This window comes from Ascidiaceihabitans sp. (genome assembly GCF_039986515.1).
GTDB lineage: Bacteria > Pseudomonadota > Alphaproteobacteria > Rhodobacterales > Rhodobacteraceae > Ascidiaceihabitans.
In genome coordinates, this window is the sequence record NZ_JBDWQO010000005.1 from 1 (window position 1) to 56,335 (window position 56,335).

General features: G+C 53.9%; 53 protein-coding genes and 5 pseudogenes. 31 read left to right on the forward strand and 27 right to left on the reverse strand.

The genetic code is table 11. The features are described 5' to 3' along the window. The 3 genes and pseudogenes from ABJL60_RS02070 to ABJL60_RS02080 all read right to left on the reverse strand — a co-directional run. Positions 1-664: pseudogene (locus tag ABJL60_RS02070) on the reverse strand (transposase); the annotation flags it as partial. Positions 665-1,640: 976 nt separating this feature from the next. Continuing rightward, entirely contained in the window at positions 1,641-2,333 is a 693-nt protein-coding gene (locus tag ABJL60_RS02075) for an MOSC domain-containing protein (RefSeq protein WP_348432289.1), read from the reverse strand. Next, positions 2,330-2,872, reverse strand: a complete 543-nt coding sequence (locus ABJL60_RS02080) for a MarR family transcriptional regulator (protein WP_348432290.1) — start codon at positions 2,870-2,872, stop codon at positions 2,330-2,332. The genes ABJL60_RS02075 and ABJL60_RS02080 overlap by 4 nt, the downstream gene beginning before the upstream one ends. A gap of 85 nt (positions 2,873-2,957) precedes the next feature. On the opposite strand from ABJL60_RS02080, the gene ABJL60_RS02085 reads away from it, so the two are divergent. Both ABJL60_RS02085 and ABJL60_RS02090 read left to right on the forward strand, forming a co-directional pair. Next, positions 2,958-3,719: a hypothetical protein gene (locus ABJL60_RS02085; protein WP_348432291.1), complete on the forward strand. Its 762-nt coding sequence runs from the start codon at positions 2,958-2,960 to the stop codon at positions 3,717-3,719. An 88-nt stretch (positions 3,720-3,807) separates the two neighbouring features. After that, on the forward strand, positions 3,808-4,338 hold the full coding sequence (locus ABJL60_RS02090) for a redoxin domain-containing protein (RefSeq protein ID WP_348432292.1): 531 nt from the start codon (positions 3,808-3,810) through the stop codon (positions 4,336-4,338). Here ABJL60_RS02090 and ABJL60_RS02095 read toward each other — a convergent pair. Further along, positions 4,335-5,279 carry a LysR substrate-binding domain-containing protein gene (locus tag ABJL60_RS02095; RefSeq protein ID WP_348432293.1) on the reverse strand — a complete coding sequence of 315 codons (945 nt, stop codon included), beginning with the start codon at positions 5,277-5,279 and terminating at the stop codon, positions 4,335-4,337. The two genes, ABJL60_RS02090 and ABJL60_RS02095, sit on opposite strands and share 4 nt — an antisense overlap. A 97-nt stretch (positions 5,280-5,376) precedes the next feature. On the opposite strand from ABJL60_RS02095, the gene ABJL60_RS02100 reads away from it, so the two are divergent. Then, entirely contained in the window at positions 5,377-6,834 is a 1,458-nt protein-coding gene (locus ABJL60_RS02100; RefSeq protein WP_348432294.1) for a catalase, read from the forward strand. Between the two features lie 52 nt (positions 6,835-6,886). Here ABJL60_RS02100 and ABJL60_RS02105 read toward each other — a convergent pair whose 3' ends face one another. Beyond that, entirely contained in the window at positions 6,887-7,540 is a 654-nt protein-coding gene (locus ABJL60_RS02105; protein ID WP_348286151.1) for a GntR family transcriptional regulator, read from the reverse strand. A 211-nt stretch (positions 7,541-7,751) separates the two neighbouring features. Here ABJL60_RS02105 and dctP point away from each other — a divergent pair, with 211 nt between their 5' ends. The 7 genes from dctP (at position 7,752) to ABJL60_RS02140 (ending at position 15,408) form a co-directional block, all read left to right on the forward strand. After that, complete coding sequence (gene dctP, locus ABJL60_RS02110) at positions 7,752-8,816, forward strand: TRAP transporter substrate-binding protein DctP (RefSeq protein WP_348286149.1); 1,065 nt, start codon at positions 7,752-7,754, stop codon at positions 8,814-8,816. A gap of 129 nt (positions 8,817-8,945) precedes the next feature. Then, a complete protein-coding gene (locus ABJL60_RS02115) occupies positions 8,946-9,422 on the forward strand; it encodes a TRAP transporter small permease subunit (RefSeq protein WP_348502084.1) in 477 nt (158 codons plus the stop codon). Beyond that, positions 9,419-10,729, forward strand: a complete 1,311-nt coding sequence (locus ABJL60_RS02120; protein ID WP_348286145.1) for a TRAP transporter large permease subunit — start codon at positions 9,419-9,421, stop codon at positions 10,727-10,729. The genes ABJL60_RS02115 and ABJL60_RS02120 overlap by 4 nt, the downstream gene beginning before the upstream one ends. Before the next feature lie 61 nt (positions 10,730-10,790). After that, entirely contained in the window at positions 10,791-11,750 is a 960-nt protein-coding gene (locus ABJL60_RS02125; RefSeq protein WP_348432297.1) for a dihydrodipicolinate synthase family protein, read from the forward strand. Continuing rightward, positions 11,741-12,661 carry a proline racemase family protein gene (locus ABJL60_RS02130; protein ID WP_348432298.1) on the forward strand — a complete coding sequence of 307 codons (921 nt, stop codon included), beginning with the start codon at positions 11,741-11,743 and terminating at the stop codon, positions 12,659-12,661. The genes ABJL60_RS02125 and ABJL60_RS02130 overlap by 10 nt, the downstream gene beginning before the upstream one ends. A gap of 3 nt (positions 12,662-12,664) precedes the next feature. Next, a complete protein-coding gene (locus ABJL60_RS02135) occupies positions 12,665-13,936 on the forward strand; it encodes an FAD-dependent oxidoreductase (protein ID WP_348432299.1) in 1,272 nt (423 codons plus the stop codon). Positions 13,937-13,974: 38 nt separating this feature from the next. Continuing rightward, positions 13,975-15,408 (forward strand): aldehyde dehydrogenase (NADP(+)), encoded by a 1,434-nt coding sequence (locus tag ABJL60_RS02140; RefSeq protein ID WP_348432300.1) that lies wholly within the window; start codon positions 13,975-13,977, stop codon positions 15,406-15,408. Positions 15,409-15,658: 250 nt separating this feature from the next. Here ABJL60_RS02140 and ABJL60_RS02145 read toward each other — a convergent pair whose 3' ends face one another. Next, positions 15,659-16,603 carry an alpha/beta hydrolase gene (locus ABJL60_RS02145; RefSeq protein WP_348432301.1) on the reverse strand — a complete coding sequence of 315 codons (945 nt, stop codon included), beginning with the start codon at positions 16,601-16,603 and terminating at the stop codon, positions 15,659-15,661. Positions 16,604-16,687: 84 nt separating this feature from the next. Here ABJL60_RS02145 and ABJL60_RS02150 point away from each other — a divergent pair, with 84 nt between their 5' ends. Continuing rightward, positions 16,688-17,401: a WYL domain-containing protein gene (locus tag ABJL60_RS02150; protein WP_348432302.1), complete on the forward strand. Its 714-nt coding sequence runs from the start codon at positions 16,688-16,690 to the stop codon at positions 17,399-17,401. Between the two features lie 295 nt (positions 17,402-17,696). On the opposite strand, the gene ABJL60_RS02155 is transcribed toward ABJL60_RS02150, so the two are convergent. Further along, complete coding sequence (locus ABJL60_RS02155; protein WP_348432303.1) at positions 17,697-18,053, reverse strand: hypothetical protein; 357 nt, start codon at positions 18,051-18,053, stop codon at positions 17,697-17,699. 203 nt (positions 18,054-18,256) lie between these two features. Then, positions 18,257-19,156: a LysR family transcriptional regulator gene (locus tag ABJL60_RS02160; RefSeq protein ID WP_348432355.1), complete on the reverse strand. Its 900-nt coding sequence runs from the start codon at positions 19,154-19,156 to the stop codon at positions 18,257-18,259. A gap of 89 nt (positions 19,157-19,245) precedes the next feature. Here ABJL60_RS02160 and ABJL60_RS02165 point away from each other — a divergent pair, with 89 nt between their 5' ends. The 4 genes and pseudogenes from ABJL60_RS02165 to ABJL60_RS02180 form a co-directional block, all read left to right on the forward strand. Further along, positions 19,246-19,962 (forward strand): DUF4386 domain-containing protein, encoded by a 717-nt coding sequence (locus ABJL60_RS02165; protein WP_348432304.1) that lies wholly within the window; start codon positions 19,246-19,248, stop codon positions 19,960-19,962. 12 nt (positions 19,963-19,974) lie between these two features. Beyond that, positions 19,975-21,012 carry an NAD(P)-dependent alcohol dehydrogenase gene (locus tag ABJL60_RS02170; RefSeq protein ID WP_348432305.1) on the forward strand — a complete coding sequence of 346 codons (1,038 nt, stop codon included), beginning with the start codon at positions 19,975-19,977 and terminating at the stop codon, positions 21,010-21,012. Next, a complete protein-coding gene (locus ABJL60_RS02175) occupies positions 21,005-21,442 on the forward strand; it encodes an ABA4-like family protein (protein ID WP_348432306.1) in 438 nt (145 codons plus the stop codon). Before ABJL60_RS02170 ends, ABJL60_RS02175 begins: the two co-directional genes overlap by 8 nt. 166 nt (positions 21,443-21,608) lie before the next feature. Continuing rightward, a pseudogene (locus tag ABJL60_RS02180) lies at positions 21,609-21,746 on the forward strand (IS6 family transposase); the annotation flags it as partial. Between the two features lie 167 nt (positions 21,747-21,913). Here the strand turns inward: ABJL60_RS02180 and ABJL60_RS02185 are convergent. Continuing rightward, a complete protein-coding gene (locus tag ABJL60_RS02185; RefSeq protein ID WP_348432307.1) occupies positions 21,914-23,395 on the reverse strand; it encodes a PLP-dependent aminotransferase family protein in 1,482 nt (493 codons plus the stop codon). Between the two features lie 158 nt (positions 23,396-23,553). Between ABJL60_RS02185 and ABJL60_RS02190 the strand changes: the two genes are divergently transcribed. The 11 genes and pseudogenes from ABJL60_RS02190 to ABJL60_RS02240 all read left to right on the forward strand — a co-directional run. Further along, positions 23,554-24,570, forward strand: coding sequence for a TRAP transporter substrate-binding protein (locus tag ABJL60_RS02190; protein ID WP_348286121.1), 1,017 nt, complete (start codon positions 23,554-23,556; stop codon positions 24,568-24,570). 63 nt (positions 24,571-24,633) lie between these two features. Next, positions 24,634-25,200 (forward strand): TRAP transporter small permease, encoded by a 567-nt coding sequence (locus ABJL60_RS02195; protein WP_348432308.1) that lies wholly within the window; start codon positions 24,634-24,636, stop codon positions 25,198-25,200. Beyond that, entirely contained in the window at positions 25,200-26,540 is a 1,341-nt protein-coding gene (locus tag ABJL60_RS02200) for a TRAP transporter large permease (RefSeq protein ID WP_348286117.1), read from the forward strand. Before ABJL60_RS02195 ends, ABJL60_RS02200 begins: the two co-directional genes overlap by 1 nt. A gap of 24 nt (positions 26,541-26,564) precedes the next feature. Then, a complete protein-coding gene (locus ABJL60_RS02205; RefSeq protein WP_348412861.1) occupies positions 26,565-27,068 on the forward strand; it encodes a universal stress protein in 504 nt (167 codons plus the stop codon). Positions 27,069-27,094: 26 nt separating this feature from the next. Then, on the forward strand, positions 27,095-27,481 hold the full coding sequence (locus ABJL60_RS02210) for a nuclear transport factor 2 family protein (RefSeq protein ID WP_348286114.1): 387 nt from the start codon (positions 27,095-27,097) through the stop codon (positions 27,479-27,481). Positions 27,482-27,508: 27 nt separating this feature from the next. Continuing rightward, entirely contained in the window at positions 27,509-28,903 is a 1,395-nt protein-coding gene (locus ABJL60_RS02215) for an FAD-binding oxidoreductase (RefSeq protein ID WP_348432309.1), read from the forward strand. 24 nt (positions 28,904-28,927) lie between these two features. Continuing rightward, on the forward strand, positions 28,928-30,709 hold the full coding sequence (gene xsc / locus ABJL60_RS02220; RefSeq protein WP_348432310.1) for a sulfoacetaldehyde acetyltransferase: 1,782 nt from the start codon (positions 28,928-28,930) through the stop codon (positions 30,707-30,709). A gap of 171 nt (positions 30,710-30,880) precedes the next feature. Further along, positions 30,881-31,888 (forward strand): YeiH family protein, encoded by a 1,008-nt coding sequence (locus ABJL60_RS02225; protein ID WP_348286232.1) that lies wholly within the window; start codon positions 30,881-30,883, stop codon positions 31,886-31,888. 18 nt (positions 31,889-31,906) lie between these two features. Then, positions 31,907-32,266, forward strand: a complete 360-nt coding sequence (locus tag ABJL60_RS02230; protein ID WP_348432312.1) for a cupin domain-containing protein — start codon at positions 31,907-31,909, stop codon at positions 32,264-32,266. 30 nt (positions 32,267-32,296) lie between these two features. Beyond that, the gene (gene pta, locus ABJL60_RS02235; protein ID WP_348432313.1) at positions 32,297-33,295 is read left to right on the forward strand and encodes a phosphate acetyltransferase; all 999 of its coding nucleotides are present in this window, start codon (positions 32,297-32,299) and stop codon (positions 33,293-33,295) included. 64 nt (positions 33,296-33,359) lie between these two features. After that, positions 33,360-33,551, forward strand: a pseudogene (locus tag ABJL60_RS02240) (integrase core domain-containing protein); the annotation flags it as partial. 89 nt (positions 33,552-33,640) lie between these two features. Here the strand turns inward: ABJL60_RS02240 and ABJL60_RS02245 are convergent. The 5 genes from ABJL60_RS02245 to ABJL60_RS02265 form a co-directional block, all read right to left on the reverse strand. Beyond that, a complete protein-coding gene (locus tag ABJL60_RS02245) occupies positions 33,641-34,450 on the reverse strand; it encodes an ABC transporter permease (RefSeq protein WP_348432314.1) in 810 nt (269 codons plus the stop codon). Next, entirely contained in the window at positions 34,447-35,268 is an 822-nt protein-coding gene (locus tag ABJL60_RS02250; RefSeq protein ID WP_348432315.1) for an ABC transporter permease, read from the reverse strand. The genes ABJL60_RS02245 and ABJL60_RS02250 overlap by 4 nt, the downstream gene beginning before the upstream one ends. 57 nt (positions 35,269-35,325) lie before the next feature. Beyond that, positions 35,326-36,441, reverse strand: a complete 1,116-nt coding sequence (locus ABJL60_RS02255; RefSeq protein WP_348432316.1) for an ABC transporter substrate-binding protein — start codon at positions 36,439-36,441, stop codon at positions 35,326-35,328. Between the two features lie 57 nt (positions 36,442-36,498). Continuing rightward, complete coding sequence (locus ABJL60_RS02260; RefSeq protein WP_348432317.1) at positions 36,499-37,572, reverse strand: ABC transporter ATP-binding protein; 1,074 nt, start codon at positions 37,570-37,572, stop codon at positions 36,499-36,501. 99 nt (positions 37,573-37,671) lie between these two features. After that, positions 37,672-38,562, reverse strand: coding sequence for a LysR substrate-binding domain-containing protein (locus ABJL60_RS02265; RefSeq protein WP_348432319.1), 891 nt, complete (start codon positions 38,560-38,562; stop codon positions 37,672-37,674). A 144-nt stretch (positions 38,563-38,706) separates the two neighbouring features. Here ABJL60_RS02265 and ABJL60_RS02270 point away from each other — a divergent pair, with 144 nt between their 5' ends. Together ABJL60_RS02270 and ABJL60_RS02275 are read left to right on the forward strand one after the other, a co-directional pair. Then, on the forward strand, positions 38,707-40,290 hold the full coding sequence (locus ABJL60_RS02270) for an amidohydrolase (protein WP_348412852.1): 1,584 nt from the start codon (positions 38,707-38,709) through the stop codon (positions 40,288-40,290). Positions 40,291-40,307: 17 nt separating this feature from the next. Next, entirely contained in the window at positions 40,308-41,231 is a 924-nt protein-coding gene (locus ABJL60_RS02275) for a dimethylarginine dimethylaminohydrolase family protein (protein WP_348286092.1), read from the forward strand. A 157-nt stretch (positions 41,232-41,388) separates the two neighbouring features. Here ABJL60_RS02275 and ABJL60_RS02280 read toward each other — a convergent pair whose 3' ends face one another. After that, positions 41,389-41,907 (reverse strand): DDE-type integrase/transposase/recombinase, encoded by a 519-nt coding sequence (locus ABJL60_RS02280; protein WP_348432322.1) that lies wholly within the window; start codon positions 41,905-41,907, stop codon positions 41,389-41,391. Here ABJL60_RS02280 and ABJL60_RS02285 point away from each other — a divergent pair. Beyond that, positions 41,855-42,144: pseudogene (locus tag ABJL60_RS02285) on the forward strand (IS3 family transposase); the annotation flags it as partial. The gene ABJL60_RS02280 and the pseudogene ABJL60_RS02285 overlap by 53 nt on opposite strands. A gap of 45 nt (positions 42,145-42,189) precedes the next feature. Here the strand turns inward: ABJL60_RS02285 and ABJL60_RS02290 are convergent. After that, the gene (locus tag ABJL60_RS02290) at positions 42,190-42,822 is read right to left on the reverse strand and encodes an SMC-Scp complex subunit ScpB (protein ID WP_348432323.1); all 633 of its coding nucleotides are present in this window, start codon (positions 42,820-42,822) and stop codon (positions 42,190-42,192) included. Next, positions 42,819-43,772: a DUF1403 family protein gene (locus ABJL60_RS02295; RefSeq protein WP_348432324.1), complete on the reverse strand. Its 954-nt coding sequence runs from the start codon at positions 43,770-43,772 to the stop codon at positions 42,819-42,821. Before ABJL60_RS02295 ends, ABJL60_RS02290 begins: the two co-directional genes overlap by 4 nt. Before the next feature lie 156 nt (positions 43,773-43,928). Between ABJL60_RS02295 and ABJL60_RS02300 the strand changes: the two genes are divergently transcribed. Continuing rightward, positions 43,929-45,026: a tyrosine-type recombinase/integrase gene (locus tag ABJL60_RS02300; protein WP_348432325.1), complete on the forward strand. Its 1,098-nt coding sequence runs from the start codon at positions 43,929-43,931 to the stop codon at positions 45,024-45,026. Between the two features lie 13 nt (positions 45,027-45,039). Here the strand turns inward: ABJL60_RS02300 and ABJL60_RS02305 are convergent, their stop codons facing one another. The 5 genes from ABJL60_RS02305 to ABJL60_RS02325 form a co-directional block, all read right to left on the reverse strand. Continuing rightward, positions 45,040-45,342: a HigA family addiction module antitoxin gene (locus tag ABJL60_RS02305; protein WP_348286084.1), complete on the reverse strand. Its 303-nt coding sequence runs from the start codon at positions 45,340-45,342 to the stop codon at positions 45,040-45,042. Beyond that, on the reverse strand, positions 45,332-45,622 hold the full coding sequence (locus ABJL60_RS02310; protein ID WP_348286082.1) for a type II toxin-antitoxin system RelE/ParE family toxin: 291 nt from the start codon (positions 45,620-45,622) through the stop codon (positions 45,332-45,334). Before ABJL60_RS02310 ends, ABJL60_RS02305 begins: the two co-directional genes overlap by 11 nt. Positions 45,623-45,673: 51 nt before the next feature. Beyond that, positions 45,674-46,984: a plasmid replication protein RepC gene (repC, locus tag ABJL60_RS02315; RefSeq protein WP_348432326.1), complete on the reverse strand. Its 1,311-nt coding sequence runs from the start codon at positions 46,982-46,984 to the stop codon at positions 45,674-45,676. A 240-nt stretch (positions 46,985-47,224) separates the two neighbouring features. Beyond that, a complete protein-coding gene (locus tag ABJL60_RS02320; RefSeq protein ID WP_348432327.1) occupies positions 47,225-48,268 on the reverse strand; it encodes a replication protein in 1,044 nt (347 codons plus the stop codon). Then, entirely contained in the window at positions 48,265-49,620 is a 1,356-nt protein-coding gene (locus ABJL60_RS02325; protein WP_348286076.1) for an AAA family ATPase, read from the reverse strand. Before ABJL60_RS02325 ends, ABJL60_RS02320 begins: the two co-directional genes overlap by 4 nt. A 528-nt stretch (positions 49,621-50,148) precedes the next feature. Between ABJL60_RS02325 and ABJL60_RS02330 the strand changes: the two are divergent. Beyond that, positions 50,149-50,296: pseudogene (locus tag ABJL60_RS02330) on the forward strand (IS481 family transposase); the annotation flags it as partial. Here ABJL60_RS02330 and ABJL60_RS02335 read toward each other — a convergent pair. From ABJL60_RS02335 to ABJL60_RS02355, 5 genes are read right to left on the reverse strand one after another with little or no spacing between them, the layout of a single operon-like run. After that, entirely contained in the window at positions 50,293-51,330 is a 1,038-nt protein-coding gene (locus ABJL60_RS02335) for an aromatic ring-hydroxylating dioxygenase subunit alpha (protein WP_348286074.1), read from the reverse strand. The pseudogene ABJL60_RS02330 and the gene ABJL60_RS02335 overlap by 4 nt on opposite strands. Before the next feature lie 3 nt (positions 51,331-51,333). After that, positions 51,334-51,885: a hypothetical protein gene (locus ABJL60_RS02340; protein ID WP_348412839.1), complete on the reverse strand. Its 552-nt coding sequence runs from the start codon at positions 51,883-51,885 to the stop codon at positions 51,334-51,336. Further along, the gene (locus ABJL60_RS02345) at positions 51,878-54,766 is read right to left on the reverse strand and encodes an FAD-dependent oxidoreductase (RefSeq protein WP_348432328.1); all 2,889 of its coding nucleotides are present in this window, start codon (positions 54,764-54,766) and stop codon (positions 51,878-51,880) included. Before ABJL60_RS02345 ends, ABJL60_RS02340 begins: the two co-directional genes overlap by 8 nt. Next, positions 54,763-55,053, reverse strand: a complete 291-nt coding sequence (locus ABJL60_RS02350; protein ID WP_348432329.1) for a sarcosine oxidase subunit delta — start codon at positions 55,051-55,053, stop codon at positions 54,763-54,765. Before ABJL60_RS02350 ends, ABJL60_RS02345 begins: the two co-directional genes overlap by 4 nt. After that, positions 55,019-56,191 carry an FAD-dependent oxidoreductase gene (locus ABJL60_RS02355; protein WP_348432330.1) on the reverse strand — a complete coding sequence of 391 codons (1,173 nt, stop codon included), beginning with the start codon at positions 56,189-56,191 and terminating at the stop codon, positions 55,019-55,021. The genes ABJL60_RS02350 and ABJL60_RS02355 overlap by 35 nt, the downstream gene beginning before the upstream one ends. Between the last annotated feature and the right edge of the window lie 144 nt (positions 56,192-56,335).

The window sequence follows — 56,335 nt, forward strand, 5'->3', positions numbered from 1 at the left end:
CGGCAACCAAGCGTGGCTTCTTTTTCAGCATATTCGCAAGCCAAGGATCATCGCAACGACCTTTTCGCTCCGATGCACTGATCACCGACATGGCGCCGGTGACGAGTAACCGGCGTACGTCGCGCTGCCCCATTTTGGTGATCCTGCCAAAACGGTCTTTGCCACCCGTCGAATTTTGCCGGGGTACCAACCCGAGCCAGGCTGCAAAACCGCGGCCACTATCAAAATTATCTGCTGCCGGACAGAACGCCTGGATCGCAACTGCCGTTTGACGCAGATAGAGATCACGGCTCCGGAACATAACAGCCTGCGCCTGCTGTTCTTTTGTTTTTACGGCGACAAAGCTCATCGATGGACGGAGTGCGGCCTCAACGATCGCTTCGGCGTCCACAGCATCGTTCTTATGTCGCTTCACGAAAGGCTTCACATAATTTGGCGGGATCAAACGAACGATGTGACCTGCTTCTTGCGCCTCGCGCCCCCAATTGTGGGACGTCGCGCAAGCCTCCATGGCAATGGTGCAGCTCGGGATCTCAAACAGAAATTTTTTGAACTACAGGCGGCTGAGTTTCTTGCGAAACAAGACGTGCCCCGCCCTGTCCGATCCATGTACTTGGAAAACCCGCTTGGCCAGGTCCACGCCGATGATATGAAGTTCTTCCATTTCGCCCTCCTTTGTTTCCTGACTAGTCTTGGCCAGATCGGTTCAATTGTGAATCGACAGGAGGGGCATCCAATCCATCACTTATCGTTCGTTGGCTTGTGAAATTCGCGCGCGCACGAAAACGCAACAGTATTGCTCTTCAGGGCTGTTAGTGACTTTTTCCAGTCCCTAGAGCCTAAGTAGCCTGGCTAACGTTGATATCTACACGCCTGCCGCTTTTCCACCTCGGAACACGCTCGCCAGTATTCCATTCGTACATCCACCCAACGACTTCCTGTGTTTGTGGGTCACGGATGCTACCTATCATCTGCGCCTCAAGCCGCACGTAGGCCTCACAAATTGCTGGGATCGTTAGGTTCTGTTTCGCGCCGTCCGCCACATCAATGACCTCCTCTTGCTCACTCAGTTCACAGTTTTGGGAAGAATACCGCTCGTTTTCCGGCAAACTACCCGCTTTAGTTGAAACTGGGCCTTCGGAAAATGCACGATAAGGAACGAAGCCTAACGAAATACAACGCAACGAAAGAACTTAGATCGTTGATAAAGGAGGGAAAATACTTCCTGCATCCAAAAAGAGACGATCATGATTTCAAAGAACTGTTCAAGAAGTTAACGTCTGCTGGAGCGGGGCGACCTGTTGACAAAGATGGGTTCCCCCAAGGTGCATGGACGGCTGATCTTTTGGCTGAAGCGATAACGCGGATATTGTGATTTTGAGCCTGCAATGGTGCGGATTGTGCAATTGATCCATACAGGGAAAACGCTTGGCTTTAAGTATTGAGAGCGGGACAATATCGCCCTCGCTGTATCGGATACAGGGCTTAGCGCGGATCAAACGGCGGATCTTTTACGCGAGAAGCTGCAAGAGGTTGATCACCGGATGTCAGAGCTTACCCAACTCAGGGTGTTGCTGTCGGATATGTTGGATCAAGCTTGCCCCTTGCAAGGGTAGAACCCGCGCCGTCCTGCTGATTTTCTAACCCTTCAGCCGCGCATCGGTGTTTTCCTTTGTGTTACCTTCCGCCATGCGGGCAAACGCGTCACGCCACCCCTGCGCCAAGAGAGGCAACTCCGCCAAGATCGCAGCGTCTTCCCGTGAAACCCGGCGGGTCAAACGCGCCCGCGTCACCGTCTCAACGGTCCATTCCGGGCAAGGTCGCTCAAACAAAACAATCGGATCATCCGCCGAGACATGGCCGCCTTGCAGTACACGATAATACCACCCCGTTCGCCCCGTTTTTTGGAACAGATAGGCCATCTTCTCGTTTTCGGTATGCTCGCTTACCTTCCAACAGGGCTGTCTGCCTTGACTAACTTCAACCACAGCAGTCCCAAGGCGCAGTTTGTCACCAATACAAATATTGGTTTCTGTCATCCCTAACGTGGCAAGGTTTTCGCCAAAGGCCGCTGGGATTGTCCCTGTCGGAATATGCCCTTCGGCGATCCAATTGGGATAATGATCTGAGGGATAATGATGAATGGCCTTATCGCGCCCACCATGGTGTTCAAGGTCCGCCTGTGCATCTCCAAGGAAACCCATCTCGCCAATTTCCTGACGACCCAAGACAAGAGTTTTGCCAATGGCGGAGGGCGCTTTGCCCGCCCAACGATCCACGATTTCCCCAAAAAAGATGCCGTTAAGTGTGGTCGAAATGTCTGGTGCGCTCATGCTGGGTCCTGTTCATGGCAAATAAGATCTGTTTCTTGCGGGGTCAGGTGCTCTGACAGAAGTTGGCAAAATGATTGGCCTTCATTCTTTTGGAAATGTCGACAATCACGACACAGCCCAAAGGGCTTGCCGTCGTTTTGGTCCAAAATTGAGCGAAGTGTCTGCCTCAATGTGGTTTCAAGGCTGGTCAATTGCTGTCCGTCCAGGCCTTCGATCCCCCCTATCAGCCGAAGCGGTTGCGCGACCAAAGCCTCGCCCTTTTCGGTGATCTGATACTGAACAACCCGCTTGTCGGTCGAAGACCTTCGTTCGGTTACATAGCCCTTTGCCGACAACGACTTAAGCGTTTGGGACACGGTGCCACGGGTGCTGCCCAGATAATCAGCCACATGGGACGGGCTGCGCGAGAAGCGATTTGCTTGTGTCAGGTAATCCAACACGGATCGTTGGGCCGGGTTCACATCATCAGACCAGCTTTCGGTCGCATCAAGCCGCGCCAAGCGGGTCAGAAGTTCTCGGATACGGAGTTCTTGTGTCATGTTGATAAAGTAGCGAGTCGAAATAAAACTTGCAATAGTTTCGACTCGCTATTATTTGAATCACATCAAAAAGAAAGGATGAACCATGAACTATTCAATACCCCTCGTGCCCCTCGCACTGGTATTCACCGCGTCGGTTGCGGGTGCTGATGGCAACCACGCCTCCCACGCGGTCAATCAAGCAGGGGCAATCCTGTCCGAGGAGAGCGTGGACACAATTGCCGCCTTTGACATTTTAGCGGCCCATGCACACGGCACTGGAAACATCGTGACCTTTCATATGACGACCAATGGTTTGGCCGGTGACACCGTCCCGGCCGCCACGGGCGAGGTCGGCGGATCCGATGTTCTGTCCTACGTTTGGCCCACATCGCTGGACCCTTCCACTGTGGGTTTCGAAGGTGGCACAGGTATTCTCGCGCTGGCCGCAACCAGCCACCCCGACTTTGACGACACTCCGCTTTATGATGAAAACAACGATGGTGATCCGGCAAACGACGGGATCGTCTGGCATAGCCACTGGGTTGTGTTGACCCCAACCGAAACCTGTGGGCCCGGCGCATTGGCCGTCCGTGACATTCCCGAAGGTAGCACCCCACAACTGCCCGCGACGTGGCCTGGATTTCCAATCTTCCTCGACAGCCCCGGCTTTTCTCCGCTGTTTGACGGCCCCGAGATTTCCGTCACCGTAGCCTTTGACCGGGCGGTGCAGCTAGATGGGTTGTCTTACGACGGCGTCACCTCGGCTTTGAAAGTAAACGCCAATATCCACGCACCATTGCTGTGTGTTGTGGATGTCTTTGACGTGGCATCGGGCGACCTAAGCCTGCCGGGTACGCTTAACTAAATCGGGATGCGGCGGTTAGCGCCGCATTGTCCTGCCATTTCTCAATGACTGATCACAAAATGTAACCGATCATAGAAAGGACCGCGTAATGAAAGCCCCCGAACTACAGATTCAACAATGGTTCAACACCAAAGACAGCCCAACACTTGCAGCATTACGCGGCAAGGTTGTCGTGATCGAAGCTTTTCAAATGTTGTGTCCGGGCTGCGTGTCGCATGGGCTGCCGCTGGCCCAAAAAATCCACAACATGTTCCCTAAAGATAAAGTCGCCGTACTGGGTCTGCATACGGTGTTTGAACATCATGATGCGATGCAACCTGTATCCCTCGCCGCGTTCTTGCATGAATACCAGATCACATTTCCAGTCGCCGTCGATTTGCCCGGTACCGGAGCGATGCCAGAAACCATGCAGTCCTATCAAATGCGGGGCACTCCAAGCCTTATCCTGATCGACAAAGCAGGGGATATACGCGCCAATCACTTTGGTAACGTATCAGAGCTGATGCTGGGCGCTGAAATCGCAACTTTGATAGGCGCAGTCGCCCCTGATGACATTGAGCCGTCCACAGAAGGGTCTGCCCAACCAGGCTGCAACGAAGAAGGTTGTTCTTTGCCTTAAGGCAGCAGGGTCAAATGATCTTTCATCGGGGAGTTGGCCATTTTCTCTCCGATGAAAGCCCCAAAATCGGCGATGTACTCAGTCCGTGGATCGCTTTTGCGCCATACGAGACGAACCTGTCTGCCGATATTTTTTTCGCTGATGGGATGTAGCGTTGCTAGACCACCAAAACGATCTGGTGTTCCAACAGACAACACTGGAAACAACGCAGCCCCCTCCCCCAGCGCAACAAAGTGGCGCAACATTTCTAGACTGCTTGCCACCCTTTGCCCTTGCAAACCGGGTAGATTGCAAAGCGCAACGGTTTGGTCAGTCAAACAATGTTCTTGCGACAGTAAAACGAGCTTGGATTGCATTACCTCCACCATCTCAATGGGGCTGTCAGGTACTCGGTTCAGCTCAATCGGGCTTGCAAAGACGAAAGGTTCAAAGAACAAATCTGTGCAAGCGAGGTGTTCCTGTTTCGGAGCCGTCGCAATGAACGCAACATCCAATTCCCGATCCGCCAACATCTGTTCAAGTGTTTGTGTGGGTTCTTCAAACAGGTTCCACTGAACATTCGGGTAGTCTGTTCTTAGCGATTTGAGGATAAGTGGCAGCAAGTACGGCCCCAGCGTCGGGATCACCCCAACTTTCAATTCCCCATCAAATCTATTGTTCAGGCTTACAGATAGATCCAGGAATTCGCGCGCCTCGTTCAAAAGAAGATCGGCCTTTCGCAAAACAATCCGGCCATTGGGCGTCAACGCAACATGCTTGCCTTGACGTTCAAAAATAGAGAATCCCAATCGGGCCTCAAGCTTCATGATCTGTTGGCTAATCGCGGGTTGCGACACACCGCAAACAGATGCTGCCATACCAAAATTGCCGTGCTGCGCTACGCTCTGCACATATTCAAGATCCCGCAGTGATAGACCCGAAACTGACGTTGTTTTCTTCATGTATTACCTTTGATTATCGGTGCAATAACGTACATGACTTGGACCGTTTCTAGCTCTTCTGATCTTTTGCAACCAGACAGAAAGAATGGAGACGACTATGACCAAGACACCTAAGTTGACCACAGCGTTTGGTGCGCCAGTACCTGACAATCAAAACATCATGACAGCAGGGCCCCGCGGCCCGGCTTTGCTGCAAGACGTTTGGTTCCTCGAAAAGATGGCGCATTTTGACCGGGAGGTCATCCCCGAACGCCGCATGCATGCCAAAGGATCTGCCGCATTCGGTAAATTCACCGTGACCCACGACATCACCAAATACACGCGGGCCAAGCTGTTCTCAGATGTTGGCAAACAAACCGATCTGTTTTTGCGGTTCTCAACGGTCGCAGGCGAACGTGGCGCCGCCGATGCTGAACGGGATATTCGCGGATTTGCCGTCAAGTTCTATACCGAAGAAGGTAATTGGGATTTGGTTGGCAACAACACGCCTGTCTTCTTTTTGCGTGACCCTATGAAGTTCCCTGACCTGAACCATGCGGTCAAACGTGATCCGCGCACTAACATGCGCAGCGCGGACAACAACTGGGATTTCTGGACAAACCTACCCGAGGCTTTGCATCAAGTGACCATTGTCATGTCGGATCGCGGCCTGCCTGCCACCTATCGACATATGGATGGTTTTGGCAGCCACACTTACAGCTTCATCAACGCTGATAACGAACGGTTCTGGGTGAAATTCCACTTCAAGACACAGCAAGGCATCAAAAACCTGACAGATGAGGAAGCCGCACAAATTGTGGCAGGTGATCGCGAAAGCCATCAACGCGATCTGTTTGACAGCATCGAGGGTAATGATTTCCCAAAATGGACCCTGTCAGTACAAATCATGCCTGAGGCCGACGCAGGATCGTATCATGTTAACCCATTTGATCTGACCAAGGTTTGGCCTCATGCGGATTATCCACTCATCGAAGTGGGTGAGCTTGAGCTGAACCGTAACCCAGACAATTATCATGCCGAGGTTGAACAATCCGCCTTTGCACCATCCACCATTGTACCCGGTATCGGATTTTCTCCTGACAAAATGTTGCAAGGCCGCTTGTTTTCTTACGGTGACACACAACGATATCGTTTGGGCGTGAACCACGCGCAAATTCCGGTGAATGCGCCACGTTGCCCCTACCATTCTTATCACCGTGATGGCGCAATGCGGGTGGACAGCAACGCTGGATCACGCATCGGATATGAACCGAACATGTTCGGTGAATGGCAGGAACAACCCGATTTCTCTGAGCCACCGTTGAGTGTTGAAGGTGCGGCGGATCACTGGAACCATCGAGAGGACGAAGATTACTACTCGCAACCAGGTGATCTATTTCGTTTGATGTCTGCAGCCCAACAACAAGTTTTGTTTGAAAATACGGCGCGGGCGATTGGGCCTGCTCGGCTTGAAATTCAGCATCGTCATATCCGCAACTGCACAAAGGCTGACCCAGCTTATGGTGCGGGGATCGCAGCTGCGCTTGGCTTGGAAATAGCAGATATCGCAGATTAAGACATGGGCCCGCGCGGACGACGTTTGCGCGGGCGACCTTACTGTTTTTGGTTTATTTCAACACCTCAAGCAAAGTGTCTCTCGCCCCTAAGATATGGGCTTTTGTGAGGTCGCTTGCGAGGCTGGCTTGGCCTTTTTCACAGGCTTCAAGGATGGCTGCATGTTCTTCGTTCGCCCGCGCTTTGCCGTCAGTCATTGTGATTTGTGCCCGTAGATAGCGATCTACACGATCCAGCGAATTGTTAATGATCTTGAGGTGATATTTTAGTTCGCTCGCATTATATAGTTCATAGTGGAATTCGCGGTTTAGGTCGCCCCATTCCATCGGATCTGTTGATGTCGAAAACGCTTCGAAAAATCCGCGTGCCCGCGCCAATGCTTCCGGTGAAATATCAGACACGGCACGTTCAATCACTGCGCCTTCAACCAATGCTCGGAATTCGAAAATCTCGCTGGCGTCACTTCGTGATAGCCCAGCGACAACCGCTCCCTTAAATCGCTGTGTCGAAACAAAACCCTGCACTTCCAACATTGTGATCGCTTCACGTACAGGAATACGACTGGTGTTGAACGTTTTGGCAATTTCGTCCTGCCGCAGCGGCATGCCGTCCTCCAACTCACCATCAATGATTGCCTGTCTCAGCGCCTCAAATACGATGGTCGCCGCCGAGGCAGATTTCGAAATATCAACGGCATAGGACTTCATTCAATTACTCCCAATATGCCTTTTCCTAGAGGCTCTTCAGACTATAGCGCAAGTTTTTATATTGTATATTGGATCCAATATGCATTATGCAGTATCCATAACGCAGACTCCCGCGCTCTTGGCGAGGCGAGCCCGCAACAAGATGAGAAAACTCATCAATGCGCATCACGCGCAAATCAAAGGGGCAATTGCCCTCAACGGGAGGACTTTTATGAGACATACGATAACAATCGCGGCACTAACGCTGGCAAGCACGCTGGGGGTGACGGCCTACGCAGACACCATTGAATGGAAAATGACTGCCGCGATTGGCGAGGGATCGTTTTTCTACCAGAACTTCATGGAACGCTTTGCTGCCAATGTTGGTTCAATGACCGCTGGCGGCATGGAAATTCAGCCCTTTGGTGCTGGCGTTCTGGCCCCAGCCTTCAAGGCGTTTGAGGTCGTGCAGGACGGTATTGTCGAAGCTGGCCACTCAACCCCATCTTATCTGGTGAACCAAGACCCAACCAATGCAATTTTTGCCAGCTTCCCTGGCGGCATGTCCGGCGAGGCAACATTGCACTGGATCTACGAAGGTGGCGGCGAAGAAATGCTGCAAGAATTCCGTCGCGAGGAGATGGGCCTGCACTCTATGGTTGTGGGTATCGGCACGTCCGAGATCATGGCGCATTCAAACGTCAAAATTGAAACAACGGCCGACCTCGAAGGCGTGAAATATCGCACATCCGGCGCTTGGGCCGCTGTTTTGAAGGACTCTTTTGGTGGCGTTCCCACCGTTGTTCCAGGCAACGAGATTTATACGTTACTCCAACGTGGAGGCGTAGACGCGGTTGAATGGTCCACGCCTGGCGGCAATATCTCTGAAGGTTTCCACGAGGTGGCCCCCTATATGATCATGCCTGGGGTGCACCAACCGTCATTCTTGTGGGAGGTTTTCGTCAAACAGGAAACATGGGATGCCCTGCCGGAAGACATTCAAGCGCAGGTGACGGCGGCAGCAAAGCTTACGACATATGAAAGCTTCACCCACTTTGGTCACGAAGACGTACTGGCGATGGCCGCGTTCCGCGACACCAATGTAGAGATCATCAATATGGATCCTGCTGAATCAGAAAAAATCCGCGCCGCAGGCCGTGATTGGGCCAGTGCTCAAGCTGCAGAACTGGCTGAAGGCGGCAACGCGCGGATGCAAGAGGTCTTGGACAGCTACATCGCATATCAAGCGAATTGGGCAGAAAACTCTGGCTACCTTGTTCGCGACAGCGCGAACTAAGTCGGCACCAAAAACGTGTTGATGGCTGGCCCCTAAGGGTCGGCCATCACAAGTCAGGGGGGTCCAATGACGCACTTTCTAAACATTATTGACGCAATTGCAGAGGGTCTAGCCGCGTGTGGACGGCTTGTGATTTTCGTCTTAATCATTGCCATGCTTTACGAAGTAGTCGCGCGCTATGGTTTTGGTGCGCCGACCCTTTGGGCCTTCGACATCTCTTACATGCTGAACGGATCAATCTTTCTGCTTGGTGCCGCGTATGCGTTGCGCAGCGATGTTCATGTGCGGATCGACTTTTTGTCGCAGCGCTTACCGATGCGGGTGCAGCAGTTGTTAAATGGCATCGTTTTCCTTTTCATCATGATGCCCATCACATCGGTTTTCGCATTCGTTGCTGGGAAGAAAGCTCTCAAAGCTTTCACCTCCGGCGAAGTCGAAGCGGTGAGCCCATGGGCCCCGGTTGTCTGGCCATTCTACTCAATCATCGCCATCGGTCTTGCTGCGTTTGCTCTGCAATTTCTTGGTGAGGCAATCAAACTTTTGAGCGGACGCAAGAATCCCGGTGAAGCCCCCGGAGAGCTTGACGAAATGGGACAAGCACAATGACCCCCCTTTTGATGTTTGCCGCTCTTTTCGTGCTGGTTTTCGCAGGCGTGCCTGTGGCGTTTTCCCTGATCATCATCGCGATTGCGTTCGGGTTTAGCGTTTTCGGGGAACTGATTTTCTTGCAGCTTTACGGTCCACTGTTGCACACGGCCTCGAACTTCGTTCTGGCCGCGATCCCATTGTTTATCTTCATGGGTGCAATCTTGGAGCGCTCTGGAATTGCCAAACGTTTGTTCTACGCTTTGCAATTGTGGCTTGGTGGGCTGCCCGGTGGATTGGCTTTATCTACCATCGCAATGTGCGCGATCTTTGCGGCCGCCTCTGGCGTCGTTGGCGCAGTTGAGATTGTCGTCGGGTTGATGGCTATCCCAGCCATGACAAAGGCGGGTTATCGAAATGACCTGATCGCGGGCACAATATGTGCGGGCGGCTCGCTTGGCACGATTATTCCCCCTTCGGTGATTGTTGTGGTCTATGCCTCGATTGCGCAGCTTTCCATCGGCAAACTCTTTGCTGCGTCCATCCTGCCTGGATTGCTAATGGTTGCGTTTTTCGTGGGTTACATAGTGATCCGCAGTCTTTTGCATCCGACCGACGCACCTGCTCTTCCCAAAGAAGAACGCGATGTGCCGCTCCCTGAAAAGTGGAAAATCACACTGACTGCGATGCTGCCGCCATTGGCTTTGATTGTGCTCGTTTTGGGGTCGCTGTTGGCTGGGGCGGCCTCTGCCACCGAAGCCGCCGCCGTCGGTGCTGCCGGCACAATTGTTCTGGCGTTTCTGTTCCGCGAACTAAACCTTAAGCTGCTTAAGGAAGCGCTGAATGTAACATTGCGAATTACGACTATGATCATGTTGATCGTTGCTGGCGGTACAATGTTCACGAGCATCTTTGCGGTCACGGGTGGCGGTCAACTGGTCCGAGAAACTGTCGCAAGCATCGGTTTTGGCAATGCGGGCATTATTGCGTTCTTTCTTGTGGTGGTCTTTTTCGCAGGCTTCGTGCTGGACTGGGTTTCGATCGTTTTGATCTTTATCCCGATCTTTGCGCCAATCGTGAAGTCCGCTGGGATCGACCCGATCTGGTTTGCGATGCTGGTGCTTGTCGTCATTCAAACCTCATACCTGACACCGCCCATGGCACCGTCGATCTTCTACCTGCGATCTATCGCCCCGCGCGATATGACCTATGGCCAGATGTATCGCGGAGTCTTGCCGTTTGTTGGGGCACAAATGCTAGTGCTGATTGTCATCATCGCCTTCCCCGCCGTTGCAACTTGGTTGCCCGATCTTTTGGTCGGCCTTTAACGGAACGCCCCTGTCCCCTTCACATCTCGTCTTATCGGCGTGATCAAATTCGGAGATTTTTATGTCTACTAATATCTTTACGGGCACCATGCCCGCCCTAATGACCCCTTGCGATGCGCAGGGCACTCCAAACTTTGACGCTCTTGTGAGCAAGGGCAAAGACATGATCGCAGCAGGCATGTCAGCTGTCGTCTATTGCGGCTCTATGGGTGATTGGCCCCTGTTGACCGACGCACAACGCATGGAAGGCGTCGAACGCCTCGTCAATGCTGATCTGCCTGTCATTGTGGGCACCGGTGCAATCAATCCACAATCTGCCGTGGCCCACGCGGCCCACGCCCAGAAAGTTGGAGCCGCCGGTTTGATGGTTATTCCACGAGTGCTGTCGCGTGGTGCATCATCCGCAGCACAAAAGCAGCACTTCAAAGCGATCCTTGATGTGTCACCTGACATTCCTTCGATCATCTACAACAGCCCAGTCTACGGTTTCGCCACCAAAGCCGAGTTGTTCTTTGAGCTGCGCGCCGAATACGCCAACTTGATCGGCTTCAAAGAATTCGGCGGCAAAGATGATCTGCGCTATGCAGCCGAGCATATCACCAGTCGAGATGATCAGGTTACTTTGATGGTAGGCGTCGATACCGAAGTCTACCACGGCTATGTCAACTGTGGTGCGACCGGTTCGATCACGGGGATTGGAACGGCGTTGCCAAAAGAAGCACTGCTTTTGGCGAACCTCTCCAAAAAAGCGGCCGCTGGATCAGCAGAGGCACGCCAACGGGCGTTGGAACTGGAAGAAGCATTCGGTGTTTTGGCTAGCTTTGACGAAGGCACAGATCTTGTTCTGTATTACAAATACCTTCTCGTCCTGAATGGCGAGGAAGAATACCGCCATCACTTCGTGCCCACCGATGCTTTGTCAGATGCGCAGCGCCACTACTGTGAAACGCAATATGAGTTGTTCAAAACGTGGTTCGCGGATTGGTCAGCTCAGGGCGGGATCATCGCTGAATGCGCGTAATCGACAGTCATACCGGTGGTGAACCAACCCGGGTCATCTTGAACGGTGGTCCTGACCTTGGGTCAGGTCCGCTGTCAGAACGGGCACGACGTCTATCACAAGATCATATGGAGTTTTGCCATACCCTTCTACGCGAGCCGCGTGGTCAGGTTGCGATGGTGGGCGCTTTGCTTGTGGAACCGGTTGATCCGCGGTGTCTAACTGGTGTGATCTTCTTTGATGTCGCAGCCGTCTTGGACATGTGCGGCCATGGCACAATTGGGTTGGCGGTCACACTGGCGCATCTGGGCATGGCGACGCCGGGTTCTCATCTGATCGAAACACCGGCAGGTGTCATCAAGGTGCATCTACAAGACAATAGTACCGTCTCTGTGACCAATATAGAAAGCCGAGTGATCCAGTCGGATGTCACCGTCGAAATCGCGGATCAGGGGCCTGTGACGGGAACAATCGCCTATGGCGGAAACTGGTTTTACATCGTCGAAACATATCCAGTACCCGTGCTTCCCGAAAATATTGCGGGCCTAACACAGGCTGGCGTGGCTATCCGAACCCAGCTTAACGCCACACTGCACGGCGCAAAGGTTGACCATGTCATCTTTCAAGGGCACCCAGTCAGCGCCGATAATTTCAGCCGAAATTACGTGCTGTGCCCGGACGATACCTACGACAGATCCCCATGCGGAACCGGCAGTTCGGCCTTTCTCGCTTGCTTGGCCGATCAAGGGCGATTGCCCCCAGACCAACAAATTACCCAAGAGAGCATCATAGGCAGCGAGTATCAATTGTCATACCAACACGGACCCACTGGCGGAATTATCCCCACCATCACCGGGAACGCCTATGTCTTGGCCGACACTACAATGATCTTTTCGGCCAATGATCCGTTTCCCAACGGTATCGCGGTCTGACCAATGGCAGGAGCAACCGACATCATTGTCATCGGTGCTGGTGTGATCGGCATCAGCATCGCGCTTGAAATTCAGGCACGAGGCCGGCAGGTTCATGTGATTGACGCCCTAGGCGTTTGCGCCGGTGCATCGCAAGGCAATGCTGGGGCTTTCGCCTTCTCCGACGTTTTGCCTTTGGCCACGCCCCGGATCATGCGTCAGGCACCGTATTGGTTGCTTAATCCGATGGGGCCCCTGTCCATTCCACTTTCTTATGTGCCTCAGATCTCACCTTGGCTTTGGAAGTTTTGGAGGGCCAGCCGACCGTCGAAATTCGCTCAGGCCGTATCGGCGCAATCAGAATTGATGAACCTATCGCGGGCTGCGCTTGAACGTCAGATCAAGCGCGTTGATGGGGAACATCTGATGCGTCGTGAAGGTCAACTACAGCTTTATGATACCAAGCGCAGTTTTGATAACAGCCTGACCGACTGGGAATTACGAAAATCCCATGGCATCGCCTTTGATCTCGTTCAAAGTGCAGGAGCTTTGGCAGATATCCAACCTGGTTTGGCCGCACAGTTCAAATACGGCGTCTACACGCCTGATTGGATGAATACCGTTAATCCAAAATCATGGGTCGCGCATCTGGCTGATCGTTTTATTCAAGGTGGCGGCACACTCTCTATCGGCAAAGTAAACTCGATCGCATTCGGTGAAACGGGTGTTTCGGTGGAAACAGACACATATACGATAGGCGTGCGCCAGATTGTTGTGGCCGCAGGCGCGCATTCCCATCAGTTGGCGCGAACCCTCGGGGACATCATCCCGCTTGAAACCGAACGCGGTTACAACACAACTTTGCCCAAAGGCGCATTTGAATTGAACACGCATTTAACTTTTGCGGACCACGGGTTTGTGGTGAGCAAAATCGATGATGGTGTACGGGTCGGAGGCTCGGTCGAATTGGGTGGCTTGAAGATGCAACCCAACTACCGGCGCGCCACACATCTGTTGAACAAGGCAGCCGGTTTCCTGCCGGCATTAAATACACATGGCGGAAAACAATGGATGGGCTTTCGCCCGTCTCTTCCTGACAGCCTACCTGTGATCAGCTGTTCCAAGAAATCCCGAAACGTAATCTATGCGTTTGGGCACGGCCACTTGGGCCTGACCCAAGCGGCTGCCACAGCCGAAATCGCTGCTGATTTAGCGACGGATACCCCAACTCCAATTGGCATCGCGCCGTTCGCTGCGAGCCGTTTCGAGCGGATCAAACACGCCTACCCAACCTAATCCATACTAGACTCATAACTGTAGAAAAGGGCCTGCACATGTCAGAAGGCAGTACATCCATCAGCCAAGATTATCGTGACCAAGTTAACTGCCGCGTAGAAGCTGCAGAAGACGCATTCTGGAGCTTCGGATACAGCGACCGTGCAGTACGTGGCAAATTCTTATCTGCAATTGCCAATCACATCGATGCCAACGCGGACGCGATTGTTGCAGTGTCCCAAAAGGAAAGCGCCCTGCCCGAGGCCCGGATGCGTGGGGAACTTGGACGCACCACGGGGCAATTGCGTATGTTTGCCGATCACATTCAGAGTAACGATTATCTGGATATTCGCCACGATGCTGCCCTGCCAGATCGTGCGCCATTACCTCGGCCTGAGATGTTCCTGATGCAACGCCCTATCGGTCCAGTTGCTGTCTTTGGCGCGTCCAATTTTCCATTGGCATTCTCAACTGCGGGTGGCGATACGGCATCCGCACTTGCTGCTGGTTGCCCTGTCGTTGTGAAAGGACACGAGGCACACCCCGAAACGACAGCGCTTGTGGCTTCTGCTGTTCAAAATGCAATCAAAGAATGTGATCTTCACCACGGTGTCTTTTCTGTTGTCCAAGGACAGGGAAATGAAATCGGGGCCGCTCTTGTGCAACATCCGCTGATCAAAGCTGTTGGTTTTACCGGATCGTTGCGCGGTGGCCGCGCCTTGTTTGATCTATGTGCATGGCGCCCGGAACCTATTCCCTTCTTTGGTGAACTTGGATCCATCAATCCGGTGTTCGTTTTGGATCATGCATTGGCGGATCGTGGCGCGGCGATTGCAAATGGTTGGGCTGCATCATTGACGATGGGTGCCGGGCAGTTTTGCACAAACCCCGGTGTTGTTTTCTTGCCAGCAGGCGAAGCCGCCAATGCTTTTATAGAAACAGCCAAGGCCGCACTTGATCAAAGCGAGCCTCAGACGATGCTGACTGACGGTATTGCGGCTGCTTATTGTAAAGGCCGAGATCGGGTTGCTGGAACATCCGGTGTGGTAACCCAACTGGCAACCCGCACGTCTGGTCGCAATGCGGACCCGTCTTTGTTTGTGACAGACGGGCAAACATGGCTGTCTAATCCGTCGCTCGAAGATGAGGTTTTCGGCCCACTCGGCATTGTTGTTACCGTATCGTCCGCCGGCGAAATGCTAAAAATCGCCCACGGACTGCAAGGCCAACTGACGTGTACATTAATGGTTGATGACGCGGATGTTTCGGCTGCCACCACTTTGATGCCTGTTCTTGAACGCAAAGCAGGTCGAATTCTGGCAAACGGTTTTCCGACCGGCGTCGAAGTTTGCGACGCAATGGTTCACGGTGGTCCCTACCCCGCGTCCACAAACTTTGGGGCAACCTCAGTTGGCAGTATGGCGATCCGCCGGTTCTTGCGGCCAGTAAGTTATCAAAACCTTCCACACAGCTTGCATCCGACCGATCTTTGATCGGCCTCTAAGGGCCGCATCAACATGCGATGATCAACGATCCACAGACCGTCCGCATTGCGTTAAAATTCGAACCGGTCGACGCCTGGGCGCAATTCCACATCGCCCAGAATACGTCCTGACCCAGTTCTTTAGCAACCGAAACGGATGCGATCGACGCCGTACTGCGAAGCTGGTGTGTACTCGCTCAGCCGTTCTGGTGGCGAATTTGGCGACCCGAGCGATCAGGCTTACAGAGTGGCGCAGGGCCCTAAGTGCCGCCGCTCTCTGCCAACCATTCCAAAATTGTCCGGGTCGTTTCTTTCGGTTTTTCCTGCTGAATCCAATGCCCGCAATCAAGGCTGACCACATCCACGTTTTGCACGAAATCCGCCAGATTTTCCGATTTCGGGATCATGTCCTGTTCGCCGTAGATCATAAGCGCAGGCTGATGGATGATCGGGTCCACGTCTGCGAGTATCTGCCAATTGCGGTCCATGTTCCGATACCAGTTGATACTGCTGGTGAAACCAGCGTTCTCGAAGGCTGCGACGTAAACCGCAAGTTCTTCGTCGCTGAGGATAGGCTCACCCAAGGGTGCTGCGGCCTGCGCGAGGTTGATCATCGTCATGCCGGGCTCGGGCGGAGATAGCGGGACGTTTTTGCGATATAAATTGCTTAGAAATCGAGAGGTGTTCTGGTCAAGCACTGCATCAGCAACGCCCGGTTGCCGGTTGAAGTGGACGAAGTAGTTATCGGCACCAAAGAACTCTTCCATGAACGCGATCCAAGGCTTTGGGGTGCGTGCCTGATAAGGCAATGCGAGGTTTATGATTTTGGACACCCGATCTGGATGCAGCTGTGCCAAGCTCCATACGACATTCGCGCCCCAATCATGGCCGACAAAAACGGAATCGTCATACCCAAAGTGATCAAGCAATGCGGCAAGATCACCTGTCAGATAAGATATATCATAATCCGTGACCTGATCGGGACGTGATGATTTGCCATAACCCCGCTGGTTCGGGGCGATGACATGGAAACCCGCGTCGGCAAGAGCAGGCATCTGGTGACGCCATGAATAGGCGTGCTCTGGCCAACCATGGCAAAGGACAATCGGGTTGCCCACATTTTCCTGACCGGCTTCAAATATTTCAAGTTCGACGCCGTTCACTGAAATGAGTGTGGGCGTTGGTAAATTCGTAATCTTAGACATTTTCAGGTTCCCTTTCAGATGCATCCTGATTGCCTAAGATGAAAACATTCCAGAATTTGATACCTTTTGTGCTATGTTCCCTGTATGAAAACACGCAGCCGACAAGACGCCATTGTGCGCAACCTCCGCCGCAACGGCACCTCAACAATCGAGGTGCTTGCATCAACGGTCGGCGCGTCCCGCAGCACGATCATTCGCGACATTGCAGCGCTGCGTGACGAAGGGTTCCTCATTCAGACCGAACCGGGGCGCGGCGGCGGGATCAGCCTGGATGCGTCTTCCATCCAGACCACTGCGCGGCTGTCTGTGGCAGAGGTGTTCGCGTTGATCATTGGTGTCTCAGCAATGCGTGCGGCCGGAAACCTGCCGTTTTCGCGCCTTGCCGACGCGGGGCTATCCAAAATTGAGAAGGCCCTTCCATCTGACAAGATCCGCGATCTACGCCGCTTGCTGGAATGCCTTTATGTCGGGCCTCTCGCGCCGCAAGTAAACACATCTAATCTCGCAGACATGGCGCCTGATTTGCTACCCGCATTTGAGACAGCATTTCTCAAGGGGTTTTTCTTGCAGTTCCGATATCGCGACGCCAAAGGTGTGGAGACCGAACGGCATGTCGAACCGCAAGCGATGCTGATCCTGCCGCCGCTTTGGTATCTGGTCGCTTGGGACCCTTCACGCGAAGATTTTCGCCACTTCCGCATGGACCGAATTCGGGAACCCGTTTGTGATGAGGGTCACTCATTTCGCCGGCGCATCGTTCCCTTTGATGATGGGGTCCGGCCCATTCGGATCGTGTAGCACCAATTTACGCAATGCGCTGAGCCCGTTGCGCCGCCGCACGACCTCTAATCAAGAAGGCCACCATCACCGCGGCTGTCGTCAGACCAGATTTTCCAACCGTCGCAATACTGCAGGTATAGACAAGCGGTGCAGAGAGGTCGAACCAACTCAAAATCATTGCACTAATGCCAAGCATCTTCATTAGAAAAGACACCTGTAATATTGCTTCGGGGTGCGCAAGTTATTGGGGCTGTTTTGTTTTCTAGTCTAGGCATGATGGCCCTGTGGATGTGTCGATTTACGGATGACGAATTCAGCGACCGCCAAGTTGGGCACCCAACAAAGCCAAGCAACAACTGGATAAGCGACGTCTATTGAAATGCCTCCCAAAAGCTGAACAGGCAATATTACCCTCAAAGTCACACCTGCAAACGTCAATGCGATTGAGCGGATCAGCCATTCTTGATGAAGCGCGATCTGACCGCGCATGACGATTTGCATCGCGCGGAACATTGCAAGCAAACAAAGCACTACCAGCAATGATATGCAAGTAGAACGCTTCTTCAGATGTCAGAAGCTGATGGGCCGTACCTGCATATGCCTGATCCATCCCCTGCACGACAAATCGATAGGAAACAAGAGCGACAACAATAGATAAGAACCAGAACATGACTTGTCTGAGGCCAATGGTGCCTTACGGGACGCATTAAACTAGAAAGCGGATCTTGAATGATGTCTTGCGGCCCTTGGTGGGGCAGATCAACTAAGTTGGTTTCGCGAAACCTATCCGGGTTTTGAGGACATCTTCAATCACGCGCTTATCGCGTCGCTTTTGGGTATCACGCCAGTGACACTCAGCCGGTTGCGCAATAGCTAGCGCTTCAACTCTTCGATCAGAAAATCATAGACCCGCCGGATGCGGCGGCTTGTCGTCAATTCGCGGTGGGCGACCAGCCAGATCGGGAAAGACAGCGGTTCCAGATCAGGCAGGACTCTCACCACATCAGGTTCGGCGTCCCCAATGTAGGCATCCAGAATACCGATGGCAGCCCCCTGCTTTACCAACTCCCACATCACCAGATAGCTTTCCGTCAGCAGCGGGAAATTCGCCTCCGTCAGGCCCAGCCCAAGGCTATTGAGGCCCTTCAGCATCATGCCATTGCGATCCATGTTCACGAAGTCAGCGTGGCGCAAATCATATGGCTTGGTCGGGTGGCCCAGTTTTTCGATATAGCTAGGCGCGGCATATAAGATCGCGTCCGCCATGCCGATCTTCTTTGCGATCAGGTCAGGTTCAGTTGGGCGAAAATGGCGGATTGCAATGTCCGCCTCGCGGCGTAGCAAATCACTCGCATGATTAGAAACGACGATCTCGACCTGAATACCCGGTTCTTCAACGCGCAGCTTGGCAACAATCGGCGACAACAGAACAGTGGCATAAATTTCACTCGCGGATATGCTGATCGACCCTTCCAGCGCTTGGCTTTGGCCAAGGGCAGTTAGCGATACACGGCCCGCAGCTTCGCCCATGCCGCGCACATGGTCCAATAACTCCATGCCACTTGGCGTTAAAGTCAGGCCGCGACCCACACGTTCAAATAGGACGACACCAAGCTCCTGTTCCAATCCTTCAACCTGACGCCCAAGCGTCGGTTGTGCCATGCCCAAAGCACGAGCTGCGGCAGACAAGGATCCTTCTTCCGCCGTCACCAAAAAGGCCCGGGCTTTGTTCCAGTCGAATTTTACAGCACGCCAATCCATGCAGATATGCATATCAAAAATGGAAATCTGGTCAATTCGCATAGCTGGTTTTGAGTCGTAGACCTTTCGCAACGCCAACTGGAAACAAGAAAGGAAAGACCATGACGACTATTCCACATACAAACTGGGATCCTGTCGCTGCGCGCACTGCTGGCGCTCTCTACCTCGCCATCGCCGTCTGCGGCGGTTTCAGCGTCGGCTTTGTTCCAATGCAAATCGTTGCCACTGATGCGGCTACGTCAGCCGCGAACCTTATGGCCAATCAAGGGCTGTTCAAAATTGGCATCATCGCAGACGGCTTGGTGATCCTGTTTGAACTGGCGATCACCGCGATTCTTTATCAGATGTTCCGGAACGTTGGGCCAAAGATGGCGATGGTCGCGCTGATCTCTCGTGCGGGCATGATTTCCGTCATGGGGATTAACATCCTGCTTTGGGTGATGCCTTACATGTTGCTGACCCGTGACACCGGCTGGGACACAGCGCAACAGCACGACCTTGTTCAAATATTTTTTGATGCGCATGCGACGGGCGTCTTTGTCTGGCAGCTGTTCTTTGGGGCGCACCTGCTAGCGCTTGGCTGGCTGGCGATGAAATCCGATGTCGTTCCACAAATTCTGGGTCGGGGTCTGTTCATCGGTGCTTTTGGCTATCTGTTGCAAGGTATCGTCGAGTTGACGTTCACGGATGTCGCCGCACTCGACTACACCTACATCGCGCTACTGGTCATCGTCACGATTTCCGAAATCAGCTTTGGCCTTTGGCTGCTGATCCGCGGTGGCCGGACTTCCCCCCAATTCTCAACTGCACCCGCATAAAGGAGACTTTCAATGCTGGCCTATTCATACAAACAATACGGATCACCCGACGTGATCAAACAAGTCACACTGCCCCAACCAACACCAAAACCAAATGAGGTTTTGATCCGCATCTTCACTACGACTGTCAGCGCGGGTGACTGGCGGGCGCGCAGCCTGACAATGCCGAAGGGTCTTGGCCTGATGGGGCGTGTGGTGTTTGGCCTACGCGGGCCGCGCAAGCCGATCCTCGGCACTGAATTTTCGGGTGTGATCGAGGCGGTTGGCGCAAATGTCACCCATTACCTAACCAGCGACGCCGTGATTGGATTTCCGGGTGCTGCATTTGGGGCACATGCAGAATTCATCACGATGCCTGCGAACGGAAAGCTGACCCTGAAGCCGGACAACATCGGCTTTATACACGCAGCAGCGATCCCGTTTGGTGCAACCACGGCTTACGACTTTTTGGTCAATAAGGCGAAACTACAACGGGGTGAGACTGTGCTGATCAACGGGGCCTCTGGGTCGGTTGGGTCGGCCTGTGTGCAAATCGCCAAACATCTCGGCGCGCATGTGACCGCTGTCTGTAGCGGTGGTAACGCGGAAATGGTGCGCACTTTGGGTGCAGATCACGTGATCAATTATCGTGCGCAAAACGTCGTTGAGAAGGGCACCCAATACGACATGGTTGTCGACACGGTCGGAACGCTGCCTTGGGCCAAGGCCAAGCACGCCATCAAACGCGGCGGAAAAATGGTCCTGATCGCGGGTATAACATCGGACATGTTCTTTGGCAGTCTCAAGGCGCGCCTTGCGGGCAAGAAAATGGTGGGCGGCGTCGCGTCTGAGGATCGGGATATCTTGGAGGCGGTCGTAATACTCGCCCATCAAGGTGTTTTTCAGCCCGTCATTGACAGAAGCTACGCGTTTGAGGATATGAAAGCTGCACATGCCCATGTCGATACGGGGCGTAAGAAGGGGAACGTGGTCGTCACTGTGACATCTCAAGACAGGACGCGTTCGCCCATTGAAATGGAACTTCAGTCAAAGGATGTGGTCTATGCCTGATCCAAACATGAATTTTGAACTTCTATTCTCATTGGCTGGCGTTCTGGCGATGGCAGGCTGGTTAGTCTTGCTTGTATCGCCTCTTATTCCACTGTGGTCTGATCGGATTTCGGGGCTCCTCATTCCGTCGGTGCTATCGGCTGGCTATGTGGTGCTAGCGGTTTTCTTTCCTTCAGGTGGGGACGGCGGGTTTGGCAGCCTCGACGCTGTTATGACTCTCTTTTCGCAGCCGAGTGCGATGTTGGCTGGTTGGATCCACTACCTTGCATTTGACCTTCTGATCGGAGCTTGGATATGCCGGACAGCGAGACACGATGGTTTGACCTTCTGGTTGGTTGCGCCGTGCCTTCCACTGACCTTTCTTCTTGGCCCAGCAGGTTTCCTCGCCTTCTTATTCGTCCGCACAATTGCGAAGCCCAAAGCGGCTTAGACCTCAGTGAAATGAAGAAAGGTGTCTCCTAATGACATACAATGAAACACAGCTTGCTCATCTGATCTGCGGTTCAACGGGCGCCGGCAAAACGATTTATGCGCAAGAGTTGGCAAAGGCGTATTGCCAAGTTGTTGACTGGGTTTGATAAAGCTATGTTGGCCCCATGAATATTCCAATTGAATTGCCACGCTTGAAGGGCTTTCGTTATCCTTGTGGGATTATTGCGTAGGCTGTTTGGGCGTACCATCGGTTAGCTCTGAGCACAGCTGATGTTGAAGACCTGTTGGCCGCGCGGGGCGTGATCGACGCCAGCAAAGGCGCGGCAATCCTCCCAAACCCCATGCCCGTCGATGTCTGAAACATTGCGGCGAGAACGACGATGCAGTTCGCGACCAAGAGGGAGGAAAACGGCTGTGGGGACTTTATGTTGTCCTTTCTTGACCTCAAAAATTCATTGCGGCAGCCGTATTACGGCGTTGAAGCGCCCGTGAACTTGTCCGCAATAATCCGAATACCTTTGGCTATGCGATTGACGGGAATGGAAGAATACCCAAGTCTGAAATACTCGTTCGGTTGGTTATCGCCACTAAAGAACGGTGCCCCCGGTTCGATCACAACACCATCGCTCAAAAGCTCTTGCGCTAAAATTTCAGTATCTGTCCCATCCGGCACTTTGATCCAAAGACTTGTTCCACCGAATTTGGCAGCACCTGCCGTTTCCAAAACAGTGTCCTTCAAAGCATCAACTGCCGCCGTACGCCGTTTTGCAAATTCCCGCCGCATATCCCGGATCAGCAGGTCATAATGCCCTTGTGCCAGGAAATACGCAGCCGTCCGTTGTAGATGCCCGGGAGGATGGCGGAGCATCATCGATCGTAGTTCTTTGGCCTCAGCGATAACTCTTTCTGGTCCAACGAGATAGCCTAACCTTAAGCCAGGGAACAGCGCTTTGGAAAAGCTGCCCGCGTAAAGGACACACTCGTCCTTGTCGATCGCCTTAAGTGCAGGGCTTGGTGGTTCGATAAAGCTCATTTCGAACTCGTAGTCATCTTCAACGATCACAAAATCATTGTCGCGTGCCTGCTCAAGAAGACGGATGCGCCTCTCTCGGGACAAGGTCGCTCCTGTCGGTGCGTGGTGGCTGGGTGTCACAAAGACAGCTTGCGTTCCAGCGGGTATCTTATTCGGGGGAAGGCCATATTGATCGACATCTACGGTTGTCACTTCTGCACCGCACCACCGCAAAGTCTGTGCTGTATCCGGGTAGCCGGGATTCTCACAGACGGCTTTCAAAGGGTTGCGGGTCAAAAGTTCCGTTGCAAGCCAAAGCGCGTTTTGCGCGCCAACGGTAATCAGGATTTGTTCGCGCCTAGCGGTAATGCCGCGACGCGGTAGCATACGTGCCAAGATATAGTCCACGAGCAGCGGATCATCGGTCGCCTCATTGCTTGCCATAAGCTCAAAGTCGCGTTTCCCCATTGCTTGGCGCGCACATTCACGCCAAGCGGTGTGTTTGAACAAGCTGCTGTCCATCTCGCCGAACACAAAAGGGTAGGGCATAGACCGCCAGTCGGCAGGTTTGATAATCCGGCGCCGCTTTGCGAGGTTTTCTGACAAAACGTTTTTCCAGACGGTGCTAGTATTGGCTACGTCTGCTACGTTGCCTTTCGGAAGCTGTGGAACCGCACCGTTATCGACAACAAGATACCCACTGCGATCTTTAGTTTCGAGGAATCCCTGATCGACTAAGTCCTGAAAAGCCAGCGTCACAGTCATGCGGGCCACTCCTAGGTGGTCTGCAAGCTTGCGTGAAGAGGGCATCAAAGAGCCAGGCATGGCTTGCTTTGATAGAATCGACGCGATGACGGTTTCGCGTATCTGTGTTTGCAGCGGTCTTTTGGATTTTCGATCCAAAAAGAAGACATCTGCTGCGATGCGTGGTTTGGCCATGATTCAGTGTGTTAGCTGATCTGGTCTAAGTCAATAAAATTTCTGGCCCTAACGCTAGGTTAATGATTCCCCCTAGGCGATGCGTAGCTTGGGGGTGGGCGATGCAAATTCTCCGCAATCTGAGCAATTCTTGCTTAAGCAACAATGGAGGACACTCAATGACACTTCTTTCACGGATGACGTCAACTGCGGCAGTCGCACTAACGGCAACTTTCCTAAGCATCGGCGCTGCTGATGCGAAAAACTTCAAAATCGCAGTTGGAGACAGCGGCGGCAGCAGCCAGGAAGCAACTGGTTTGGCATTTGTTGAAGCTCTCGAAGAGCTTTCAGATGGCAACCACACCGCGACCTTGTTCCTCAACGGCCAGCTTGGCTCCGAGCAGGACACAGTCAACGAAGCGGCCATCGGCACGCTCGACATGTCGATCCTCGCGATCAACAACGTTACACCATTCTCACCAACTGTTGGCGTGTTCTCACTGCCTTACGTTATTCTGAGCTTGGAAGATGCTGAAAAACTGACACAAGGCCCAATCGGTCAGGAACTGACGGAAAACACAATCAACGACGCCGGCGTGCGCGTTATTGCATGGACTTACACAGGCTTCCGTCGCCTGACCAACTCCAAAAAGCCGGTGAAATCCGTTGCTGATTTGCAGGGTCTGGTGATCCGCGTTCCCAAGAACGAAATCATGATCGACACGTACAAAGCCTGGGGCATCAGCCCGACACCAATGGCATGGTCAGAGACTTTCGCTGGTTTGCAGACCAAAGTTGTTGACGGTCAGGACAACCCATACACAACCATCAACGCGATGAAGTTCTATGAAGTGCAAAAGTACGTCACGAACATCCGCTACATCTTCTCGATTGAGCCGCTGATCGTGTCCGAGCAAGTCTTCCAAGGCCTGTCCGCTGCCGATCAGGAGATCATCCTTGAAGCAGGCAAAAAAGCCACTGCGGCATCTGCACAGTTCCTGCGCGACAAGGAAGCCGAGATCAAGCAGATCCTGTTGGACCAAGGCATGCAGATTGATGACCCAGAAAACAATGAGCAAGAGTTCATTGACCTGGCGACAGCTGCTGTTTGGCCAAAATTCTACGAGAGCATCGGCGGCATTGAAAAGCTGAACGCTGTTTTGGCTGAAATCGGCCGTGATCCCGTCTCTGAATAAGTCTGACTTAAAGCGAACGACAAGCGCTCATGAGCGCTTGTCTCATCTCAGTGGGAGGGGACAATGGCTAAACTTTGGTACATCGTAGACAATATCGAAAGCTACATCTGTCGTACGCTTTTGGCGATTTTCGTGTGCTTGCTGTTCTTGCAGGTTATCGTGCGCACGTTGTTCGATTTTTCATTCTCGTGGGTCGAAGAACTGTCGATCTACATGTTCGTCTGGTTCGTCTTCTTTGGGGCGAGCTATGCGGCCAAGATGGGTGCCCACAACCGCGTCACCTTCCAATTCAAGTTTTTGCCACCTTCGAAAATCAAATACATTGCGGCCTTTGCCGATCTGTTCTGGATCTTCTTCAACGTCTACTTTGTCTACCTCTCGATAGATTTCATCTTCAACAAGATGAACCGTTTTCAGTCGTCCCAAACCATGGGGTTCCACCTGAGCTGGGTCTACATCGTGCTGCCGATTGCGTTCACTTTGATGACCATCCGGGTCATTCAGGTGAATTACAAAAAAATCATTCTGGGCGAAGATTTGCGCGACCCTGATGCAATCGACCTCGAAGAAGTGCGCGCAGAAATTACCGAAGATTCTGGCAAGCCAGATCTTGATGGGGAGCAAAGATAATGGAAAGCCAAATCATCCTGGTCCTCTTTGGAGGGTTCTTGCTGTTGTTGTTCATGGGCGCGCCGATCACGGTTGCCTTGGGTGTCTCAACACTTATCTCATTTCTCTATCTGGACGAAAACCCGATCAAATTTGTGCAGATCGCCTTTACCTCGGTGGGCTCGTTCCCATTGATGGCCTTGCCTGCCTTCATCCTTGCAGGGGCGCTGATGGAAGCGTCCGGCCTATCGAGGCGTCTCATCAACGTAGCCGAGAGTTTCGCGGGCCCTTTCACTGGCGGCATGTCTGCAGCTACTGTTTTTGCCTGTTTGTTTTTTGGAGCGATCTCGGGCTCTGGCCCGGCAACGACGGCGGCCGTTGGCATGCTGATGATCCCAGCGATGATTGAACGCGGATATGGGCGCAGTTACGCATCCGCAATCACTGCGTCGTCTGGTGGCCTCGGTATCGTTATTCCGCCATCCATCCCGTTGATCATTTTCGGTATTGCAGCCCTTGGTATGCCTGCCCCACCTGAAGCGGTTGAAAAATTCGGTCAATTCCAGACTGTTTCGATCCCAAAGCTGTTTATCGCCGGATTCATGCCAGCGTTTCTGATCGCAGGCAGCCTTTTGATCATGAACTATATTCTTGCCAAAAAGCACGGCTACAAAGGCTCTGCTGAAGGTTGGTCTGCACGTCAGATCTGGTGTGAATTGTATCGTGGCTTCTGGGCGCTGATGGCTCCTGTTGTGATCCTTGGTGGCATCTATTCCGGCTTCTTTACGCCGACCGAGGCAGCCATCGTAGCAATCTTTTACACGCTTATCATTGGTACGTTTATTTATCGCGAACTCAGCTGGACAAAACTGTTTACCGCTCTTGAAACGACAACCTGGCTAACGGGCCGAGTTCTGTTGATCATGTTCACCGCAACTGTTTTTGGTCGCCTTCTCGTGGAAAACCAAATCCCGGCAGTCATTGCTGACAGCATGCTGTCTGTGACTGACAACATCTACATCATCTGGGCGCTGGTGATCTTTTTCCTGCTGTTCGTCGGCATGTTCATGGAGACGCTTGCCACCATTTTGATCTTGGTGCCGGTTATGTTGCCTGTAGCGTACAGCGTCGGGATTGATCCAATCCACTTTGGCGTGGTCATGGTCTGCTGCCTTGGCATCGGGTTCCAAACACCTCCGTTGGGAGAGAACCTCTTCATTGCTTCGGGCATCTCAAACATCTCGATCGAAAAGATCTCGGTCGCGGCGCTGCCGTTCGCGTTCATCAACACGATCGCGATTTTTATCATCGCATTTGTTCCCGAAATCTCGCTCTGGCTGCCACGGTTCTTTGGCTATTGATCCGCGATTGGAAAGGAGTTCCCTATGAAACAGACGATTACACATATCCTTTGTGCGACGGACTTGTCCAAGCATTCCGCATACACGATGTGTCATGCGGCCAGCCTTGCGGCATCAACCGGAGCCAAGCTGCATCTGGTGCATGCGGTCCAGCCTATGAGTGACGAAACAAGGACCGCACTGCAAATGTACATGCAGACAACGGGGTCAAGTGAAACCGCGCAAAAAGCGCGGCATGAGCACGTGCGCACGATCATGGCAGAGCGGCAGAAAGAGTTCTGGCAGCATGTCAGCGAGGAAAACAAGGATGTCCAGAAGCAGGTTGCGTCCATCGAGCTTGTCGATGGCTACCCAGCAGAAGTGATCCTGCGTCGTGCCTCCGAGCTCGGATGCGATTTGATCGTGATTGGCGCGCATGAACACGGGTTCTCGCAAACCTTTCTAGGGACCGTCGCGAAACGAGTGCTGCGACGATCCCCCATACCAACACTGGTCGTCCCGTATCGGGACACCGACCCAAGCACCTAAATTCACTTAAAAATCAGGAGACTACCATGACCAAGACACTGACAGTTCAAGACTTGTCCGATACCTTTGATGCCTTCAACCGTCACGATGTTGATGGCGTCATGACCCACTTCGCCGACGATTGCGTATTCTACACTGTTGGCGGTGACGAAGTGTATGGCGGCAAAGTTGAAGGCGCAGACGCTATTGCGACAGCTTTCTCTGGCGTTTGGGCCGGTATGAAAGACGCGCATTGGGACCACCACAGCCACTTTGTTCACGGTGATCGCGCGGTATCTGAATGGACATTCTCAGGCACGGGCGCTGATGGCATGCGCGTCGAAGCACAGGGTGCTGATCTGTTCACCCTGCGCGATGGCATGATCATCGTAAAGCAAGCCCTGCGCAAATCCCGCCCGCCTTTCAAAGCGTAATTTTCATCTCGCTCAAGGAGTTGCAAAATGCCGAACAGACCCAAGCACTGGCCCAAGGCCAGCTACGATCCTAGATACGATCCGATTGTCGATTCTGGTCCCGGGCACAACCGGGATCATGCGCCGACGTATTGGATCGGCACGGCGGGCACTCCGCCTGAAGACGATGGCCCTGTGACTGGTGATATCGACGTGGATGTTGTTGTCATCGGCTCCGGCTACACAGGTCTGTCGACCGCAATTCATCTGGCCAAAGAACACGGTATCAAAGCGCATGTTCTTGAAGCCAACACAGTCGCTTGGGGCTGTTCCACCCGCAATGGTGGTCAGGCGCAGATTTCGTCTGGCCGCCTGAAGCGATCCGAGTGGATCAAGCGTTGGGGTGTTGATGTTGCGAAGGGCATGCATGCAGAAGTCACCGAAGCATTTGAGCTATTCAACGACCTGATTGGGTCGGACGACATTGATTGCGACCCTCAGACTGGTGGTCATTTCTATTTGGCGCACCGCGAAAAGGTGATGTCAAAGCTGGAAAAGGAATGCGGACTGCTGAACGATGTGTTCGGTTACGGTTCGCGCATGGTTTCAAAAGGCGAGTTGCACGAGAAATACGTGCGCGACCAAGAAGCAAACGGTGCGATGTGGGAGCCTGATGGTACCTCCATCCATGCCGCGAAGCTGGCGTTCAGCTATGTGCGTCTTGCGCGCAAACTCGGCGCGAAAATCCACACCGCAAGCCCTGTGATGGGTTGGAAAACCGTGGACGGGGTGCATCATCTCACTACGCCCGGCGGCACTGTGCGCGCGCGCGCAGTTGCGTTGGCAACCGCTGGCTACACACCGCCCGGCCTGAACGAAAAAACCAAACATCGCCTTATGCCGATTTTGTCGAACTCTATCGTGACGCGCCCGCTGACCGAAGAAGAGAAAGCAGAATGCGGGTTTAAGGTGAAATCCCCACTGACAGACACGCGCACCTTGCGGCACTACTATCGCTTTCTGCCCGACGACCGTGTTCAGATCGGAAGCCGCAGCGCCATCACTGGAACGGATGCGGAAAATCCCAAGCACCTCGCGCTGTTGCAAAAGGGCCTTTATCGCAAGTTCCCTGTACTGGAAGGGATCGAGCTTGATTACTCTTGGTGGGGATGGGTGGATGTCAGTCATGACATGATGCCACGCATTTTCCAGCCAAATCCAAAACAAACGATCTTTTATGCGATGGGCTATGGCGGCAACGGTGTGATGTATTCTGCACAAGCTGGTAAGCGCATGGCGCAGATGGTGGCAGGTGAAGGCAAAGACCTCAAGCTTCCCATCTTTACGTCACAACTGCCAAGCCATGGCATTTTGACTCCGTTCCGTCGGTTGGGTCAGCGAATGGCCTATCCTTATTACTATCTTCAAGACGAAATTCTCTAACGCCCTGACACAAGGATTACAGACATGAAAATGACCACCGAAGAGGCCTTTGTTAAGGTTCTGCAAATGCACGGTATCGACAACGCCTTTGGCATTATCGGTTCCGCAATGATGCCGATTTCGAATATCTTTCCTGATGCAGGAATCAAATTCTGGGACTGCGCACATGAAACATCTGGCGGTATGATCGCGGATGGTTACACACGCGCGTCCGGCAAGATGTCCATGGCAATTGCGCAAAACGGCCCTGGCATCACCAACTTCGTTACGCCGATCAAAACAGCCTATTGGAACCACACGCCGCTGTTGTTGGTGACACCGCAGGCCGCAAACAAGACCATCGGTCAGGGCGGCTTTCAGGAAATCGAGCAGATGAAATTGTTCGAAGACATGGTTTGCTATCAGGAAGAAGTGCGCGATCCGTCTCGCATGGCCGAAGTCTTGAACCGCGTGATTGAAAAAGCGTGGCGCGGTTCTGCCCCTGCGCAGATCAACATCCCGCGCGACTACTGGACGCAAGTCATCGACATCGAGCTGCCCCAGATCATCCGTCTGGAGCGCCCGCAAGGGGGCGAGCAAGCGGTCAAAGACGCGGCCAAGCTGCTGTCAGAGGCTGAATTCCCCGTTATCCTGAACGGTGCAGGTGTGGTTCTGTCCGGTGGGATCGATGCAAGTGCCAAACTGGCAGAAGCATTGGATGCGCCCGTTGCTTGTAACTATCAGCACAACGATGCGTTCCCGGGTTCGCACCCGCTGGGCGTTGGACCTTTGGGCTACAATGGCTCGAAAGCGGCGATGGAGTTGATCCAGAAGGCAGACGTGGTCCTTGCCCTTGGCAACCGTCTGAACCCGTTTTCCACGCTGCCCGGGTACGGCATTGATTACTGGCCTACGGATGCAAAGGTCATTCAGGTCGACATCAACTCTGACCGCATCGGCTTAACCAAAAAGGTTGACGTGGCCATTCAGGGTGACGCCAAGCGTGTGGCCGAGCAACTGTTGGAAAACCTTGCGGATGGCGCAGGCGACAAGGGCCGCAAAGAGCGTACCGAGCTGGTGGCGCTGACAAAATCCCGCTGGGCGCAAGAACTGTCGTCTATGGTTCACGAAGACGATGCGGACGAAGGCATCGACTGGAACGAGCGTGCGCGCAAGGCCAAGCCAGAACACATGGCACCGCGTCAGGCCTGGCTTGCAATCATGTCAGCGCTGCCAAAGGATGCGATCATCTCGTCCGACATCGGCAACAATTGCGCGATTGGCAACGCCTATCCGTCTTTTGATCAAGGCCGCAAATATTTGGCACCTGGTCTATTTGGCCCATGTGGGTATGGCTTGCCTGCGATCCTCGGCGCGAAAATCGGCTGCCCGGATGTTCCGGTTGTCGGCTTTGCCGGTGACGGAGCATTTGGCATCTCAATGAACGAGATGACAGCCTGTGGCCGCGGCGATTGGCCTGCGATCACCATGATCATCTTCCGCAACTACCAGTGGGGCGCTGAAAAGCGGAACACAACACTGTGGTTTGACGATAACTTTGTCGGCACGGAGCTGAACGAAGGTGTGAACTATGCAGAGATTGCAAAGGGTTGTGGCCTTAAAGGCGTGCAGGTCACTGGTATGGATCAACTGACAGACGCGCTTAACACAGCCGTCAAAGAGCAGATGAAAGACAACGTCACGACGTTCATCGAAGTTGTCCTGAACCAAGAGCTAGGTGAACCTTTCCGCCGCGACGCGATGAAAAAGCCGGTTTCGGTGGCAGGCATCAACAAAGGCGACATGCAAAAGCAGCAGTTCGTCTAAGCCCATTACAAAACGGAGAGGCGGCCGCTTGGGTGCCTCTCCGACAATATTCTGTGAGTGACGCGATCACTCTTTCTTACCACTTAACATATGTTGACGTGCCGGACTGATCTGGTGCGGTCACGGAAAGCATGTCTGATGACATCGATTGCAAGTTCCTCCCAGACCTTCATGAACCGCGTCCCTGCGTTTTTCTCAACCAACGGGCCGGGGTTTGCCGTTTCGGTTGTGATCGCAGTTTGTGCGCAGTTCTTGTCAGAGCACTACGGCGCGCCCGCGATGCTTATGGCTTTGCTGTTGGGGATTGCTTTCCATTTCTTGGCTGAAGAAGGGCGTTGCGTTCCGGGCATCGCTTTTACGTCCAAAACAGTGTTGCGAATTGGCGTGGCTTTGTTGGGTGCGCGCATCAGCGTTGAGCTGCTCATTGGGCTGGGGCCAAAGCTGATTGGGCTTGTCGTTGCAGGTGTCATTCTGACTATTCTGTTTGGCCTTCTGGGCGCAAAACTGCTGGGGCGGGGGTGGCGTTTTGCGCTGCTGACGGGCGGATCTGTGGCCATCTGTGGCGCATCAGCTGCGATGGCGATTGCAGCCGTTCTGCCCAAGAACGAGCATTCTGAACGAAATCTGATTTTTACCGTGTTGAGTGTCACGATCTTGTCCACCATCGCGATGATCGCCTATCCAATCATCACGGATTGGCTTGAGTTGGATGATCTTGCCGCTGGTGTTTTCCTTGGTGGAACGATCCACGATGTGGCGCAAGTCGTTGGTGCTGGCTTCTCGGTCAGCAATGAGACCGGAGAAACCGCGACGCTTGTGAAATTGATCCGCGTGACCATGCTTGCGCCGGTCGTGCTGGTGTTCGCACTTATCATCCGCACCTATGCTGACGATGATCCTCAGGCAGACGGCAAACGTCCGCCGCTTATGCCATTTTTTGTCATCATGTTTTTGATCCTCGCCGCAATCAATTCTTTCGGTCTGATCCCAGCATTCATGCAAGGTTTCCTTGCTGATATGTCAAAGTGGGCACTGCTGGTGTCTATTGCCGCCGTCGGCATGAAGACCTCACTCAAGACAATTTTCGATGTCGGCGGGCAGGCAATCATTCTTATCGTGGCCCAGACAATCTTCATCGCAGGCTTCATCCTTTATGGCATTACCCATTTCGCCAACTAAACAGAAAAGAACACCGTTATGCGTATTGTAGACTTTCAAGAAGACGTATCGATCACAAAGCGGCGTCTCGCCGATTTGCCTGACCGCGTTGTCGAAGGTGACCCACATCACGAAACACAGATGCGATTTACAAGCGCTGATGGCACTTTGCTGGCGGGGACGTGGACCAGTACGCCGGGTAAATGGCATGCCTTCGCCGACCGAGACGAGTTTTGCTATTTCCTTTCAGGCCACGCACAGCTGATTTCCGAAGACGGCACGGTGCAGGATTTTCGCGCGGGCGACAGTTTTCTGATCCCAAACGGCTTCGTTGGATACTGGAATGTGTTGGAAACAACTACCAAGCATTTCGTAATTCGCGACTACAGCGCCGATTGACCCACACGACTGGCATTTGAGGACATGACAATGAACCCGATGACGCGCATTCTGAATACAGCTGTTCGGCTGAACCGCAAAATTGTTTTGAGCGAGGGTGAAGATCCTCGGGTCATCGCAGCGGCAATAGAGGCGCGCAAGCAGGGCCTTGCGCAAGTGGTGCTGGTCGGGAACAAAAGCGCCATTGATGCAGCTCTCTCCACCAAAGGCGGGCAAGAACTCGACGGGATTGAAATCCATGATCCAACGGACAGCGATCTCAGAACTCCCATGGCAGACTATTTCCACAATTTGCGCAAACACAAAGGTGTCACAATCGATCTTGCTGCAAAAGCTGTGGAAAACCCGCACGTTTACGCGGCACTTCTGGTAAAACTGGGCCATGCTGACGGTACATTAGGTGGTGCCGCAACATCCACCGCCGAGATCGTTCGTACAGCCATTCAGGTCATAGGCACAGCGGCGGATGCCAAAATGGTTTCCAGCTTCTTCCTGATGATCCTAGATCAGGACCATCATCCCAAACAAGGCGTGCATGTCTTTTCCGATGCGGGACTTGTGATCGACCCCGACGCAGACGAGTTGGCGCAGATTGCAATGGCGTCTGCAACGTCGTTTGCTCAATTAACCCAAGATGCGCCTCGCGTGGCGATGCTGTCCTTTTCGACAAAAGGCAGTGCTAGAGGGGAAAGAGTTTCGAAAGTCGTAAAAGCAACACGACTTGTACGCGATACCGCCCCAGATTTGATGGTCGATGGCGAGTTACAGTTCGATGCAGCTTTTATGCCGGCCGTCGCTGCATCAAAGGCTCCCGACTCTGTTCTGGGTGGTGGTGCCAATGTATTCGTTTTTCCAAATCTGGACGCAGGCAACATCGCCTACAAAGTGGCACAACGTATTGGCGGCGCCACTGCCGTGGGGCCAGTTCTTCAAGGGCTATCGCAGCCCGCGAACGATCTTTCACGGGGATGCAGCACTGAGGATATTGTACTGATGGTCGCTGTAACCGCAGCACAGTGCGCTGGATAATATTCTGACTTGAGTAGGTATCTGGTGTCATTTCAAGTTTAGGTATTGCCTGCCGAAGAACCGGTATCTGCACGCCTGAGAAACCGGATCGGAAGCCAAGCCCAGCGTCAGAGAATGGATCGAGTTCTACAATCACAAACGCCCACATTCTGCACTTGGCGGCAAACCACCTGCCGTGGACTATTGGCAGACAAATGTAACAACAAACCCCGATCAGCAGGTGCAAAGAGTAGCTCAGATCCTGTCCAACAAATAGGGAGTAGCTCAGTCCCGACAACCTCTGGGGCTTAGACCTCTTAGTCGCCATCTGGGTCTTCCGCTTTCATAACCATGGCACATCTCAAGTTATTGGCGCGACGAAACCCAACTGGAAAAGAGCGATCTGGTGATAGCGATCAGGGCGACGATAACAATCAGAACAACGGATATTGCTGCAATCGCCGGGTCGATGTTGTCACGCAATCCCATCCACATCAGGCGCGGCAATGTCACTGCATCCACTGAGGTGATAAAGATGGTGACAGCAATTTCCTCCCACGACAAAACGAAGGTCAGGAAGAAGGATACAATCAGACCAAAACGGATGTTGGGGATGATCACTCTGAGGATGCGGGTCGCTAAACCTGCACCCATGGCACGGGCCGCCAGATCAATGCGCCGGTCAACCTGGGCCAGTGAGACGGAAATCATCACAACCGCAAAAGGGGCGATCATCACCGAATGCGCCAACACGACGCCTGCCAAGGTGTCATAGGCGATAATGCCATTGTATTGGCTCAGAGTGATCAGAAAGAAATAGAGCGTCAACGCCGAGACAACAGGTGGGGCCACCATCGGCAGCAACGCAATGCCCATCAAAAGTCCCGCAAATCGCGGCCGCATCATCCAGATACCAAGCGCGAAAAACAGCCCCAACAAGGTAGACACGGCAGCGCTGAGCAGTCCAACGCGGACAGAAAGCCAGATGCCATTCACCCATGCCGGATTTTCGATCAGGGTGCGGTAATGTCGCCACGACCATTCATCCGTGGGGATCGACAAAAACCGCTTTGGCGTGAATGAAACGGGCACAACTGCGAGCAAAGGCATCATCAGAAAAATGGCAACAACAGCGGCAAGAAGCGCTGCTATCAGACCGGGGCGCAGGGTTGTCATTTCGCGCCCCCCGGTTGCAGCTGTCGCAGCAGCAGCGCCAGCAATGCGGCAATTGACAGCATCAGAACAACGCTGATGGCCGCCGCAAGACCCCAGTTCGGGCTTTGAAAGATACGCAGGTAGATGAGCTCAGCAATCATCACGCTGCGCCCGCCGCCTAGGATTGCCGGCGTCACAAAGAACCCAATGGCAAAAACAAAGACCAACAGCGCCCCGCCAAGGATGCCCGGCGCAGTCATCGGTACAAAGACTTGCCAGAAAATGCGCGCACGGCCAGCCCCCATCCCACGCGCGGCCATCACGGCGCGTTCATCGACATTTCGCATCGCGGTGGCAATTGGAAAGACGGCAAAGGGGATCAGGAAATGCACCATTCCGATGACCACGCCGATCTCATTTCGTACCAGTGCCAGCGGGCCATCCAGTAGACCGATAGATTGCAGCCAACTGTTGATCAGGCCGCGATTTGACAGCAGCGCAAGCCAACCAAAAGCGCGGGTTAGAACCGATATCCAGAATGGAATGAAGATACATAATTCACACAAAAGCCGGGCCAGCGTGCCACCCCGCACCCAAAGCAAGGCAATCATGTAGCCCGCCGTCACACTGATCAGCGTGACCATCGCGCAAATCCGCAAGGTGCGCCAAAACACCGAAAGAATGAGCGGATCGCTCAGTGCGGTTGCATATTGATCAACCCCGACCTCGGGGAGCGTCACGCTCCAGCTGATCACGCCAAGAAACGGCAGGATGTACGTCAGAGCCAGGAACAACAGGAGCGGGCCCAGCAGAACAGCAGATTTTGACAATCTCGGCATATCAGTCCTCAGATGGACGCTGCATTTTGTGGGAGAGCCAAGTGCAGCGCCCTTTGGTTAGGCAGAGACAATACCGAGATACTCATCAAGCGCCGCACCATAATTGGCCTCGTACCATTCCATTTGTAACGGAACCTGCACGGAAAAATTGGCCGGATCGACTGGGTTGAACCTTTTGCGGTCCGCCGGGATCAACGCATCAGCTGCTGGGTTCGCCGGACCATTTGACAGGATGTCAAACAAGGCAATCTGACGCGCGGGATCCTGCGCCGAGGCAATGAAATTCATCGCCGTCTCAGCGCCACCCGGGTTGCCCTTTAACACGGCCATGGACCCGGGGGCCAACAACCCATCCACCCAGATGAACTTGATATCGCCTTCGCTATCCTCTTCCAGCAGCTTGGCCCGTGTTGACCAGACCAACGCCATTGAGGCTTCGCCCTCCAACATCAGCGTCTGGCTTTCAGCACCACCGCCCCAGAAGGCCACGACATTGTCCTTGAATGCGCGCAGCTTGTCGTGGGCGCGGGCAATGTCCAATGGATAGAGATCCCCCTGTGCCACACCGTCGCCCATCAGCAAGGCTTCCCAAACGCCAACACCCCATTTGTACATGGCGCGCTTGCCTGGGAAATTTTCAACGTCAAAGAAATCGGCCATACCGGTTGGGGGATTGTCACCGAATTTGGTCGCGTCATAGGCGATGACATATGAATAGAAATAGGATGATGCGGCGTAATCCCAGCCAAAGCCTTCGCGCATTTTGCCACGATCAACCACGTTGTAGTCAATCGGTTCCATCATGCCCTTGCGACCCAATGCCTGCGCCGAGAATGGATCAGCATCAACAATATCCCAGGTTGGATTGCCGCTTTCGATCTGGGCTTGGATAGCGCCTTCAGTTGGGCCGGATCCATCCTGTTTTACGACCACGCCGCCGTCTTCCTGAAATGGCTGACCAAAGGCGGTGTCAAAGGCCGTAATGGCATCCCCACCCCAGTTGACGAACACCAGCTCACCACTATCAGCCAGTACCGGCGTGCCCTGCAGTCCAAGAGCCGTTGTGCCCAAAAGGGCAGTTGCCAGCGTGGTAAAGCTGCGTCGCGAAATATCACCTTTCTGGGTTTTGGTAGCCAGAATATCAAGGCAGTCCTTCTGAAAATTTCCGTCCATGTGTCTTTCTCCCTATTGAAAATTGGTCGTCTTTCGCAGTCCGGGCGGCCCCTCGCGCTATAGTAGAATGCCCTTGTCTTCGGACCAGCCTGCCCACACCTCAGATCCGGGGCCAAACCCTTGAGGCAAGTCGGCCGTGACCTGAGACAGTATCAAATGCGTGCCACCACGGGTTGTGAGATCAAGCCGGGTTTCCGCGCCCAGATACGTCAGGCCGGTGATCGTTGCCGCGATGGAATTGCCGTTTGACTGCTGTTTGTTCGTCAGATGCATGTACTCGGGCCGCACGGCCAAGGTTTGACCGAACGACTGTGCCGGGCGCACAATGCGCAGGGCCTGATCTTCGAACAGCCCTTCTGTAAACCTGCCGTGGCTTTTGACGTCACTCATTGGCAGGATGTTGATATCCCCCAAAAATTCCGCAACAAATCGGTTTTGGGGTTGTTCGTAAACATCACGTGGCGTGCCGATCTGTTGCAGCTTGCCCTGTTCAAATATCGCAACCTTGTTAGACAACGCCAAGGCTTCTGACTGATCATGGGTGACGAAAATGAAGGTGGTACCGGTTTCCTGATGTAACCTGCGCACCTCGTCCTGCATCTGGTTGCGCAGGTTCTTGTCCAAAGCTGAAAACGGCTCGTCCAGTAAAAGCACCGATGGCTCACAGGCCAAAGCCCGCGCAAGGGCCACGCGTTGTTGCTGGCCACCCGACAGGGCGGATGGGCGTTTTTGGCCGTGGCCCCCAAGACCCACCATTTCAATCATCTCTGCGACGCGGCGCTTAGTGTCGGATGCACTGCGGCGCTGGACCTTGAGGGGGAATGCAATGTTCTGCGCGACGCTCATATGCGGGAACAGGGCATAGCCCTGAAACACCATGCCAAATCCGCGATCTTCGGGTGGGACATGCGTGACATCACGCCCATCCAGCGTCATCCGCCCACGGGTCGCCGCCTCAAAGCCGGCCAAAACCATCAGGAAGGTTGTCTTGCCGGACCCCGACGGCCCCAGCAGGGTCAGAAACTCACCGCAGCCAACAGTCAAGGAGATATCATCAAGCGCTGTAAAGCTGCCAAAATCCTTGCCGACGTTTTGGGCGTCAATCTCAGCTGCGCGTGTTTTAGCAAGCATGGCTTCCTCCGTGTGGCCTAAGCTAGAAGGAGGAAATACTTCCTGACAAACGAATTGTTTTTACATCATTGGCAAATAGAATTTGCCAAAGGCAGATATTTAGGTGTTCGAACGTGATAATTCATCCAAGATCCAATCTCGGAATGCGACCACGCTGGCAAAGTCGGATTTCGCGGATGGGATTGCCAGATAATATGCCTTGGGTGACTTGATGGACAAATCAAACAACCGCACCAGGTGGCCGGTCTCCATCGCCTCGCGGCAGATGAATTCATCCCCCATCGCCAAACCCTGAGCGTTCATTGCAGCCCCATAAACCAGATTCATGTCTGCAAAAAAGACACCGGAATTTGTCAAATCAGGAGAGCAACCAGCAGCTTGGAACCACGCTTTCCAGTCTTCCTGATCGGCTAGATGCAAAAGATCGCCCCGCAAAACGTCACCTGGTTCCTGAAACGCGCCCAACCTATTCAGCAGAACCGGGCTGATCAAAGGGGTGAACTCAACTTCCTTTAATAACTCGACTTCTACATCTTTCATGGTGCTTTCACCAAAGGCTATAAACACATCCACATCGGGGTTTGTAACATCTTCAAGCAGTTTTGGTGTGATTATAGAAAGGGCTATTTCGGGAAAGTTCCGCCTGAACTTTCCGATTTTTGTGCTAAGCCAGGTCGCGGCAAAACCGGGGGTACAGCTGATACATAATTGGCCGGACAATTCCTGCCCGGCATTGCGCGCAGCGGACAAGCTGATCAATGACAGAGCAGCGGATACGTCATTGGCGTAGGTGCTCCCACGAGTGGTAAGTTCGATCCGGGTTCCCACGCGATTAAACAGCGCGAACCCAAGATCGCGTTCCAGCAAACGCAGTTGATGGCTAACTGCGCTGCGGGTGAGGTTCAGTTCATCCGCAGCTTTCCAAACCGCCCCGTGCCGCAAAAAACTCTCAAGAGCGCGCAGCGCTTGAGTTGAAGGTAGCCGTTTCATATCACATCTCTCACTTTAGGGTAGGTATACAACATGCGTTTGGTGAAACCAGCCACGAGGTGAACCAAATTTGCAGGTTGATTGAAATGATTTCACTTTTCTATCTGCTGTAGCGCTGCGTTACTTGGCACCATGAAAAATCCGATGCCCCTGTCGAATGCACAATCAAGCGCACTGGCTGTTGTCGACTCTCGGCAAGCCGAGCTGTCGGATTGGTGCGCGACAATATTCAATTTCGCTGAACCGGCCTGGCGCGAGTACCGCTCGGCAGAATGGTATGTGAAACGGCTGCGCGCCGAAGGTTTTAGGGTTGAAGAAGGTTCTGGCGGTATGCCTACGGCCTTTTGCGCGGAATGGTCAAACGGCGCTGGTCCGGTAATCGGCATGTATGCAGAGTACGACGCTGTTCCGGGCAATTGTCAGGCGGCATCGACCCGTCGAGAACCGCGCGAAGGGTTGGGATTTCAAGCAGGCGGGCATACCGACCCGCACTCGGGGCTTGGCATTGCGACGCTGGGTGGGCTGCTGGCCGCCAAAGCGGCGATGGAAAAACACGGCATCAAGGGCGGTCTGCGTTATACCGGAGAGCCGGCGGAAAAGGTGCGGGGATCAAAGCCGATCCATGCGGCCAAAGGATACTACGACGGGCTGGCAGCGATGCTGTCGTTCCATCCGTTCTACATGCTGCCAATGTGCAATACGGTGCGTTGGGATACGCATTGTGGCGCTGCTTATGCGATGGTTTACCGCTTTATCTGTGATGCTCCTGAGAGCTGGGGCAGCAGCGATGGTGCGCCCATTCCCCAATCTCATTCCGCCGTGCGTGCCCCTGGCGCGAATGACGCGTTGATGACAATGTATCAGTCTTCAAAGGCGCTGCGCGAGGCGATGCTGCCCCATCAAGGCGGCTGGTCAGTATCCGAAGCGATCCTGACCGCCGGGCAGGCCACCGCAGACAACCTGCCAGCAGGTCTGGCAGAGATCCAATATATGATGCGCGTGCCAACTGTGGCGATGGCCGAACAGATCACCGCCGTTCTGGACCGCAACGCCGCCGCCAGTGCTGCAATGACCGGCTGTAGATGGGAGCGCCACTGGGTCAGCAAATCCCGCCCTGGTTTGGCAAATCATGCGATGGCAAATGTCGTGTGGGGCGCCTTGCAACAGGTCGGGGCTCCGGTTTGGGACGAAGCGGCTAAAGGTGTAGCGCGCGACATTCAGCGCAATCTGGGGATGGTCCCGATGGAGGAACCATTCATCAACGCTCTGACGCAGTTGGTTGAACCACAGCAGGCCGAAGCGATCCTACGTCGGGATTTGCCACCCTCTCAGCTGAATTCAACATCTGATGATTATACCGATATGACCTGGCACACGCCAACTGCACGGTTCTATATCGCCCGCCCGGCGCTAAAGGCACCAGAAACGGGCGCCTATCCGCCTTGGGTAATGAACGCGCTTGGCGGCATACCCGCCACAATTGATCCAATGGTGCAAACCGCCGCCAAGGTACTGGCTTGCGTAGCAATCCGGTTGCTCGAAGACGAAGGCGCACGCGATGCGGCTATGGAAGAGTTCCAGACACGAACGGGTGGCGGCATTGGCGGCACCACGTGGCACCCACCACTTTGTGATTATGATCCACCGATCCATTTTCGCTGGCCCGAATATATCAACACCCCGCGCGGACAAGATTGGTGGATCCCCTCCACCGTGCCCGACGCTTGATTTAGCAGGAGAACACAATGGCCCTTGATAAACACTCAGACACCTTCAGCCTTCAGCGCCGCAATCAAAACGGAAGCACGGCACCCCTAACAAACTGGGGGTTTCGCAACGAGACGGATCCGCTCACCGACGTTCTGCTTGGCTCGCCTGCGCATTTGTTTCACCGCGCAACGTCCAGTTTGTCGCGCAAGCATCTGCGCGAAGCGCCTTGCAACATTCAGGTGGCTCAGGCCCAACATGCCGAACTTGTCTCGGCCTATAAACACTTCAACGTGAATGTTCATATGCTTGAGCCTGAACCAGAACTGACCATGCAGGTCTATTCACGCGATTCCAGCGTGATGACGCCTTACGGGGCCTTCATCACGGCCATGTCACAATGGTGGCGACGCGGTGAAAACTATGCGGCCATCCGTGCCTATGAAAAGCTGGGTATCCCGATCTACGACATGGTGACAGCCGGTACTTTCGAGGGCGGCGATTTCAATGTGATCGAAGAGGGCTGCGTGCTGATCGGCTGCGGGGATGCCCGGACCAATGAGCCGGGGGCGCGTCAGGTGGCAGGGTGGTTCGAGGCTGAAGGCTGGGAAGTGCGTCTTGCCTTCATCGACGAATACTACGTCCATATTGATCTGATGGTCGTACCCATTGCCGAAAAACTGACCGCCGTGTGCCTTGCGTGTACGGAACCGGGCATCGTGGAATGGCTTGAGGCGAAGGGACATGAGATTATCGACGTGCCATTTCCACAGACTATGGCCTTGGGCTGCAACCTGATGTCGCTGGGCAATGATAAAGTGATCGCGCCAACGTCATCCACCTATCTGATTGACCAGCTGCGCGCACGCGGTTTTGAGGTCGCTGCGGTCGAAACAGCGGAGATTTCAAAAACCGGTGGTGGCATTCACTGTATGGCGCAGGCGCTTAGACGCGGTGATTGATTTGCGAACCCCAAACCAAAACAGCTGAGAACATCACATGTCGATAGCGGCTGGCGACGTATCGTCCTTCCGCTATCTGGCACACCATCAAGTGAGGTCTTGTGCTGGGTATTGCCAAGTTGTTGGCGTCAGTTTGTGAAGCTTGGCAAAGGCAGGATCATGCCACCATTTCCGCGGCGTAATCTGCCCTGAGGCTGAATGCATCGGAGCGGGCGTGGCGGTATGAAGTTGCATTCAGTTGAGAGCAACGAGGACGCAAGAGCAGGTTGATCTGGTCATGTGCGGCCAAAAACCTCTGAGCCTGCCGGTGGGATTTGAATCTGCCGAAGATCTTCTCTCGTTTACGTGTCGGCCGGTGCGACACTTCAATCGCGTTGTTCAAGCCCTTGTGCGCGCGATGGTCAGCGTTCGGGGTCAGTGTTTTGACCGGCTTGATATAGCTGCGCAGTTTGTCGGTTATGATCACCCTCGGCTCGCCAAACTGTGAAATCAATCTTTGGAAGAGGTGCTTTGCTGCTTTGGCACTGCGGCGTGTTTGCAGGAGAATATCGAGGATGTCTCCATCCGCGTCGATCGCGCCTCGCGCGGCCAACAGGTCTTCAACATCAGCCGTGCTCAGAGCTAAAGCAATGAGATCTAGATTTGTCGAAGAACACAGGTCCAGCTTTCCAGCCAATCGGTTGCGTAAGGTTCGTGGCGTCAGTACACGTGGTTTGCGTGCGTTCCGCAGCCGTCCAGCCAGCCGCAGACAGCGATCTGATTTGATCACGTTGGCCGTCTGATGCGTCAGAACGGCATATCCGTTGTGCGAACGCGCAAACACAAGGTCACAACCGATAGCGATTACAAGTTCAACATCGCGCCTAATCTGTTGGATCGTGACTTCGTGGCGGATGCACCAAACCAGAAATACACGTAAAGTCTGCTTCCACCTCCGACCAATTGAAAGCGAAGAGCCTCAGACCTGAACTGTCTGTGTCTCCTCACCCGCCTTTCCAACAGCCAATTCAAGCTCTGGAAGATCCCGCAATGTCTGCAGATCAAACGTTGCCAAAAACGTTTCCGTGGTCACGAAAGTATGCGGCGCCCCGGGCCGAGGTGACCGCGGACCTGACGCTATTAGATCCTTGAAGCGCAATCGCGCCAGTAGGTCGCGGCTGACATCTTTGCCAAAAATGTCCTTCAACCCTGCCCGGTCAATCGGTTGGTGATAGGCGATGGCGCAAAGCACGCCCATTTCTATATCAGTGAACCCGAGGGATTGATCGTCAAGATCAGCTGCCGCCTTGATTGCCTCGGCGAACTGGATCCTCGTGCGGAACATCCAGCCATGGGCGACTTGAGCCAACTCGTAGGGTCTACCGGTGAGTTCGGACTGGATGTCATCGATCAGCATCTCGACCGAGACCCCCTGCCCCACCACACGGGCGAGGTCGTGGCGGTCGACCGGCGACGCGCTGGCAAACAGCACCGCTTCGATCCGCCCCATCCACTCGCGCCAGCGTAGCTCTTGAGGCAAATCGTCGAGCTCACGATCAAAGACGGCTTCACCTTCATCCGCGGGTTTCCGTTTCCTGGTCGCCAGCGTCATGATGCGATCCCGTAAAGCCGGAAGGTCGGGCGTCCGGTCAGTTCCCGCGCCACACCAAGTTCGACAAGCCGATCGCAGAACCGCCGTGCCGCCCGGTCGGTCATCGGGAAATTCGTCCCTTGGATCATTGGGGACAGCATCGTTGAGGGCGCCACGGCATCCTCGGCGAGGAAGAGATCGACCGCTGCGTCCGATCCTTTTGCGCGGAGCCTCGGGGCGACGCTGCGAAGCGTTTCGGCACGACGGGCCAGATCCCGGGCTAGCCGTATTGTGCTCTCGATGGACTCGAGGATCCGCACTTGGACTGCCAGTTCGGCCCCCTGCCCTTCTCCGTTCAGGTTGCGCAGCGTCGCCTTTGTCAGCCGCTGCGCAGTTATCGGCAGCACCATTTTCCAGTTCAGAACCCGCGCTAAATCGATATCAGAGAGCAGACACGCCGCACGCTCCGCTCGGTCGTCGGCATCCAGAACGGAACGAAGAACAGCCACGCATCCGGCCAATGGCCCATGGGTTCGGGCCTGATCCTGTCCTGCCTTCAGCCCTGCGCCCACCTCGCCCGCGAAGCCCGCACCAGCCAAGTCGAAAATCTCGCCAGTCCCGTTCGCACGAAATCGCCCCGCATCGCGCCAAAAGGCCAAAAGATCGCCATCGGGACCCCGCGCTTCGCCTGGGGGCGTCAGGTGGTAGGCGTCGCGGATATCAGCTTCTCGCGCCAACCGCCCCTCCAGTTTCGAGGTCGCTGTGGCGGCTGTCAGGGCAAGGCGATTGGCCAGCAGTTTCACCGGCACACCATGGTTGGGGTCCGAGACCAATGTATCCAGCACGGTCAGGGCCGCCCCTGACCGAAATGCCACAGTTTCAAGGGTTTCTGCCCGCCCGGTGGTGACCCATGCGGGCAGTTTCGGTAGGGTGATCGGGTCGTCAGAGCTCACGGTTGGCTGATAGGTCATACCACAAGACTATCGCAAGGCGGCGCTTACGTCCACAATATGATGTGCAAACCGCCCCACCTTGCACCTCTTTTCTATGTCCAATAAGTTTGCATTATCGGACACTAAAATATAGACTGGGAAGCACTTCAATTTCATCGCTGAGTTCACTGGAAAATGACCATAGAGGACGAGAAACCGACGTCGTCACACTCTGATGCAGGTGATACTTCTCGGGGCGACGAGAGAGATCAAGAAAAAGGCGATGGCATCGCCCTGCCCTCTCATGTTGCAGGCTCGGGCACCCTCGATCGCCTTGCCGATACCGCGCGCGATTACGCCAAGGCCGCCACAGCCGAAAACACCAACAAGGCTTACGCGGCCGACTGGAAACACTTTGGGCGATGGTGCCGGATCAAGGGTTTGGATCTCCTGCCCCCCTCTCCCGAAATGGTTGGTCTCTATCTGGCGGACTTGGCAGCACCCGTTGGCAAGGCTCCGGCAATCACCGTCTCGACAATTGAGCGCCGCCTGTCTGGCCTTGCCTGGCACTACCAGCAGCGCGGTTTCACACTTGACCGCAAGAACCGCCACATCGTCACCGTGCTGGCCGGGATCAAACGCAAACATGGCAAGCCGCCGGTGCAGAAGGAAGCGATTCTGCGCGACGATATCCTCGCCATGGTGGCCACCCTGCCCCAAGACCTACGGGGGCTAAGAGATCGGGCAATCCTGCTCATCGGATACGCGGGAGGGTTGCGGCGTTCCGAGATCGTCAGCCTGGATGTCTACAAAGACGACACTCCGGATTCAGGCGGCTGGGTAGATATTACCGACGAAGGGGCCCTGCTGACGCTGAATGCCAAGACCGGCTGGCGCGAGGTTGAGATTGGCCGGGGATCAAGCAACCAAACCTGCCCCGTTCATGCCCTTGAGAGGTGGTTGCATTTTGCCAGGATCGATTTTGGGCCTCTGTTCGTACGCACCTCTCGTGATGGCAAGAAAGCCCTTCCCGCAAGGCTATCGGATAAGCACGTCGTGCGCCTCATTAAGCAAACCGTGTTAGACGCCGGTATCCGCTCAGACCTGCCTGAAAAAAGACGATTGGCGCTATTCTCGGGTCACTCGTTGCGCGCCGGCCTCGCGAGTTCTGCCGAAGTTGACGAACGCTATGTCCAGAAACACCTCGGCCATGCTTCAGCCGAGATGACACGCAAATATCAGCGCCGTCGGGATCGGTTCCGGATCAATCTGACCAAGGCGGCAGGTCTCTGACGCTCTTGCCCTATCAAGCCACCGCTTTCAGTTTTTGAACCTTGATGTCATCTTCATACTGCCGCGCTTGCGCCAATTCATAACTCGTCTGCATGCGAAGAAGAGTATCCGCCTTGACACCAAAGGCCTTCTCGAAGCGGATCGCCATCTCTGCGGACAATCCCGCATTGCCATTGAGCAAGCTGCTCACAGCCTGCCGGGATACACCGAAATGATCGGCCAGATCCTTGACACTGATCGACGCCGGTTCGACAATTTCTGTCTTAAGCCAGTCGCCAACATGGACCGTCAAAGACGGGTGCATCTCAAGAGCCATGATAATCCTCCAGTTCCATGTCTGTCAGAGCACCTTCGTCGTTCAACCGAAACGTCATCCGCCAGTTCTTTGTTACAGTCATCGACCAGGTTCCCTTCCGATCACCGGTCAATTGGTGAAGGCCGTAGTTTGGCGGCGTTCCGAGTTCTTCAAGGTCGGCTGCCGCGTCAATGAACGCGAGCATCTTTCCAAGCCTGCCCGTGTCACCCACCAGACCTTTCGGATTCCCTGTTTCAAAGAACCGCCGTAGACCCTTGTGGCCGATGTTCTCAATTTTCATCGTCTTACCTATCTTGCCAAACAGCGAGTGTCAAGCGTCACGTGTCGCATGTCACGCCCTGACTTCGCTCAATCGACCATAGAAACTGCGATCAAGGTGCAACTCACCGGCCTGAGCCTTTTGAATCATACCCCGCAGATATCCGCCCGGCGAGGAAACCTCCCCCAACGCATGCTTATCGTAGATCAGAGCGACCGCGGCGGCCGCAACTTCAGCCCCAAGTGCCCTCTGCGCTGTGTTCCAAGCGTGTTCTGAGATGCCGACCATCGGTCTGATCTTGGCTGCAGCCCTGTGCACGCCATTCCAATCACGGATGTAACCCTCCATACCCCGCGCCATCTCGCCAAAATGTGGACAGGTCAGCATCAGCATCGGAATATCGATGTCAGATCGCCGCCTGTTTGTGTGAGTGCTCCAATCGCCATCAAGATCCACGTCTTCCGGTTTCTCTACCTGCTCTACCGGTGGACTTTCTGGCCCAACGCCCGCCGCGTGCTGTTTTTCTGAGCTATTACTAATTACAGGTTTAGGTTCAATAGTAGTTAGTATGTGGGGTTCACCAGTGAACTCCCTGGGGTTCATATTTTGGGAATATGTGACAGCAATAGTTTCTGTTGAACCCTCCTGTGGATGCGATCTTGCGTCCGTTTCTTGCGGCCAGTCAAACGCTGCCTCGAAAGCCGCTTCTACGCGCTCTTGTAGCGCTTTGAACCAATCAACGATGTTGACCAGCTTATCAGGGCCTGTAGCGCGTTTAGGGAGTCGCTCCAGCATCAGAACAAATTCAGCCTGTAGCTCTCGCCACGGGCCTTTGAGATGGCTCTCCAGGGCTTTCTCGATCTTCGCGCGGATCACACGGCGCGTCACGGTGATTGTGTTGCGAAGTGACTTGCAGACCTGGCGCTCTTCGAGGATCTGAACGTGAAGCGCTTCGAACTCTGCTGTGCGCGCCGCCATAGGGGCGAGATCAAAGCCGTAGGCTTCCACGATGACCCCCTCATGATCCCTGTATCCATAACGTTTGCCATTCGGACTGTCTTTAAACGCGATGAGGCCCGCTTCGCAAAGCCGGCGTGCATGGCGTTTCAATGTCGCAAGGGAAAACCCTGTCTGCTCCATCAGGAAGTTGTTGGAGGCCCATACGATCGGCCGCCTGCCCTGCTCCCAGTCCTGTGGCTGCGTGACAGCTCCGAATGTATCCAAAAGCAGCAGGTCCTGAGACTTCAGTCCGATCGCAGCCGCGATCTTCTTTGCGGCAACAATAGCCTGTGATTTGGGTATAGATAGCCGTTCACCGGCTTGTGCGTGCTTTTCAGCGGCGACAAGGCCCGGTGTTGGCTTGCGCCAACCTGTATGTTTCATGAGTGTTGTTAAACCTCCATCAGTTGAATGAAGGCAAAAGGGTCCCGTTCACCAAATCGGTGTTGTTTCGTTGACTTCGTTTCGCGGGAGAGTTATCTAAGTCTTGCAACAGAAATTAGACGAGCTCTCAGGCCGCGAGGTTTGGGGGCTTTTCTTTTGCCGTTAGATCACGTGATGTTCCTTTCTGCTCTTACCTCAATAAAGGTCGAGCGCCCTTTCCTATCGTTGCAGGTGAGCGTTTCATTTCTTCGACCCATGTTCTTGTAGATAAGCTGCGATCATGTCGCCTAAGCCCTCTAGGCTGTGCTTATCCAAATCTATTCCCGCAGCGCTGACCGATAGCTTTCCACCTTGTGATGAAACAGAAAGCTTCTCTCGTCCGAACTTGCGTATGATTGTTAACTTCTTCGTCTTGGCGGTACCTTTAGCCGTCTTAACCGGACCCTTTATGAGTTCAGCAACAACTTTCTCAAGCTCTCGATGACTAAGCGCATACACATTCTTGCACGCGTGCAAGATTTCATCGCGTGCCTTAAACACCGCCTTCCCTCTCGAAACGTGGCTTTCGTGCACACCGATGATGCTCGCAAAACTAACAGCGGTTACTTTCTTGTCAGGGTTCGAAGCTTCATAACGATCAAACATCTGGCCAACTGATAGAAGGCGCTCGAAAGCACCGAGGTTTTCGCGCTCTTCATTTTCTCGGAAGCGCATAAACAGCATCTCAAACTGATCGTCTGAAACCCCTCTCTTCTCCGGCGACGCCAAAATGGCCCTGACAGGCCGACCGAGCTTCTGAGCAATGGCATGCCGTCTGCGTCCAGTGATTAGAAAAAATGGAACGCCAGCACAGTTCTCTGGATCTAGCGGATCGGGTTGCCAGTTTGGATCGACGGGCCAGATCTGAATTGGTGTGTCTTGACCATTTTGTTCAATGCTCTCGAGCAGAGAGTTGAAAGCATCCTGATCTATCCAATCATCTCGTCTATCCGTCCCAATCTCATCTTTGATTTGGGTAGGATCAAGTTCCAGCTCATGCTTTCCTTGTAGAATATGACCTACGATCTGCGCACGTTTCTCATTCAGAAGGACCTGAGTGTCACTGAGTGCTCCCGCTTTCCAAGCGCTGCCTGAGCCGCCCATCCTAGGTTTCAAACCAGTGGAAGGCGCAGGCGAGATGGTCCTAGCGTCCTGCGTAGGCTCACTTACGACGTCTTTAGGTGGGGCGTCAGCGGTTTCAGATGATTTCTTGCGTAAAACAGAGCTGCTGATCGAACGCTTCATTCTGCATCCTCTCCAAAGTCATAAAAGTCTTCCATCCAAGCGTCTGCATAACCTCTTTCCAAACCGGGCCACAGACGTGAAACCAACGCATCGTTCACAGCATCAGCGTTGTCGATAAAACGATTGATGCCTTTCTTCTTGCCGGGGGTATCTGGCTCATACTCATAGACTGATTGGTAGACGTCAGAGGCATTAGAGATGGCGTCTGAACGCAAATAGAATACGGGAAGCACTTCGTCCGGACAGTTTTCCAGCAGGTTGCTCACCTGTTTTAAATCCTGCTCATTCGTTCTTTGGACTATGGTTGGCAGCAACATGTTTGCACCTGCGCCGATATCTAATCGCTCATTCGCGAATATGTGACGCAACATAGTCAGCAGTCCCGTGACAAATGTTGAAAGGGTTGCGATGTCGAACCCCTTCATCGTTTGAGGAATGATAAGCGAAGAAGACGCTATGACGTTATTGAGTTGGAAAAGAGTAAGAGCAGGCTGATAGTCAATGATGATGCAATCAAGCGTCTCGACGAGGGCTGCATCGAGTTTTGATTTATCTACTTTCCCACCACTCAATAGCTCGTTGGGTTTAGTGACTGGGACATGCCCCACACGCCAACGATCAATTGCATCTTTCAGAAATCGATAAAACCGTTTACCTGGAATATCCGCGCGCAGAATTCTTGCAATCTGGATTTCGCCCTCAGACGTTTCACCGTGAGCTGGCAGCAATCGCACGCCCGGCCACGAAGTCTTCTTGAAGAATGTGTCAAGCGTCGGCGCATCGTAGTCCGTGAACGGTTGCTCTTCGGTTGTCTGAAACAGGCCCGCAAAATCCACCATGGTTGGAGTGTTCTCATCCGGCATGGTCGGCATCTCTTCGCCACCTACAAAATACAGCGTTATTGTACTTTGGGGGTCTGCATCCATGATACCCACACGCATGCCGTAATGCAGGCTGAGATACTGTGCGAAGTGCGCTGCTGAAAGTGACTTGGCAGTGCCACCTTTCTGGCTGGCAAAAGAAATAACCGGCAGAGGATCTTCGGGCTTGCGCCATGCGAGATACTCGTAAGGGCGTTTACCCGTACCTGCCAATAGCGCGCGAATGTGCATCAGCTCCTTAAGAGTGAAGACCCGCTCTCTACCCACGTATTGTCCAGCCGGGAAATCTTCATGATCTTTCGCCAGCTTTGTGAGATGCTGATGACTAACATTGAGAAACCGTGCACACTGACGCATTGACCAAGAGCGCTTGATGCGATCTCGCATCGTGAGCTCTTTGTTGACAGACACCATGGTCTTATCGAGCCCTCTGGAGAGCTCTTGCAAAAACTGTTCTAGATTACCGCTCATGTCGTATTCCGCTTTTCCGATTCTCTTATGGATTCGGCTCGCACATGAACTAGCACGTTTTTCGGTGATTTGTACAGATACCGTACGCACATCGTAATTTCGCGCACGTTTTGAAGCTGTATACGACGCCATCGACCATCTTGCACGCGTGCAAGATTTCGAAATTCCTAACCTTCCACTGACGTCAGATCACTTCAAACGATAACAGTGCCACTCACGAATGGAAGTATTTTTCATGCAGAACAAACGATGTTCAATGCGAATTGCCGTCCGGCATTATTGCTGATGCACCGTCAATCTTGCACGCGTGCAAGAAACTAAGATTATACATTGTTCGCCTTGCTGGCTGTTGGGGTGATTGAAATCACCTTGCAAGGCAACAGACCCATGGTCCACCACCGGGCGCAGTCGGGTATAAGACACAGCCAGACGAAACGCTTCAGCCAGCTTTGACCTGAACAAGCGCGCAACGTTCTCCAACGAGGCTGAGCCTCCCCCTTTGAAGTGGTCAGCCGCATACATCGCGGCGACATCCTTGACGCCTACACTTACGCGCACCGTCTCAAAAAAACTCAGCGGTCTCACGCCTTACGCATACATTTGCAAAAACTGGACTTCCGAGCAGGATCGATTCATCTTAAATCCGATCCACCAGATGCCGGGGCTGAACACCTAGGCTTCCTGATTTGAGTTTTCTTCTGCTGCAATCAGTTTTTGCAACCGCCTGCGGAACAGCAACGGTCCTGCATCAATTGCGATATCTACGTTTCGGGTGATCTTATCTCTCATGCCCTTTTGGACTTCGACCAAAATCTCGCGATCTTCGTTGAAGGCGTGCATGACCGACTCGCTCATGTAATTGGACACTTCCTCATCATTGGGGCTCACATTGCGAACCTGAAACCAAAAATAGCGCGTGGTATCCTCATCGATAGGGGTCATGAAGTTATAACTGTCCATCTGGAAATACTGACCTTCGGGCAGGTTATTTGCATCGCCGCCCGATCCAGCGGGGACAAAGATCGCCTTGATGTAGGCCAGTGAAGGATAGCGGACTTCGTAGTGCTGTTCGCGGTCACAATTGCCCTCGAACGGGACCAGGCGTTTATAAAACGGGGCTACCTCAGTGTCATACATCCAGCGCGATACGATCACCCCGTTGTCGGTTCCGGTGATGGTGAGCGGTTCCTCTTCGCAAGCGGCGGTGCCGAACGAGGACTGGTGAACCCATGCAACATGGCTGGGATCAAGAAGGTTGTCGGTAATATAAAGGTAGTTACAAGCGAACGGAATTGCGTCACCTCGATTGATGCCCCATTCAGGATCATCAAAATGTTCGATATGGAAAATCTTGTCAGGGTCAGCCAAGGCAGGATCGCCCATCCATATCCATACGAGATCGTAGCGGCTTACCACAGGGTATGAATGTACATTTGTCGCGGCCGGAATGCGATCCTGGCCGGGAACGCGTACGCATGTTCCCGTGCAATCAAACGTCAGGCCGTGATAGCCACATTCGATGTGGTCACCTTTGATGCGACCTTTGGAAAGGGGCAATTTGCGATGAGGGCAGGCGTCCATCAGGGCGATGGGTTCACCAGCTTGGCTGCGGAAAACGACAATCTTCTCACCAAGGACTTTGATCTGTTTTGGCTCACGGGTGACTTCGGTATCCCATGCAGCGACATACCATGTGTTTCTGAGATACATTTTCTATCCTCTTCTGTTGGGGGCAGTGGGGGCCACCGAACGTAGATTTTGCGTTGAATTTGTCGGGTCATGGCGCAGCGCTAAACTGCGCATGTGGTCGCAGAACGATTGCGCCAAACTGCGGGCCACCACGATATGGATGTCGCGTGTACTTTCCCACCACAAGACCGCAGAATAATGCCCAATTTGAGTGCGCACGACACGGGCACTGCGCACGGCGGCATCATGCAGATCGGTCGTACAATAGTTCGCCAGAAAATGCAGGGCCTCGACGCCTCTAAGGCGCATGTGCGTTTGCGCATCACTGATATCGACGCAACTGTGCCCGCTTTGCGGAGGTGTGCCCGAGACCCAAAGGGTTTCAGGCCATAACCGCAGCCAGATACCCTGAGGCCCGGAAATGCGTTGGCCAAATGGAACCAATTCATCAAGGTCCGATGAAGGGATATGCACAGCACTTAAAGGGATGAATTCTTCGTCTAACCGGAGCCCTAGAGGGCCAGTCAGGTAACCATCAGCATCAGTTGCAGATGTGCGGCGTAAGACATCATGCATGGAGGCGCCCCCCGTTTGGATCATAGGCGCACGAAGGGCTGACACGCACGCGAACAGAGCGGTTTTCGACCGGAGAGTGCGCCCAAAGAATTTCATTCATGCGGTTTGACCCGTTCATTAAGAAAGCCAAAGCAATCGGATGCCCTAGCGTTGATTCGTGAACGGAAGCCGTCAGATAGCCTAACGAAACACCGCTATTATCCTCGAACAGCGGGGCGTCACTCAGATGGGCTGCGAATGGAATGGGCGTGGTCCCGTCTTCGGGAACCAGCCCGACAAGTTCGCCGCGCCCTTCAGCCTGTAGCGCAGAGCGTTGCAGTAAGGCGTGCCCGATAAAATCCTTTTTTGACGAAACCATCCCGCCCATGCCTAAATCCTTAGGCGTGCGTCGGCCGTCGATCTCTGTTCCAACCGAAAGGTGACCTTTTTCAATCCGCAACACGTCGAGGGTTTCAAGGCCGTACGGGGTGATGTCCCAAGCGGCACCTTGCTTCATGACGCGTTCCATCAACGCCTCGGCATATCCAGCAGGAGTGGCGATTTCAAAACTGAGCTCGCCAGAGAAACTGACCGAAAATGTGCGTACGGGCAGGGCACCTTCCAACGTGCCTTCGCGCACGGCCGCGAATGGAAAACTGTCGCTGTCGGTTTTGAAGTCGGGGCTGAGGGCCGCCAGCAACTTGCGCGCGTTTGGCCCTGCAATCGCAAGCGTCGCCCAATGGTCGGTTACGTCCGTCAGATCCACATTCATATCTGGCCAGTCGACCTGCAGCAGCTTTTGCATGTGACGCCAGACAGAAGAGGTATTTGCGGTTGTGGCGGTGACCAGATAGTGATTTTCGCCAAGACGTGTGATGGTGCCGTCGTCAAACACAATCCCGTCTTCACGCAGCATCAAACCATAACGCAGGCGCCCTGTTTTGATCGTTGCGAAGTTGTTGCAGTAGAGGCGTGACAGGAACTCCAGCGCGTCTGGACCCTGAACATCAAATTTTCCCAATGTGGACATGTCCACGCAGCCTAAACTGTTGCGCACCGCGCGGCATTCACGCTTGATTGCTTGAGCCATTGTTTCTGCACCCTGCGGGAAATGGCGCGAATAGAGCCAATCACCGGATGTTTGAAAAACACACCCCAATTTCTCAAAGCTTCGATGAAACGGGGTGCGACGAACAGGCGTCATTTCAACCCCAACATCCGCGCCCACCAACGCCCCAATGGAAACTGGCGAATAGGGGGGCCGGTAGGTTGTGTGCCCAATCGCTTCGGCGGGCTTACCGGTCAATGCGGCAATTTCCAGCAGGCCGTTGGTCCAACTTGTTTTGCCTTGGTCCGTACCCATTCCAAGCGTGGTGTAGCGTTTGGTGAGCTCGATATTGTCATAGCCTTCGCTTTGGGCCTGCCTGATATCCCTGCGTGTGACGTCGTTTTGCAAATCAACAAACGCTTTGCCTTGGTCGGAATTAAACGTTGTTCCGGTATGGGACGTTGGTGTGGGGCGCGGCAGGTCTAAATGCCTGTGCAACTCCAGCTCGGCCATAGCCCGATGCGCGGCCGCTTTGCCGTCCTCGATGCACATTGACAGGTCAAGCACCCCGCGCGCACCGCCAACGGGTTGCATGAGTTTCAGTCCACCGGCATCTGCGGGCAACAAGCTTTGCGTTGCTGCGTTGAACGCCAGGCGCTGATCTTTTTGTGCAAAAAGATGTGCAGTTGGCATCCAGCCTGCTGAAACACAAAGCAGGTCGCAGACGACGCGTCTGCGTTTGCCTATCTTGTTGCGATAGGACACGGTGCGTAAATGCAGCCGGCCTGTGGTGCCAAGCAGCGTTTCACCGTCTTCCAGTACGCCCTGGACCTCGATCCCGGCGGTGTGCAAAGCGGCAACCGTATCTTCACGTTCTTGCGGATCAGCCACTGCCACAACCGCGCTCGCACCCGGTGCGACGCCAAAGCGGCGAATGTAAGTGCGCACAGCATTTGCAAGCATCACACCCGGGCGATCATTTCCGGGGAAAACGACCGGGCGTTCGATTGCACCCGCGGCTAGGATAATCCGGCGTGCGCGAATTTTCCAAAAGATTGCTTTGGTTGCGTTATCGTCTTGGGGTGTTTCAACCGCTTGCACATATTCATGGTCGTATTGACCAAAGGCCAACGTATTTGCCATCACGGTGACATTGGACAATTCCCGCAATGCAGCAACAGCGTCTACGGCCCAATCGGGTGCGGGCTGACCTTGCAGCTGATCGCTGCTCGTCAGCGCCGAACCACCCAATGCCTGATCTTGTTCAACTAAAATGACGGTGGCCCCGGCCTGAGCTGCGGTAGTTGCGGCTGATAATCCTGCGGCACCACTGCCGATGACAAGCACATCACAGAATTTGCGGCGCTTGTCATACTGGGCGGGGTTCGCCGATGTATCTGCCTCGCCATGTCCGGCAGCACGGCGAATGATACGGGCATAGGTTTTGTGCCATGCCTTGCGCGGCCACATGAACGTTTTGTAGTAAAATCCAGGTCCTAACAGCCCACTGAACAACTGCATCAGCGCCCCTGCATCGCGGTCGAGTCGTGGCCAGTTGTTCTGACTGGTGACCTGCAAGCCGTCGCGCAATGGAACTTCTGTTACCTTCAGATTTGGCGTTCGGCCAGAGGTGTCTGTTACAGTAACCAACGCCGAGGGCTCTTCTAGTCCGGCAGACAGAATGCCGCGCGGGCGATGGTATTTGATTGAACGCGCAACCAGATGTTGCCCGTTTGCCAGCAATGCAGACGCAAGCGTATCACCAGGATGGCCCTGCATCGATTGCCCATCAAAGGTAAAGTCTATGATGCGGGTGCGATCAATCTGGCCGCCGATGGATAAACGGTTCGTCATGGCGCATCCGAGAATTGATGTGAAAGGGTGTCTCGAGTAACGGTGATCCAAGTTTCACATCCGCCACTATGAAACCAAAGCTCTTCTATCGGCCCGCGCGGGTTTGTGCGTTGATGCAATGCAATTTGCCAATCTTGGACTGTGGTTTTGCCATCTAGTGCGGGTTGCGCGCGCGTGGCCCCGCCGTAGACAAATTCGCTTTCGTCGCGTGGGCCACAATGAGGGCAGGGGATCAACAGCATAACATCCTCCCTAATGCAGCCAAGGATAGGGGCCGATACCGGCATCGTCTTGCGCCGCGCCTGTTTCAAATCGACTTGGTGCGAAAGGAGCGAGAAGGTCGGGCATATTGCCCGTGGCCAAAAGGTCGGCCATGCACCAACCTACAGCTGGCGTCGCCTTGAAGCCAGCATAGCCCCAGCCGCCGTTGATCATCAGCCCTTCAATAGGTGTGCGCCCGACCAATGCGTTTCCGTCCATCGCGATGTCCGCAGTCCCAGACCAGTGGCGCATCAGACGCAAACGCGACAGGAACGGAAACATTTGAACGGCGCGGGCAAGCACATCTTCAATCCGTTCAAACGAACCGCGCTTCGCAAAGGAATTATACCCATCCGTGGCACCACCCAGTACGAATTCACCTTTGTCTGTTTGACTGATATAGGACAGGCCTGCATTGTAATTCAAAACTGTGTCCAACGCGGGCTTGATAGGTTCTGTGACAAAGGCCTGTACGTTGATTGAATCGATGGGCAGCGTGAGACCTGCCAATTCCGCGACAGCAGAGCTTTGTCCCGCGACCGTGATAAGGGCCTGCTTACAAGCGATGCGGCCTCGGGGCGTTTCTACGCCATGTATTTTGCCACCTGACACATGAATTTCAGTCACAGGACAGTTCTGGAATATGTGAATGCCCGCAGCAGATGCCCGTCGGGCAAAACCCCATGCGACGGCATCATGGCGTACTACGCCGCCAGCCTCTTGAACCAAAGCACCTGAAATTGGGAAACGCTTGCCAGCGCGTAAGTCCAATTCGGGGACGCGCTGTTGAAGCGCATCACAGTCCAAAATTTGGGCATCTCCACCGCCCATAATCATGGCATTCGCGCGCACGGTGAAATGTTCCAACTCGCCATCTGAGTGCGCAAGATCGACGTAGCCGCGCGGCTCATACATGATGTTGAAATTCAGATCCTGACTGAGATCCGACCAAAGCTTTAGCGCGAAATTTTTCAGCGCGAAGCTGGCATTCAGCAAATAATCCGAACGGACAATCGTGGTGTTGCGTGCGGTGTTTCCGCCTCCGATCCAGCCCGCTTCAACCACGGCGATGTTCGTAATCCCATGGTTAGCAGCAAGGTAATGCGCCGTGGCCAACCCATGTCCGCCGCCGCCAATAATCACGATGTCATAGGTCGGACTCATTTCTGGAGTCGCAACAAACGCGGGCCAATTGCGGTTGCGACGTAGCGCTTGTGTAAGGAGGGAAACCCCCGAATAACGCATCTCTGACTCCAAAGCGAAAACTGTGATCACAGTTAGATCAGAAGCATTCCGTTGGCAAGGGTC

Coding starts and splice junctions, on each gene's coding strand:
- ABJL60_RS02075 (WP_348432289.1), bottom strand. CDS start 2,333: ATGAGCGCACCAGACATTTCGACCACACTTAACGGCATCTTTTTTGGG.
- ABJL60_RS02080 (WP_348432290.1), bottom strand. CDS start 2,872: ATGACACAAGAACTCCGTATCCGAGAACTTCTGACCCGCTTGGCGCGG.
- ABJL60_RS02085 (WP_348432291.1), top strand. CDS start 2,958: ATGAACTATTCAATACCCCTCGTGCCCCTCGCACTGGTATTCACCGCG.
- ABJL60_RS02090 (WP_348432292.1), top strand. CDS start 3,808: ATGAAAGCCCCCGAACTACAGATTCAACAATGGTTCAACACCAAAGAC.
- ABJL60_RS02095 (WP_348432293.1), bottom strand. CDS start 5,279: ATGAAGAAAACAACGTCAGTTTCGGGTCTATCACTGCGGGATCTTGAA.
- ABJL60_RS02100 (WP_348432294.1), top strand. CDS start 5,377: ATGACCAAGACACCTAAGTTGACCACAGCGTTTGGTGCGCCAGTACCT.
- ABJL60_RS02105 (WP_348286151.1), bottom strand. CDS start 7,540: ATGAAGTCCTATGCCGTTGATATTTCGAAATCTGCCTCGGCGGCGACC.
- dctP (WP_348286149.1), top strand. CDS start 7,752: ATGAGACATACGATAACAATCGCGGCACTAACGCTGGCAAGCACGCTG.
- ABJL60_RS02120 (WP_348286145.1), top strand. CDS start 9,419: ATGACCCCCCTTTTGATGTTTGCCGCTCTTTTCGTGCTGGTTTTCGCA.
- ABJL60_RS02125 (WP_348432297.1), top strand. CDS start 10,791: ATGTCTACTAATATCTTTACGGGCACCATGCCCGCCCTAATGACCCCT.
- ABJL60_RS02130 (WP_348432298.1), top strand. CDS start 11,741: ATGCGCGTAATCGACAGTCATACCGGTGGTGAACCAACCCGGGTCATC.
- ABJL60_RS02135 (WP_348432299.1), top strand. CDS start 12,665: ATGGCAGGAGCAACCGACATCATTGTCATCGGTGCTGGTGTGATCGGC.
- ABJL60_RS02140 (WP_348432300.1), top strand. CDS start 13,975: ATGTCAGAAGGCAGTACATCCATCAGCCAAGATTATCGTGACCAAGTT.
- ABJL60_RS02145 (WP_348432301.1), bottom strand. CDS start 16,603: ATGTCTAAGATTACGAATTTACCAACGCCCACACTCATTTCAGTGAAC.
- ABJL60_RS02150 (WP_348432302.1), top strand. CDS start 16,688: ATGAAAACACGCAGCCGACAAGACGCCATTGTGCGCAACCTCCGCCGC.
- ABJL60_RS02155 (WP_348432303.1), bottom strand. CDS start 18,053: ATGTTCTGGTTCTTATCTATTGTTGTCGCTCTTGTTTCCTATCGATTT.
- ABJL60_RS02160 (WP_348432355.1), bottom strand. CDS start 19,156: ATGCATATCTGCATGGATTGGCGTGCTGTAAAATTCGACTGGAACAAA.
- ABJL60_RS02165 (WP_348432304.1), top strand. CDS start 19,246: ATGACGACTATTCCACATACAAACTGGGATCCTGTCGCTGCGCGCACT.
- ABJL60_RS02170 (WP_348432305.1), top strand. CDS start 19,975: ATGCTGGCCTATTCATACAAACAATACGGATCACCCGACGTGATCAAA.
- ABJL60_RS02175 (WP_348432306.1), top strand. CDS start 21,005: ATGCCTGATCCAAACATGAATTTTGAACTTCTATTCTCATTGGCTGGC.
- ABJL60_RS02185 (WP_348432307.1), bottom strand. CDS start 23,395: ATGGCCAAACCACGCATCGCAGCAGATGTCTTCTTTTTGGATCGAAAA.
- ABJL60_RS02190 (WP_348286121.1), top strand. CDS start 23,554: ATGACACTTCTTTCACGGATGACGTCAACTGCGGCAGTCGCACTAACG.
- ABJL60_RS02195 (WP_348432308.1), top strand. CDS start 24,634: ATGGCTAAACTTTGGTACATCGTAGACAATATCGAAAGCTACATCTGT.
- ABJL60_RS02200 (WP_348286117.1), top strand. CDS start 25,200: ATGGAAAGCCAAATCATCCTGGTCCTCTTTGGAGGGTTCTTGCTGTTG.
- ABJL60_RS02205 (WP_348412861.1), top strand. CDS start 26,565: ATGAAACAGACGATTACACATATCCTTTGTGCGACGGACTTGTCCAAG.
- ABJL60_RS02210 (WP_348286114.1), top strand. CDS start 27,095: ATGACCAAGACACTGACAGTTCAAGACTTGTCCGATACCTTTGATGCC.
- ABJL60_RS02215 (WP_348432309.1), top strand. CDS start 27,509: ATGCCGAACAGACCCAAGCACTGGCCCAAGGCCAGCTACGATCCTAGA.
- xsc (WP_348432310.1), top strand. CDS start 28,928: ATGAAAATGACCACCGAAGAGGCCTTTGTTAAGGTTCTGCAAATGCAC.
- ABJL60_RS02225 (WP_348286232.1), top strand. CDS start 30,881: ATGAACCGCGTCCCTGCGTTTTTCTCAACCAACGGGCCGGGGTTTGCC.
- ABJL60_RS02230 (WP_348432312.1), top strand. CDS start 31,907: ATGCGTATTGTAGACTTTCAAGAAGACGTATCGATCACAAAGCGGCGT.
- pta (WP_348432313.1), top strand. CDS start 32,297: ATGAACCCGATGACGCGCATTCTGAATACAGCTGTTCGGCTGAACCGC.
- ABJL60_RS02245 (WP_348432314.1), bottom strand. CDS start 34,450: ATGACAACCCTGCGCCCCGGTCTGATAGCAGCGCTTCTTGCCGCTGTT.
- ABJL60_RS02250 (WP_348432315.1), bottom strand. CDS start 35,268: ATGCCGAGATTGTCAAAATCTGCTGTTCTGCTGGGCCCGCTCCTGTTG.
- ABJL60_RS02255 (WP_348432316.1), bottom strand. CDS start 36,441: ATGGACGGAAATTTTCAGAAGGACTGCCTTGATATTCTGGCTACCAAA.
- ABJL60_RS02260 (WP_348432317.1), bottom strand. CDS start 37,572: ATGCTTGCTAAAACACGCGCAGCTGAGATTGACGCCCAAAACGTCGGC.
- ABJL60_RS02265 (WP_348432319.1), bottom strand. CDS start 38,562: ATGAAACGGCTACCTTCAACTCAAGCGCTGCGCGCTCTTGAGAGTTTT.
- ABJL60_RS02270 (WP_348412852.1), top strand. CDS start 38,707: ATGCCCCTGTCGAATGCACAATCAAGCGCACTGGCTGTTGTCGACTCT.
- ABJL60_RS02275 (WP_348286092.1), top strand. CDS start 40,308: ATGGCCCTTGATAAACACTCAGACACCTTCAGCCTTCAGCGCCGCAAT.
- ABJL60_RS02290 (WP_348432323.1), bottom strand. CDS start 42,822: ATGACGCTGGCGACCAGGAAACGGAAACCCGCGGATGAAGGTGAAGCC.
- ABJL60_RS02295 (WP_348432324.1), bottom strand. CDS start 43,772: ATGACCTATCAGCCAACCGTGAGCTCTGACGACCCGATCACCCTACCG.
- ABJL60_RS02300 (WP_348432325.1), top strand. CDS start 43,929: ATGACCATAGAGGACGAGAAACCGACGTCGTCACACTCTGATGCAGGT.
- ABJL60_RS02305 (WP_348286084.1), bottom strand. CDS start 45,342: ATGGCTCTTGAGATGCACCCGTCTTTGACGGTCCATGTTGGCGACTGG.
- ABJL60_RS02310 (WP_348286082.1), bottom strand. CDS start 45,622: ATGAAAATTGAGAACATCGGCCACAAGGGTCTACGGCGGTTCTTTGAA.
- repC (WP_348432326.1), bottom strand. CDS start 46,984: ATGAAACATACAGGTTGGCGCAAGCCAACACCGGGCCTTGTCGCCGCT.
- ABJL60_RS02320 (WP_348432327.1), bottom strand. CDS start 48,268: ATGAAGCGTTCGATCAGCAGCTCTGTTTTACGCAAGAAATCATCTGAA.
- ABJL60_RS02325 (WP_348286076.1), bottom strand. CDS start 49,620: ATGAGCGGTAATCTAGAACAGTTTTTGCAAGAGCTCTCCAGAGGGCTC.
- ABJL60_RS02335 (WP_348286074.1), bottom strand. CDS start 51,330: ATGTATCTCAGAAACACATGGTATGTCGCTGCATGGGATACCGAAGTC.
- ABJL60_RS02340 (WP_348412839.1), bottom strand. CDS start 51,885: ATGCATGATGTCTTACGCCGCACATCTGCAACTGATGCTGATGGTTAC.
- ABJL60_RS02345 (WP_348432328.1), bottom strand. CDS start 54,766: ATGACGAACCGTTTATCCATCGGCGGCCAGATTGATCGCACCCGCATC.
- ABJL60_RS02350 (WP_348432329.1), bottom strand. CDS start 55,053: ATGCCGGTATCGGCCCCTATCCTTGGCTGCATTAGGGAGGATGTTATG.
- ABJL60_RS02355 (WP_348432330.1), bottom strand. CDS start 56,191: ATGAGTCCGACCTATGACATCGTGATTATTGGCGGCGGCGGACATGGG.